General features: G+C 72.4%; 55 protein-coding genes (1 of these 55 running past the window's edge). 30 read left to right on the forward strand and 25 right to left on the reverse strand.

Features of this window, described 5'->3' with window-relative positions; translation table 11 throughout:
- Nucleotides 1–101: 101 nt before the first annotated feature.
- On the reverse strand, nt 102–461 hold the full coding sequence (locus AB0M83_RS23035) for a nuclear transport factor 2 family protein (RefSeq protein ID WP_364520150.1): 360 nt from the start codon (nt 459–461) through the stop codon (nt 102–104).
- Nucleotides 462–654: 193 nt separating this feature from the next.
- On the opposite strand from AB0M83_RS23035, the gene AB0M83_RS23040 reads away from it, so the two are divergent.
- Nucleotides 655–1,449, forward strand: a complete 795-nt coding sequence (locus AB0M83_RS23040) for a helix-turn-helix transcriptional regulator (RefSeq protein ID WP_364520301.1) — start codon at nt 655–657, stop codon at nt 1,447–1,449.
- A 43-nt stretch (nt 1,450–1,492) separates the two neighbouring features.
- A complete protein-coding gene (locus AB0M83_RS23045) occupies nt 1,493–2,266 on the forward strand; it encodes an aldo/keto reductase (protein WP_364520152.1) in 774 nt (257 codons plus the stop codon).
- On the opposite strand, the gene AB0M83_RS23050 is transcribed toward AB0M83_RS23045, so the two are convergent.
- From AB0M83_RS23050 to AB0M83_RS23075, 6 genes are all read right to left on the reverse strand, one after another.
- On the reverse strand, nt 2,263–3,423 hold the full coding sequence (locus AB0M83_RS23050) for a hypothetical protein (RefSeq protein WP_364520154.1): 1,161 nt from the start codon (nt 3,421–3,423) through the stop codon (nt 2,263–2,265). The genes AB0M83_RS23045 and AB0M83_RS23050 overlap by 4 nt on opposite strands.
- 767 nt (nt 3,424–4,190) lie before the next feature.
- A complete protein-coding gene (locus AB0M83_RS23055) occupies nt 4,191–5,072 on the reverse strand; it encodes a 3-methyladenine DNA glycosylase (RefSeq protein WP_364520156.1) in 882 nt (293 codons plus the stop codon).
- Nucleotides 5,069–6,112 (reverse strand): hemolysin family protein, encoded by a 1,044-nt coding sequence (locus AB0M83_RS23060; protein ID WP_364520158.1) that lies wholly within the window; start codon nt 6,110–6,112, stop codon nt 5,069–5,071. The genes AB0M83_RS23055 and AB0M83_RS23060 overlap by 4 nt, the downstream gene beginning before the upstream one ends.
- On the reverse strand, nt 6,109–7,464 hold the full coding sequence (locus AB0M83_RS23065) for a hemolysin family protein (RefSeq protein WP_364520160.1): 1,356 nt from the start codon (nt 7,462–7,464) through the stop codon (nt 6,109–6,111). The genes AB0M83_RS23060 and AB0M83_RS23065 overlap by 4 nt, the downstream gene beginning before the upstream one ends.
- Before the next feature lie 215 nt (nt 7,465–7,679).
- Nucleotides 7,680–8,246, reverse strand: a complete 567-nt coding sequence (locus tag AB0M83_RS23070) for a TIGR03086 family metal-binding protein (RefSeq protein WP_364520162.1) — start codon at nt 8,244–8,246, stop codon at nt 7,680–7,682.
- Between the two features lie 23 nt (nt 8,247–8,269).
- Complete coding sequence (locus AB0M83_RS23075) at nt 8,270–8,851, reverse strand: helix-turn-helix domain-containing protein (RefSeq protein WP_364520164.1); 582 nt, start codon at nt 8,849–8,851, stop codon at nt 8,270–8,272.
- Nucleotides 8,852–9,037: 186 nt separating this feature from the next.
- Between AB0M83_RS23075 and AB0M83_RS23080 the strand changes: the two genes are divergently transcribed.
- From AB0M83_RS23080 to pip, 5 genes are all read left to right on the forward strand, one after another.
- Nucleotides 9,038–9,439 carry a hypothetical protein gene (locus tag AB0M83_RS23080; RefSeq protein WP_364520166.1) on the forward strand — a complete coding sequence of 134 codons (402 nt, stop codon included), beginning with the start codon at nt 9,038–9,040 and terminating at the stop codon, nt 9,437–9,439.
- A 2-nt stretch (nt 9,440–9,441) separates the two neighbouring features.
- Nucleotides 9,442–10,065, forward strand: coding sequence for a DUF3558 domain-containing protein (locus tag AB0M83_RS23085; protein WP_364520169.1), 624 nt, complete (start codon nt 9,442–9,444; stop codon nt 10,063–10,065).
- Nucleotides 10,066–10,068: 3 nt separating this feature from the next.
- Nucleotides 10,069–11,436 (forward strand): WXG100 family type VII secretion target, encoded by a 1,368-nt coding sequence (locus AB0M83_RS23090; protein ID WP_364520171.1) that lies wholly within the window; start codon nt 10,069–10,071, stop codon nt 11,434–11,436.
- Between the two features lie 38 nt (nt 11,437–11,474).
- On the forward strand, nt 11,475–12,203 hold the full coding sequence (locus AB0M83_RS23095; protein WP_364520303.1) for an ESX secretion-associated protein EspG: 729 nt from the start codon (nt 11,475–11,477) through the stop codon (nt 12,201–12,203).
- Nucleotides 12,204–12,291: 88 nt separating this feature from the next.
- Nucleotides 12,292–13,239: a prolyl aminopeptidase gene (pip, locus tag AB0M83_RS23100; protein WP_364520173.1), complete on the forward strand. Its 948-nt coding sequence runs from the start codon at nt 12,292–12,294 to the stop codon at nt 13,237–13,239.
- 76 nt (nt 13,240–13,315) lie between these two features.
- Here pip and AB0M83_RS23105 read toward each other — a convergent pair whose 3' ends face one another.
- Nucleotides 13,316–14,515, reverse strand: a complete 1,200-nt coding sequence (locus tag AB0M83_RS23105) for a Glu/Leu/Phe/Val dehydrogenase dimerization domain-containing protein (protein ID WP_364520175.1) — start codon at nt 14,513–14,515, stop codon at nt 13,316–13,318.
- Between the two features lie 121 nt (nt 14,516–14,636).
- On the opposite strand from AB0M83_RS23105, the gene AB0M83_RS23110 reads away from it, so the two are divergent.
- The 8 genes from AB0M83_RS23110 (at nt 14,637) to AB0M83_RS23145 (ending at nt 23,469) form a co-directional block, all read left to right on the forward strand.
- Nucleotides 14,637–15,563: a LysR substrate-binding domain-containing protein gene (locus tag AB0M83_RS23110; RefSeq protein WP_364520177.1), complete on the forward strand. Its 927-nt coding sequence runs from the start codon at nt 14,637–14,639 to the stop codon at nt 15,561–15,563.
- A 120-nt stretch (nt 15,564–15,683) separates the two neighbouring features.
- Nucleotides 15,684–16,952 carry a glutamate-cysteine ligase family protein gene (locus tag AB0M83_RS23115; RefSeq protein WP_364520179.1) on the forward strand — a complete coding sequence of 423 codons (1,269 nt, stop codon included), beginning with the start codon at nt 15,684–15,686 and terminating at the stop codon, nt 16,950–16,952.
- The gene (egtB, locus tag AB0M83_RS23120) at nt 16,949–18,286 is read left to right on the forward strand and encodes an ergothioneine biosynthesis protein EgtB (RefSeq protein ID WP_364520181.1); all 1,338 of its coding nucleotides are present in this window, start codon (nt 16,949–16,951) and stop codon (nt 18,284–18,286) included. Before AB0M83_RS23115 ends, egtB begins: the two co-directional genes overlap by 4 nt.
- Nucleotides 18,287–18,290: 4 nt before the next feature.
- On the forward strand, nt 18,291–19,052 hold the full coding sequence (gene egtC, locus AB0M83_RS23125; protein ID WP_364520183.1) for an ergothioneine biosynthesis protein EgtC: 762 nt from the start codon (nt 18,291–18,293) through the stop codon (nt 19,050–19,052).
- Entirely contained in the window at nt 19,049–20,026 is a 978-nt protein-coding gene (egtD, locus tag AB0M83_RS23130) for an L-histidine N(alpha)-methyltransferase (protein WP_364520185.1), read from the forward strand. Before egtC ends, egtD begins: the two co-directional genes overlap by 4 nt.
- A gap of 46 nt (nt 20,027–20,072) precedes the next feature.
- A complete protein-coding gene (locus AB0M83_RS23135; protein WP_364520305.1) occupies nt 20,073–20,495 on the forward strand; it encodes a nitroreductase family deazaflavin-dependent oxidoreductase in 423 nt (140 codons plus the stop codon).
- Between the two features lie 138 nt (nt 20,496–20,633).
- Nucleotides 20,634–22,238 (forward strand): alpha/beta hydrolase, encoded by a 1,605-nt coding sequence (locus AB0M83_RS23140; protein ID WP_364520307.1) that lies wholly within the window; start codon nt 20,634–20,636, stop codon nt 22,236–22,238.
- Nucleotides 22,239–22,761: 523 nt separating this feature from the next.
- Nucleotides 22,762–23,469, forward strand: a complete 708-nt coding sequence (locus AB0M83_RS23145; protein WP_364520187.1) for an MgtC/SapB family protein — start codon at nt 22,762–22,764, stop codon at nt 23,467–23,469.
- Here AB0M83_RS23145 and AB0M83_RS23150 read toward each other — a convergent pair.
- Nucleotides 23,466–24,284, reverse strand: coding sequence for an alpha/beta fold hydrolase (locus AB0M83_RS23150; RefSeq protein ID WP_364520189.1), 819 nt, complete (start codon nt 24,282–24,284; stop codon nt 23,466–23,468). The two genes, AB0M83_RS23145 and AB0M83_RS23150, sit on opposite strands and share 4 nt — an antisense overlap.
- A gap of 71 nt (nt 24,285–24,355) precedes the next feature.
- Entirely contained in the window at nt 24,356–27,169 is a 2,814-nt protein-coding gene (locus AB0M83_RS23155) for an aconitate hydratase (protein ID WP_364520191.1), read from the reverse strand.
- A gap of 368 nt (nt 27,170–27,537) precedes the next feature.
- Between AB0M83_RS23155 and AB0M83_RS23160 the strand changes: the two genes are divergently transcribed.
- Nucleotides 27,538–28,848 (forward strand): NlpC/P60 family protein, encoded by a 1,311-nt coding sequence (locus AB0M83_RS23160; protein ID WP_364520309.1) that lies wholly within the window; start codon nt 27,538–27,540, stop codon nt 28,846–28,848.
- Here AB0M83_RS23160 and AB0M83_RS23165 read toward each other — a convergent pair.
- Entirely contained in the window at nt 28,845–29,243 is a 399-nt protein-coding gene (locus tag AB0M83_RS23165; RefSeq protein ID WP_364520193.1) for a DUF1801 domain-containing protein, read from the reverse strand. The two genes, AB0M83_RS23160 and AB0M83_RS23165, sit on opposite strands and share 4 nt — an antisense overlap.
- A gap of 61 nt (nt 29,244–29,304) precedes the next feature.
- Between AB0M83_RS23165 and AB0M83_RS23170 the strand changes: the two genes are divergently transcribed.
- From AB0M83_RS23170 to AB0M83_RS23190, 5 genes are all read left to right on the forward strand, one after another.
- A complete protein-coding gene (locus AB0M83_RS23170) occupies nt 29,305–30,012 on the forward strand; it encodes a class I SAM-dependent methyltransferase (protein WP_364520195.1) in 708 nt (235 codons plus the stop codon).
- Between the two features lie 9 nt (nt 30,013–30,021).
- Complete coding sequence (locus tag AB0M83_RS23175; protein ID WP_364520197.1) at nt 30,022–30,567, forward strand: NTP transferase domain-containing protein; 546 nt, start codon at nt 30,022–30,024, stop codon at nt 30,565–30,567.
- 159 nt (nt 30,568–30,726) lie between these two features.
- The gene (locus AB0M83_RS23180) at nt 30,727–31,800 is read left to right on the forward strand and encodes an AAA family ATPase (protein WP_284749328.1); all 1,074 of its coding nucleotides are present in this window, start codon (nt 30,727–30,729) and stop codon (nt 31,798–31,800) included.
- 6 nt (nt 31,801–31,806) lie between these two features.
- Nucleotides 31,807–32,751, forward strand: coding sequence for a DUF58 domain-containing protein (locus tag AB0M83_RS23185; protein WP_364520199.1), 945 nt, complete (start codon nt 31,807–31,809; stop codon nt 32,749–32,751).
- Nucleotides 32,748–33,728: a VWA domain-containing protein gene (locus AB0M83_RS23190; RefSeq protein WP_364520201.1), complete on the forward strand. Its 981-nt coding sequence runs from the start codon at nt 32,748–32,750 to the stop codon at nt 33,726–33,728. Before AB0M83_RS23185 ends, AB0M83_RS23190 begins: the two co-directional genes overlap by 4 nt.
- 1 nt (nt 33,729) lies before the next feature.
- On the opposite strand, the gene AB0M83_RS23195 is transcribed toward AB0M83_RS23190, so the two are convergent.
- The 8 genes from AB0M83_RS23195 to AB0M83_RS23230 form a co-directional block, all read right to left on the reverse strand.
- The gene (locus AB0M83_RS23195) at nt 33,730–33,864 is read right to left on the reverse strand and encodes a hypothetical protein (protein ID WP_364520203.1); all 135 of its coding nucleotides are present in this window, start codon (nt 33,862–33,864) and stop codon (nt 33,730–33,732) included.
- 158 nt (nt 33,865–34,022) lie between these two features.
- Nucleotides 34,023–34,532 (reverse strand): hypothetical protein, encoded by a 510-nt coding sequence (locus tag AB0M83_RS23200; protein WP_364520205.1) that lies wholly within the window; start codon nt 34,530–34,532, stop codon nt 34,023–34,025.
- A gap of 85 nt (nt 34,533–34,617) precedes the next feature.
- On the reverse strand, nt 34,618–35,088 hold the full coding sequence (locus tag AB0M83_RS23205) for a tRNA (cytidine(34)-2'-O)-methyltransferase (protein WP_364520207.1): 471 nt from the start codon (nt 35,086–35,088) through the stop codon (nt 34,618–34,620).
- A 3-nt stretch (nt 35,089–35,091) separates the two neighbouring features.
- Nucleotides 35,092–35,514, reverse strand: coding sequence for a thioesterase family protein (locus tag AB0M83_RS23210; protein WP_364520209.1), 423 nt, complete (start codon nt 35,512–35,514; stop codon nt 35,092–35,094).
- 16 nt (nt 35,515–35,530) lie between these two features.
- A complete protein-coding gene (locus AB0M83_RS23215; protein ID WP_364520211.1) occupies nt 35,531–36,475 on the reverse strand; it encodes a TAXI family TRAP transporter solute-binding subunit in 945 nt (314 codons plus the stop codon).
- The gene (locus AB0M83_RS23220; RefSeq protein WP_364520213.1) at nt 36,472–37,866 is read right to left on the reverse strand and encodes a HAMP domain-containing sensor histidine kinase; all 1,395 of its coding nucleotides are present in this window, start codon (nt 37,864–37,866) and stop codon (nt 36,472–36,474) included. The genes AB0M83_RS23215 and AB0M83_RS23220 overlap by 4 nt, the downstream gene beginning before the upstream one ends.
- Before the next feature lie 4 nt (nt 37,867–37,870).
- Nucleotides 37,871–38,539, reverse strand: a complete 669-nt coding sequence (locus tag AB0M83_RS23225) for a response regulator transcription factor (RefSeq protein WP_285478479.1) — start codon at nt 38,537–38,539, stop codon at nt 37,871–37,873.
- Nucleotides 38,540–38,546: 7 nt separating this feature from the next.
- The gene (locus AB0M83_RS23230; RefSeq protein ID WP_364520215.1) at nt 38,547–39,878 is read right to left on the reverse strand and encodes an MFS transporter; all 1,332 of its coding nucleotides are present in this window, start codon (nt 39,876–39,878) and stop codon (nt 38,547–38,549) included.
- 184 nt (nt 39,879–40,062) lie between these two features.
- On the opposite strand from AB0M83_RS23230, the gene AB0M83_RS23235 reads away from it, so the two are divergent.
- Both AB0M83_RS23235 and fabI read left to right on the forward strand, forming a co-directional pair.
- Nucleotides 40,063–40,767, forward strand: coding sequence for a beta-ketoacyl-ACP reductase (locus AB0M83_RS23235; protein ID WP_364520217.1), 705 nt, complete (start codon nt 40,063–40,065; stop codon nt 40,765–40,767).
- A 52-nt stretch (nt 40,768–40,819) separates the two neighbouring features.
- A complete protein-coding gene (fabI, locus tag AB0M83_RS23240) occupies nt 40,820–41,587 on the forward strand; it encodes an enoyl-ACP reductase FabI (RefSeq protein WP_364520219.1) in 768 nt (255 codons plus the stop codon).
- A 3-nt stretch (nt 41,588–41,590) separates the two neighbouring features.
- Here the strand turns inward: fabI and AB0M83_RS23245 are convergent, their stop codons facing one another.
- Nucleotides 41,591–42,757, reverse strand: coding sequence for a Cmx/CmrA family chloramphenicol efflux MFS transporter (locus AB0M83_RS23245; RefSeq protein WP_364520221.1), 1,167 nt, complete (start codon nt 42,755–42,757; stop codon nt 41,591–41,593).
- A gap of 68 nt (nt 42,758–42,825) precedes the next feature.
- Nucleotides 42,826–43,407: a TetR/AcrR family transcriptional regulator gene (locus tag AB0M83_RS23250; RefSeq protein ID WP_364520223.1), complete on the reverse strand. Its 582-nt coding sequence runs from the start codon at nt 43,405–43,407 to the stop codon at nt 42,826–42,828.
- Nucleotides 43,408–43,495: 88 nt separating this feature from the next.
- On the opposite strand from AB0M83_RS23250, the gene AB0M83_RS23255 reads away from it, so the two are divergent.
- Entirely contained in the window at nt 43,496–44,539 is a 1,044-nt protein-coding gene (locus AB0M83_RS23255; RefSeq protein WP_364520311.1) for a ferrochelatase, read from the forward strand.
- 96 nt (nt 44,540–44,635) lie between these two features.
- On the opposite strand, the gene AB0M83_RS23260 is transcribed toward AB0M83_RS23255, so the two are convergent.
- The gene (locus AB0M83_RS23260; RefSeq protein ID WP_364520225.1) at nt 44,636–45,433 is read right to left on the reverse strand and encodes a hypothetical protein; all 798 of its coding nucleotides are present in this window, start codon (nt 45,431–45,433) and stop codon (nt 44,636–44,638) included.
- 100 nt (nt 45,434–45,533) lie between these two features.
- Between AB0M83_RS23260 and AB0M83_RS23265 the strand changes: the two genes are divergently transcribed.
- Together AB0M83_RS23265 and AB0M83_RS23270 are read left to right on the forward strand one after the other, a co-directional pair.
- Nucleotides 45,534–46,931: an ATP-binding protein gene (locus tag AB0M83_RS23265; RefSeq protein ID WP_364520227.1), complete on the forward strand. Its 1,398-nt coding sequence runs from the start codon at nt 45,534–45,536 to the stop codon at nt 46,929–46,931.
- Nucleotides 46,928–48,892, forward strand: a complete 1,965-nt coding sequence (locus tag AB0M83_RS23270; protein WP_364520229.1) for a VWA domain-containing protein — start codon at nt 46,928–46,930, stop codon at nt 48,890–48,892. The genes AB0M83_RS23265 and AB0M83_RS23270 overlap by 4 nt, the downstream gene beginning before the upstream one ends.
- Before the next feature lie 7 nt (nt 48,893–48,899).
- On the opposite strand, the gene AB0M83_RS23275 is transcribed toward AB0M83_RS23270, so the two are convergent.
- Complete coding sequence (locus tag AB0M83_RS23275) at nt 48,900–50,207, reverse strand: hypothetical protein (protein WP_364520231.1); 1,308 nt, start codon at nt 50,205–50,207, stop codon at nt 48,900–48,902.
- Nucleotides 50,208–50,335: 128 nt separating this feature from the next.
- Here AB0M83_RS23275 and AB0M83_RS23280 point away from each other — a divergent pair, with 128 nt between their 5' ends.
- Nucleotides 50,336–51,094: a MerR family transcriptional regulator gene (locus tag AB0M83_RS23280; RefSeq protein ID WP_364520233.1), complete on the forward strand. Its 759-nt coding sequence runs from the start codon at nt 50,336–50,338 to the stop codon at nt 51,092–51,094.
- 71 nt (nt 51,095–51,165) lie between these two features.
- Entirely contained in the window at nt 51,166–52,404 is a 1,239-nt protein-coding gene (gene mshC / locus AB0M83_RS23285; protein WP_364520235.1) for a cysteine--1-D-myo-inosityl 2-amino-2-deoxy-alpha-D-glucopyranoside ligase, read from the forward strand.
- A 56-nt stretch (nt 52,405–52,460) separates the two neighbouring features.
- Here mshC and AB0M83_RS23290 read toward each other — a convergent pair whose 3' ends face one another.
- Both AB0M83_RS23290 and AB0M83_RS23295 read right to left on the reverse strand, forming a co-directional pair.
- On the reverse strand, nt 52,461–54,092 hold the full coding sequence (locus AB0M83_RS23290; protein WP_364520237.1) for an ABC-F family ATP-binding cassette domain-containing protein: 1,632 nt from the start codon (nt 54,090–54,092) through the stop codon (nt 52,461–52,463).
- A gap of 158 nt (nt 54,093–54,250) precedes the next feature.
- Nucleotides 54,251–54,727, reverse strand: coding sequence for a MarR family transcriptional regulator (locus AB0M83_RS23295; protein ID WP_364520239.1), 477 nt, complete (start codon nt 54,725–54,727; stop codon nt 54,251–54,253).
- A 145-nt stretch (nt 54,728–54,872) separates the two neighbouring features.
- Here AB0M83_RS23295 and AB0M83_RS23300 point away from each other — a divergent pair, with 145 nt between their 5' ends.
- Together AB0M83_RS23300 and AB0M83_RS23305 are read left to right on the forward strand one after the other, a co-directional pair.
- Nucleotides 54,873–55,460, forward strand: coding sequence for a helix-turn-helix domain-containing protein (locus AB0M83_RS23300; protein WP_364520241.1), 588 nt, complete (start codon nt 54,873–54,875; stop codon nt 55,458–55,460).
- A protein-coding gene (locus AB0M83_RS23305; RefSeq protein WP_364520243.1) for an MFS transporter crosses the window boundary here: on the forward strand, nt 55,457–56,423 show its 5' portion. It continues 263 nt past the right edge of the window; the window shows 967 of its 1,230 coding nt (coding positions 1–967); it begins with the start codon at nt 55,457–55,459; its stop codon lies beyond the right edge, outside the window. The genes AB0M83_RS23300 and AB0M83_RS23305 overlap by 4 nt, the downstream gene beginning before the upstream one ends.

Here is a 56,423-nt window from a genome sequence, read left to right on the forward strand (position 1 = left end):
GGACCCCCCCCCCCCCGCGGGGGGGGGGGGGGGGGGGGTTGGGGGGGGGGGGGGGGGGGGGGGGGGGGCCCCCCCGGCCCCGCCCCCCCGCACGCCGGTTCTCAGCCGGGGATCTTGTCCAGGAAGCCGTGGACGTGGGCGATCTTCCCGTCTTCGAGCTCGACGACGTCGAACCCGATGGCGACGGGCTCGGCACCGGGCGTGCCGAGGTACCACTGGAACCGCGCGAGGTCGTGGTGCGCGTCGGGCTCGGCGGGCAGGCTGAAGGTCAGCCCGGCGAACTGCTGCTGCGCCCCGCCGACGAACTGGTCGATCCCGTCGTGCCCGGCGACGGCCCCGAGCGGGTCGGTGTAGCGGGCGCCGTCGGTGAAGAGCTCGGCGATCAGGGCGCGGCGCTTGTCGCCGTCGGTCTCGTTCCAGACGGCGATGTACTGCTCGACGATGCCGCGGACGTCGGTCATGGCGGTTCCTTTCGTTGGGGGACAACGGGTTTTCGTCGTCCGGTGCTGGGAACGACTTTGGCGGACGGCCGGCGGCCCGTCGATTACGCGAGAGGTAATGCCGCGGCGGCGCTCGAGCCGGGCGTCGCCATTACCCCCGAAGTAATGGCAGCGACCTGGTGATCGCCGTAGCGTCGCTCGCGTGACGACTACGGTGCAGGCCGCGCGGCAGCGGCCCGTCGGGGAGCTGCTGCGGGAATGGCGCGACCGGCGGCGGATCAGCCAGCTGGACCTCGCGATCTCGGCGGACATCTCCACCCGCCACCTCAGCTTCGTGGAGACCGGGCGTTCCCGGCCGAGCCGGGACATGGTGCTGCGCCTCGGCGAGCACCTCGACGTGCCGCTGCGCGAACGCAACCGGCTGCTGCTCGCCGCCGGGTTCGCGCCCGCCTACACCGAGAACGCGCTGGGGGACCCCGAGATGTCCGCCGTCCGCCAGGCCGTGCGGCAGCTGCTCGCGAGCCACGAGCCCTACCCGGCCGCCGTCGTCGACCGGGGCTGGAACCTCGTCGACGCCAACGCCGCCACCGGTCTGTTCGTCGCCGGGATCCCGCCGGAGCTGACCACCAACGTCCTGCGCGCGACCCTGCACCCCGACGGCATGGCCCCGCACGTGCTCAACCTGGGGGAGTGGCGCGCCCACCTGCTCGGCCGGCTCCGGCGCCAGGTGGGCCAGACCGCGGACCCCGCGCTGACCGACCTCCTGGACGAGCTGCGCGGCTACCCCTGCGACCAGCCGGTGCCCGAGGTGGAGGTCCCCGGACCGGGTGACATCTTCGTGCCGCTGAAGTTCCGCCACGAGGGCACCGACCTGACGTTCTTCAGCACGGTCGCCACGTTCGGCACGCCGCTGGACGTCACGGTCGCGGAACTGGTGATCGAGTCGTTCTTCCCGGCCGACCCGGCGACGGCCGCACACCTGCGCGAGCGGGCCGCGTCGGTGGAATGATGGGGGACACCCGCGCAGCATCCGACGTGAGGATCACCGGTAGATGGCCGTCCCGCCTTCGCTCGCCCTGTCCGACGGAGTCCGCATCCCCCAGCTGCTGTTCGGTGTCGCGGGACTGACCGCGGCCGAAACCGGCCGTGCCGTCCGCATCGCCCTCGACACCGGCTACCGGGGCTTCGACACCGCGCCGGGGACCGAGGCGGCGGTGGGCGACGCGCTCGCCGGAGTCCCCCGCGAAGAGCTGTTCGTCAGCGTCAAGGTGCCCGCGCAGGGCTACGACGCCGCCCGCCGCGCCGCCGACCAGGCACTGGCCGCGCTCCGGCTCGAGCACGCCGACCTGTGCCTCCTGGACGGGACGAAAGGCGCGTTCACCGACACCTGGCGCGCCCTGAGCCGCCTCCGGGCCGACGGCCGCGTCCGCGCGGTCGGCGTCGCCGGGTTCGGCATCGCGGAACTGCGCCGGCTCATCGACGCCACCGGCGCGGTCCCGGTGCTGAACCAGATCGAGCTGCACCCGTGGCTGCAGCAGCTCCCGCTGCGCGAATTCCACACCGAGCGCGGCATCGTGACCGCCGCGTCGAGCCCGGCCGCCAACGCCGGCCTGCTGGCCGACGAGACGGTCACCGCCCTCGCGGCCAAGTACGGCAAGACGCCGGCCCAGATCGTGCTGCGCTGGCACCTGCAGGCCGGCACGGTCGCCGTGGCGGCCTCGGCCACGACGACCCGCACCCGGGAGAACTTCGGGATCTTCGACTTCGAGCTGGCCGACGACGACCTCGCCGTGCTGGCCGAGCTCGACAACGGGACGCGCGTCTAGGTCGACTTGATCCCGGCGGCGGCGAAGTCGGCCTGCTGGGCCGGCTGTTCCAGGTACTCGCGGAACGTCTGGGCGGCGCGGAGCACGGTGTCGTCGATGCCCTGCCCGGTGAGCCCGATGAACGGGTAGTCGGCCGACCGCGCGCTCGCCACGGACTGCGCGGGCGAGCCGATCAGCTCGGGCTTCTTGGTGGTGAGCTCGCTGACCCAGTACGACGATTCCGGCAGCCAGGCGGCGGGGAGCCCGCCGATCGCGTCGAGGTTGGTCCGGCCCACCAGCGCGTCGAGCACCTGCGCGGAGGGCTTGGCCTCGATCATCACGTGCACGCACTGGCCGTGGACGACGGTCGCGGCCTGGTTCCAGCGGTCGGCCGCGGCGGTCAGGGGTTTCTGCGCGCTCGGCGTGACGAGGATCCGCATGTGGGAGGTGCCGCCGGAGCAGCTGGCGGCCTGCGCCTCGGCGCGGCTGTTGAGCTCGCTGTCGGCCCAGTTCCAGCCGATCACGCCGAGCCCGATCAGGGCGGCGAGCACGGCGCAGGCGATCGGCCAGGTGGCGATCCGGCGCCGCGGCGCCTTCTTGCCGACGATCCGGTGCGACCCGGTCGCCTCGCCCTTGCCGAGGGTCCGGTGCGAGCCGGTGGCCTCACTCTTTCCGGTGATCTCATCCTTGGCGGACGGCCCGGTGGTGTCGGTGCGGCCGGGGACGCGACGGCGGCCGGAGGTCTCGCTTTCGCCGGCTTCCCTGCGACGGCGGCCGCGGCGCGGGTTGCTCTCGCTGTCGCCGTCGCGGTCGAGGGTGCGGTGCGAGCCGGTGTTTTCGGTCCGGGCGGCGATCGGGTAGTCGCCGGAGGTCTCGTCGTGCCGGGTGATGATCTCGGTCCGCTCGGCGGCCGACTCCGCCGGCCGGGCGGGGGCCTTACCGCGACGGCGCCCGCCCCCGGCTTCACCGCGGCGGGCATCGCCACGGCGACCAGCGGGAGCTTCGCCGCGCCCGGCCGCCGGGTAGGACCCGGAAGCTTCACCGCGGCGGGTGGCGCGAGACGATTCGCCGCGATCGGCGACGGGGTGGGAGCCGGAACCCTCACCGCGGCCGGCAACCGGGTAGGCGCCGGGGGCCTCATCGCGGCGGCTGACGGGAGCTTCACCGCGGCCGGCCACGGGGTACGCGCCGGAAGTCTCATCGCGGCGGCCGGCGGGAGTCTCACCGCGACCGACGACGGGGTACGCGCCGGGGGCCTCATCGCGGCGGCTGACGGCAGCCTCACCGCGGCCGGCCACGGGGTACGCGCCGGAAGTTTCATCGCGGCGGCCGCCGGGAGTCTCACCGCGGCCGACGACGGGGTACGCGCCTGAGGCCTCACCACGGCGGCCGGCGGGAGCTTCACCGCGGCCGGCGACAGGGTAAGAGCCGGAAGTTTCGCCGCGACGGGCGGCGGGCGACGATTCACCGCGCCCGGCGACGGGATAAGAGCCGGAAGCCTCACCGCGCCCGGCCACCGGGTACGAGCCGGAAGCCTCACCGCGGCGGGGGGCCGGGTGCGAGCCGGTCGGCTCGCCGCCCCCGGAGACGAAGTAGCCCGACTTTTCGCCGCGAGCGGCGCCGCGGCCGGCGATCCCGAAGGCGTCCGAGATGGAGCTGCGCTTCGGGGTGCCCTTGCCCGCGACCGGGTACGCGCCGGAGGCCTCACCTCGACCCGCGGCGCGGGGAGATCCCGCGGCCTCGTCGGGGTGCGGGCGGCGGCCCCCCGGCGCCCCGGCACGGTCCTGAGGGTGCGGCACGGGCTCGTCGTCCCGGGCGTGTCGCCCCATGGTCGTCCTTTCGGCGTCCTGCGCATGTCAAGTACGCGCTGCGATGCAATGAAACCGTTATCACCCTAACAGGTGAGTATCAGTGAGAGAATAATCTGACTCACAGTGGCGCGTACTCAGGGTGCTGCGCTGACCAGGCGATGGCAGTGCGCTATCAGGCGGGCACGCACCGGCGCCGCCCGCCGGGCGAAATCACCCTGGGCCCGGGCGTATTCGGCGCGTCCCTCGGCCGTCTCGATCCGCACCGGCGGATAGCCGAGCGCGGCCAGGTCGTACGGGCTCGCCCGCATGTCCAGCGTCCGGATCTCGACGGCCAGCTCGAACCCGTCCGCGACCAGCTCCGCCGGCACGAACGGATCGAGCTTGTACGCCCATTTGAACAGGTCCATGTTCGCGTGCAGGCACCCCGGCTGCTCGAATGCGACCTGCGTCTCCCGGGACGGCGTCAGCTCGTTGCGCGGCCGGGCGTCGGTGGTGAAGAACCGGAACGCGTCGAAGTGCCCGCACCGGATGTCCAGGGACTCGACGACCTCGTCCGTGCCCGCCGAGCCCAGCCGGAGCGGGACCTGGTTGTGCCGCACCGAGTCCGCCGGCTCGCGGTAGACCATCGCCCACTCGTGCAGTCCGAAGCAGCTCAGCCGCGGCGCGCGGGACGCCGTCGCGGTCAGCAGGCCGAGGACGAACTCGGCCGTCCGCTTCTTACCCTCGGTGAAGCCCGCCGGGTCGAGGACGACGCCGTCGGCGGTCTCGACGTAGCCCTTGCGGTCCAGGAAGCGCCGCGCGGCGGGCCCGGCGAGCGCGACGCCGGGCCCGGGCTGCCACCGCTGCAGGTGCGACGGCCGGTACGAGTAGTAGGTGAACAGGAAGTCGAGCACGGGGTGCTTCTCGCCCCGTGACCGTCGCTCCTGGTGCGGGACCGTCCACCGCCGCATCCGCTCGACGTGCGCCGCCTCCCGGGCCAGCCAGTCCGGTTCGGCGAGCACGTCGACGGCGGTCACGCGCCCACGTGGGTGCCGTCGCGCACGGTGCCCACGTACTCCTCGACGAGGTCCTCCAGGGCGACGACGCCGACGGCCTTCCCGTCGACGTCGAGCGCCCGCGCCAGGTGGCTGCCTTCCTTGCGCATGGCCGACAGCGCGCTGTCGAGCCGGGCGTCGGCCCGCAGCTCGGTGAGCGCGCGCGTCTTGGCCGTCGGCACGATCGTCGCCGGGTCGTGGCCGGCCAGGTCGAGGACGTCCTTCACGTGGATGTAGCCGGTCAGCCGGCCGTCGTCGGTGCACACCGGGAACCGCGAGAAGCCGGTCGAGGACACCGCCCGCTCGACGTCGCCGACCGTCGGCCCGCAGGGCAGGGTCGTCAGCTCGGCCGTCGGCACCAGCACGTCGGCCACCGTCTTCTGCACCGACGACAGCGTCTGGGTGAGCCGCCGGTGCTCGGACTGGTCGATCAGGCCTTCGCGCCGCGACTCGCTGAGCAGCTCGGCCAGCTCGTCGGACGTGTAAGCCGTCTCGAGCTCGTCCTTCGGCTCGACGTTCACCGCGCGCAGCAGCGAGTTGGCGACGAAGTTGAGCAGCCAGATGAACGGGTTGGCGAGCTTGACCCACCCGACGTGCACCGGCACCAGCCACAGCGCGAGCCGCTCGGGCTCGGCGATCGCGAGGTTCTTCGGCACCATCTCGCCGATCAGGACGTGCAGCACGGTGATGAACGCCAGCGCGATGGCGAACGAAACCGCGTGCAGCAGCGTCTCGGGCAGGCCCAGCAGGTCGAAGAACGCCGACAGCCGGTGCGCGATCGCGGGCTCGCCGAGGCGGCCGAGCAGCAGCGAGCAGATGGTGATGCCCAGCTGCGCGCCGGCGAGCATCAGCGACACGTGCTTGCTCGCGTTGATCACGATCTTCGCGCGCGTCTTGCCCTGCTCCAGCAGCGCTTCGAGCCTGTCACGCCGCGAGGAGATCAGCGTGAACTCCGCGCCGACGAAGAAGGCGTTGAGCAGCAGCAGGACCACGACGAGGGCGATGTTCAGCCAGTCGCTCACGAGACCACCTCGGCTACGGCGGGTGCCGGGGATTCTTCGGACGCCCGGACCGGGGCCACTTCGACCTCGGCGATCCGGCGCTTGTCCATCGTGGTGACGGTGAGCAGCCAGCCGTCGACCTCCGCGGCGTCACCCTCGGCGGGGATCTTGCCCAGCCGCTCGAGGATCAGCCCGGCGATGGTCTCGTAGTCGCCGTCCGGCATCCGGAAGCCGGTGACGTCGGTGATCTCGTCGGCGCGCAGCTGCCCGGACACCAGCCAGCTGTCGGTGCCGACCTGCTGCGACGCCGGGCCCTCGTGGTCGTCGTGCTCGTCGCGGACGTCACCGATGATCTCCTCGACGACGTCCTCCAGGGTCACCAGCCCGGCCGTGCCGCCGTACTCGTCGACGACGATCGCCAGCTGGAAGCGGGAGTCGCGCAGCCGGTTGAGCAGGTCGTCGCCGGGCAGGGACTCGGGCACGGTCGGCACCGGCCGCATGACCGAGCCGATCGGCACGGCGGCGCGGTCGGCGGCGGGCACCGCGAAGGCCTGCTTGACGTGCACGGCGCCGCGGACGTCGTCCAGGTCCTCGGCGTGCACCGGGAACCGCGAGAAGCCGGTGCGGCGCGAGAGGTCGATGAGGTCCTCGATGGTGTCGTCGACGGCGAGCGATTCGAGCTGCACGCGCGGGGTCATCAGCTCCTCCGCGGTGCGCTCGCCGAACCGCAGCGAGCGGTCCAGCAGCTCGGCGGTCGACGTGTCGAGCGTGCCGCTTTCGGCGCTGGAGCGCACGATCGAGCCCAGCTCCTGCGGCGAGCGGGCCGACCGCAGTTCCTCCTGCGGTTCGACGCCGAACTTGCGCACGAGGAAGTTCGCGCTGTTGTTCATCAGCGTGATGAGCCAGCGGAAGAGCGCGGAGAACCGCGAGTGGTAGCCGGCGACGGCGCGGGCGGTCGGCAGCGGCCGGGCGATGGCGAGGTTCTTCGGCACCATTTCGCCGAGGATCATCGACAGCGACGTGGCGATGATCAGGGCGAGCACGATCGACGCGCCAGCAGCGAAGTCCTCCGGCAGCCCGATGCCGGTGAGCAGCGGCCGGACGAGCTCGCCGATGAGCGGCTCGGCCAGGTAGCCGGTGATCAGCGTGGTGAGCGTGATGGCGACCTGAGCGCCGGAGAGCTGGAAGGACAGCGTCCGGTGGGCCTTCTGGACGGTCAGGGCGCGGCGGTCGCCGACCTGGCGGACGTTGGCCTCGACGGTGCTGCGCTCGAGCGCGGTCAGCGAGAACTCCGCGGCGACGGCGAGGCCGGTGCCGACGGTCAGCAGCACGAAGAGGAGGACGCCCAGGACGGCGAAGAGGATTTGGATCATGCCGCGGCCGCCCGGTCGGCGGGGGATGAACCTATCGGACAGCCGGGTCGGTCACCCGGCTCGGTACTGTCACCAGGTGACTGCGCTGCGCGCACGAAACGGTCACTCCTAGCAGTGAATCGGCGTGTACTGCGAATATGCGGATGAGTTTAACGTGTCCCCGCCCGCCCTCGCGGAGATATCGGTGTGTCGGCGCGCTCACCTCGGCGGGTGGTTCACCGCGGTGCGCGCCCGAGCAGGCCCACGAGCCGGGCGGCGGGACCCGCGCCGCGGGGGACCGGGACCGGCGGGTCGAAGATGCCGAGCCCCTGCCACTCGTCCACCCAAGGTCGGACGACGTCGAGGAGGCGCTCGGCGAGTTCCTCGGTCACCGGGCAAGGCAGATCCAGCGCCGTCGCGAGGTCCCAGGCGTGCACGGCGGCGTCGATCGTCATCTGCCAGCCGTACTCACGAGCCGGGAGCAGCCCGGTCGAGACGTGCACGGCGCGTTCCAGCACGCCGTCGTCGAGGAAGGCTTCGCGGGCGGCTTCGGCGGCCGAGTCCCAGGCGGAAACCGGGTCGTCGCCGAGGACGTCGCCGTCAAAGCGGTCGCCCACGTCGTCCAAAGTGGCGCCGGCCAGCAGGGAAGGTGCCCAGAGCTGCTCGGCGACGAGGTGGTTCACGAGGTCGCGGACCGTCCACTCGGTACACGGCGTGCGGTGGCCCCAATCGGTGTCCCCGGCCGCGTGCACCGCGTCGCCGAAGGCCCGCAACGCGTGGCCGTGTGCCTCGAGAAGATCCACGCGGGCCATTTGACCACGGCGGATCAGCTGGTGCCCGGCCGGTGCCGCCGCACGGTCTCCTCGACGAGGTCGAGCACCGGCCCGAGGCCGGCGGCCGGCAGGCCCATGGCCAGGTGCGAGACGAGGCCTTCGAGGACGAGCTCGAGGAACGCGGTGAGGACGTCGACGTCGACGTCGTCGCGCAGGATGCCGGCCTCTCGCTGGCGCAGCAGGCGCAGGCGGGTGGCGGTGGTCAGCTGCTCGGACCGTTCGGCCCAGCGGGCGCGGAACTCCGGATCGGTGCGCAGCCGCCGCGAGACCTCGAGGCGGGTGCCGAGCCAGTCGGCGGGGTGGTCACCGCCGGCGAGGAGGTCCCGCATGACCTGGACCAGGCCCTGTTCGGCCACGACGTCGGCCATCCGGATGGCGTCGTCCTCGGCGAGGGCGAGGAAGAGCGACTCCTTGTCGCGGAAGTGGTGGAAGATGGCCCCGCGCGACAGCCCGGTGGCTTCCTCCAGGCGCCGGACTGTGGCACCTTCGTAGCCGTAGCGTGCGAAGCAGACACGCGAGCCGTCGAGGATCTGGCGCCGGCGTGCGTCGAGGTGATCCTGGCTTACGCGTGGCATCCTGAAATCCTGGCATCGCGGACCGGGATCTCGCAATCCGTACGTACGTACTGTGACCCGGAGTGCCCGGGAACCGAACCGGAACCCCCATCGTCGGAACGTTGCGGCGATTCGCTGACACGGCGTGAGACAGTTGGCTAATCTTTGCACCATCACGGTGGGTGAACTGAGGGGAAGGTGCGGGTCGTGATCATCGGCGAAGCCGGGCAGGCGGTCCAGGCGGTCTGGGGTGGCGACATCCTCGGCGAGGGCGGCCGCGTCTACGGCGGCGGTGGCGGCGGGGGCGGCCAGTTCAAGATGGACCCCGAGGAACTCGCCTCGGTGATCGGTCTCTGGGAAGACGAGCTGGACAAGATCGTCGACGACGGAAAGCGGATCGACGCCATCATCTCGTCCATCGAGGCTCCGGGACAGGATGCCGTCAGCAATGGCTATGTCTCCACGAGTATGGATTCGCTCTTCGCGCTGCAGACCCAGAACGACTCGATGCGCAAGTACGTGCAGGAGTACATCAAGAAGCTGAAGGAAGCGCAGACGAAGACGGTGGCGACCGACCAGGGGATGGCCGACCCGTTCCGGACGGTGTGACCGTGCGCCTGCTCGCTCCTGCAGTGGCCGGTGGCGTGGTCGCCGTCCTGCTTCTCGCCGGTTGCTCGCCCGAGACGACCGGCACCGCCTCGCCGGCACCGACCTCGCCGGTCTCCTCGGGTGCCTCGTCCGATCCGGATGTGCCCAAGGTGTCGGCTCCTCTCGATGTCTCGAAATACGTCACGAAGCCCTGCGACATCGTTCCGGCCGCGGCCTTGACGCCGTTGCGGTTCACTGATCCCGGAGAACCCCAGATGCAGGATGACGGGCTCGGCGCCGCCGGGCCGAACTGCGGCTGGAAGATCTCCGGCGAAGGCGTGAGCATGCTCGTCATCATCGGCACGGGAAACCGTGACCGGGGTGCCGGCGGCCTGGCCGGGCTGTACACGGCACACGAAACCGGTCAGTTCCCCTTCCTCGAGCCCGCTCCCGAGGTGGAGGGCTACCCGGCGGTCTACGTCGACAAGCGCGACCGGCGGCCGATCGGCAACTGCAGTCTCGACGTCGGAGTCGCCGATGACCTGGTCATCGCCGTGCACTCCGGCGGCTACGAAGGCGCTGACGATTCCTGTGCCGCGGCGAGCCAGGTGGCAGCCGCCATCATCACCACACTCAAGGGGGCCTGACGAGTGGACGGCAAGCAGATCTACGACAACTTCAGACAGGGCAACACGGACGGCCTGCGCACCGCCGCCGATGAGGTCGCGAACCTCTCGAATGCCTACCTGGACCGTGCTCAGGGCATCAAGTCCTTGCAGGACCGGATGAAGCAGGCTTGGACCGGAAGCGCGGCCGACGCCGCGAACGCCGGGGCCGGCCCGCTCGAGCAGGCCTTCGCCGAAACAGCCGAGCCGCTGGACGTGACCAAGGCGTCGGTCGACTCGCAGGCCACCGCCTTCGACCACTCGAGCAGCTCCGTCGTGGAGATTCCGCCGAAGCCCGAAAAGCCCAACCCGTGGACGACGGGGCTCAAGGCCGCCATCCCCATCGCCGGGCCCTTCATGGCCAAGGACGACATCGACGACTACCAAGCGGGCATCGCGAAGTACAACGCGGCGAACGAGACGAACGTCCGTGTCATGGACCAGTACAGCAGTGTCACCGACAGCACGAGGTCGGCGCTCCCCACCGACTACGGCGTGCTGGAGTCCGACGGCGCCGCCATTTCGGTGAACAAGCCCGACGGCCCCGGGCGGATCGATCACGTCATCAGGTTGCACGAGGGGTGGGTGGACCCGCCGCCGCCGGGTCCGGACGACCACACCTCGACCACCAGCGTCGACCCCACGCACACCGGGGGCCCCGACCAGCCCGGCGGCACCGACCGCCCCGGTGGCACGGATCGCCCCGGTGGCACCGATCGCCCGGGCGGCACGGATCGGCCCGGCGGCACCGACCGTCCCGGTGGGACCGACCGACCCGGCGACGACACCCACACCACCGGTACCGGCCGCCCGACCACGACGACGACCCGCCCCGGGCAGACGGGCACGGACCGCCCCGGCCGGACGCCGGTCGGCACCGACGGCATCGAGTTCTACCCGACCGGCACCGGCGGTGGCGGCGGCCAGAACTACTCCAACACCTTCGGCAACGACCCCAACTCGAGCACCGGCGGACGCGGGCCGACCAGCGGCAACGCCGGCAGCCGGCTGCTGGATTCCAACGGCCGCCCGATCAGCGGAACCGGAAGCGGCAGCGAATCCGGAAGCGGCTCCGGCCGTGGCGGCGGAAGCGGCGCCGCGGGGGAGCGGGGCCTTGGCAGCGGCCGGGGTTCCGGCATGGGCAGCCTCGGCAACGCCGCCGCCGCGGAGGCCGCCGCCGCGCGGTCGGCGGCCGGCCGGTCCGGGCAGATGGGACCGATGGGGGCCGGGGGCCGCCGGGGCGAGGGTGAGGAAGATGATGAGCACCAGCGGCCGGACTTCCTGATCGAGGCGGACCCGGACGCCATCTTCGGTACCGACCAGCGGACCAGTCCGCCGGTCATCGGCGAGTAGAGCGAGCGAGTAGGCGGGTGGACGTGGCAACAGGCCGGGTGGACGTTCCGGTCGAGGCACTGGCCGCACTGGCCGAGCGCGAGCAGGTCGGTCAGCTGCACATCACCCTGCGCCCGGAGCCGCTGTGGCTCTCGGACGAGGAGCGCGACGAGGCCGGCAAGCGGGTCGACGCGGCGCTGGCCGAAGCCGGGCTGATCGACGCGCGCGGCCGGGCCACCGTCGACTTCCTCGACTGGCTCCCGCTGCTGGTGAACCCGGCGCGGGAGTGCTACGGCTGGGTCGGTGTCGAGGGCCGGACCTACGGTGTGCTCGCCGCCGCCAAGGGCCTGCAGGCGATCCTGGCGGTCTCCGACGGGACGCAGGTCGGCGTCCAGGAGATCGACCGGAACCGGCTCGCCGAGTCGCTCGTCGAGCAGCTGCCGCCGATGGGGGCGGGCGGCGGGCACCCGCGCACCGTCCGGGTGGCCGACCTGACCGAGGCGGCGCGCCGCGGTCAGGACGCCTACCCGCTCGCCCCGGCGATCGCCGACGTCATCAGCCTCGTGCAGCGCCCGGTCTCGGGCAGCGGCGAGCTCTACGTCGGCCGCCGGGACGAGGTCGGGCGCCACACCTGCCTGCGGCAGCCGCTGCACTACGCCGATACGGACTGGGGCCGCTACCTCAGCTACACCTCCGGCACGGGCGACGACGCCGTCATCCACATCGGCCCGGCGGGCCCGCGCGACCTGGCCGACACGCTCATGGAACTGGCCGTCGACCTCGTCTGAGCGGCGCCCCGGTGAAAAATCAGCCGCACCGGATGTCCTCCGGCGGTAACGTGACAGCGCTGTTGTATTCCGGTGGAAGGACGCGCTGATGGCTGGGCTGTACCCCGAGATCGAACCGTACGAACACGGCTTGCTCGACGTCGGCGACGGGCACGAGGTCTACTGGGAGACCTGCGGGAACCCGGACGGCAAGCCGGCGCTCGTCGTGCACGGCGGGCCCGGGACCGGGTGCTCGGTGAACCTCCGGCGGTACTTCGACCCGGCGAAGTACCGGGTCGTGCTCGTCGACCAGCGCGGCTGCGGCCGCAGCACCCCGCACGCCGGTGCCCCGGTCGCCGACCTCTCCGCCAACACCACCGATCACCTGGTCGCCGACTTCGAGCTGCTCCGCACCCGGCTCGGCATCGAGAAGTGGTTGCTGTTCGGCGGTTCCTGGGGCTGCGTGCTCAGCCTGACCTACGCGCTGCGCCACCCCGATCGCGTCAGCGAACTCGTCCTGATGGGCCTCGCGACTGACCGGTTCATCGAGATCGAGATGCTCATCCGCGGGCTCGGGGCGTACTTCCCGGAGGCCTTCGAGAAGTTCCGGCAGGGCGTGCCGGAGAGCGAGCGGGACGGCGACCTGTCCGCCGCCTACCACCGGCTGCTGATGGATCCCGATCCGGCGGTCCACCGCAAGGCGGCCGACGACTGGTGCGCCTGGGAGGACGCGATGCTCCCGGGCGTGCCCCCGCACAAGAGCTTCGAGGACCCGGCGTACCGGCTTTGCTTCGCGCGGCTCGTGACGCACTACTTCAGTAACCGGGCGTTCCTGCCCGACGGCGAAATCCTGCGTGACCTGGGCAAGCTCGCGGGCGTCCCGGCCGTGCTCGCCCAGGGCGTGCTCGACACGAGCAACATCGTCGGCACGCCGTGGCTGCTGCACCACGGCTGGCCGGGCAGCGAGCTGGTGATGCTGGACGACATCGGGCACTCCACGCAGGACGCCCCGATGCAGGACGTGCTCGTCGGCGCGACCGACCGCTTCGCCCGCTGACCGCACCCCGGACGCCTCTGAAGGCCACCATCAGAGCACTGGATGCCCTGGTGGTGGCCTTCAGAGGCTTGACCGCTCAGGGGATGAGCAGCGCCGGCTCACCTTCCGGCGCGAGCGCCGCCTCGGCGCGCCGGGCCCGGGTGGTCTCGGCGAGCCGCAGCCCGGTGACGCGCAGCGGCAGCCGGTCCATGTTCCACTCGGTCAGCAGCAGCGCGACCTTGGCCTGCATCTCGGTGCGCAGCCGCAGGAACGAGTCGGCCGGGTCCGCGCCGACCTCGCCCAGCAGCAGCCACCACGCCCACGCCGCCGCACCCGCGTTGGCGACGAAGTCCGGCACCACCGCGACCCCGCGGGCGGAGAGCGCGGCCTCCGCTTCGGGCGTCGTCGCGGCGTTGGCGGCCTCGACGACCACCGCGGCCTTGACCAGGTTCTCGTTGTCCGGCCGCAGCGCGTAGGAGATGGCGGCCGGCACGAAGATGTCGGCGTCGATCCCGACGACCGTCTCGCGCGGCAGCGAGCGGACCCCGGCGGGCAGCCGCGACCGGTCCACCTCGCCGAAGCGGTCACGCAGTTCCAGCAGCGCCGGGACGTCGAGGCCGACGGGGTCGTACAGCGTGCCCGCGGCGTCGGCGACGGCGACCACCTTCATCCCCGCCTCGTGCAGGTACCAGGCCGCGCCGCCGCCCATGGTGCCGATGCCCTGGATCGCCACGGTCGTCTCGCGCACGTCCCAGTCCCACGCCGCCGCGACCCCGAGGCATGCCTGCGCCACGCCGTAGCCGCCGACGACGTCGCCGAGCAGCAGCCCGCCCGGCACCGGTGCGTTGAGGCCCGCCTGCACCCGGCGCAGGGTGCGCGCCGGATCGGCCGAACGGGCGATCGCCGCGTGGTACGACTGCTCGAGCCCGAGCTCCGCGAACACCTCGTCGATCAGGTGCTGCGGCACGCCGAGGTCTTCGGCGGTCACCCAGTGCGCGTCGAGCCACGGCCGCAGGAACGCGCAGAACCGCTTCAGCACGCCGAACGCCCGCGGGTCCTTCGGGTCGAAGTCGATGCCGCCCTTCGCCCCGCCGACCGGCAGGTTGAAGGTCGCGGTCTTGTTGGCCATGCCCCGGGCGAGGTCCTCGACCTCGCTCATCGTGCAGCCCGCCCGCATCCGGGTGCCGCCGGTGGCGACGCCGGAGACCAGGCTGTGCACGACCAGGTAGCCGTTCGCGCCGGTGATGGGATCGGTCCACGTCAGTCGCATCAGCGGCTCGGCGTTGCGCGGGGTCATCAGGGCCACTCACCTCCAGGGAAGTCCGGGGCGGTCCGGCGACCGCCTCGACCGAGCGTGCGCCCCGGGTGGCCCTCGCGTCCATTTACCGCTGCTGCACGATCTCGTTTAGGTTTGCTGCATGGAGCTTTCGTTGCATCGGTTGAGGATGCTCCGCGAGCTGCACCGCCGAGGCACCGTCACCGCGGCCGCGGCGGCCCTGCACTACACCGCTTCGGCGGTGTCGCAGCAGCTCGCGCAGCTGGAGCGGGACGTGGGCGCCAAGCTGTTCGAACGGCTCGGGCGGCGCGTCCAGCTGACCGAGCTGGGCAAGCTGCTGACCGAGCACGCGGAGGAGATCCTCGGCTCGGTGGAACGCGCGACGCTCGCCCTGGAAGAGGCCCAGGAGGCCCGCACGGTCCGGCTGGTCGCCGGCGTGTGGGCGTCGGTGGCCTCCGGGTTGCTCCCGACCGCGCTGACCGCCCTCGCCGGTGAGCACCCCGGCATCGAGGTGCGCACCCGCGAGCTGGCGCCGGAGGACACCGCCGAGGCCGTCCGCGACGGCACGCTCGACCTGTCGTTCGTCATCGACTACTCCGACGCGCCGACGGCGTGGGACGCGGGGCTGGAACGCGCGGTCGTCGCCGTCGAGCGGCTGCACGCCGCCGTGCCGCGGGGCGCGGTCCCGACGGGGTCGGCCTCCCTGGACGACCTCGCCGAGCACCCGTGGATCCTGGCCAGCCCGAAGTCGCACTTCGGCCGGGCGATGCGCACGGCGTGCCGGCGGCACGGCTTCTCCCCGAAGATCAACCACGAGGTCGAAGAGCAGTCCACGGCGATGGCGATGGTGGGGGCGGGGCTCGGCGTCACCCTGGTTTCGGACCTGGGCCTGCGGCTGCTGCGGCCGCCCGGGATCGACGTCGTCGCGCTCACCACCCCGCTGCTGCGGACCGTGTCGATCGCCTACCGGCGCACCGCGTTCCGGCGGCCGGCGTTGCACCTGGTGATCGAGGCCGTCCGGGCCTCGGCGGCCGAGCTGGGCCTGGGCACCGAGGCCGCTTTGCCCTGATCCGGGACTTCTTACGGAGTGGTGAACCCGTCCTGCTCCGCAAGATGCGCCCTGAATTTGTCGTACCCCGCGTGTAGCGTCCGAAGTCAAGAAGTTCCACCACCCGGAACAAGGACGGACATGACAGAAGCGTCTACGGTGCACCACTTTCCCGAGAAGTCGGGTAGTGCGTCCAACCGCACCGCGAGGGTCCTGGCGGACCGCGCGGCCGGGGAAGCGTACGTGGCATCGGTGTGCTTCAAGCACGGGCCACCGCGCCTGATCGGCGTGGAGCTGGAGTTCACCGTGCACCACGCCGACGACCCGGCCAGATCCCTCGATCCCGACCTCCTCGCCACGGCGCTGGGCCCGCACACCCCGCGGACCCTCCGCCCCGACAGTCCCGCTTCGCCGCTCCCGGCAGGCTCGCCAGTGAGCCTCGAGCCCGGGTGCCAGGTCGAAATCTCCGCTCTTCCCCAGGCCTCCCTGCGCGACCTCGACGCAGTGGTCACGGCCGACCTCCACCACCTGCGTGACCGCCTCGCCCGGCACGGCCTCGTGCTGGGCGAAACGGGTATCGACGCCCACCGGCCGCCCCGCCGCCTCCTCCGCACGCCGCGCTACGCGGCGATGGAGAGCCGGTTCGCGCCGATCGGGCCCGGTGGCATCACCATGATGTGCAGCACCGCGGGCCTGCAGGTGTGCCTCGACGCCGGGGAGGCCGAGCACCACGCCGCCCGGTGGTCGGCCGCGCACGCCATGGGCCCGCCGCTGCTCGCCCTCTTCGCCAACTCCCGCGTCCACGCCGGGCGCGACACGGGCCTGGCGTCCGCCCGCTGGCTCGCGGTGCACGACACGGAGCCGGTGCGCACGCGCACGGCGGCCGTGGCGGCCGATCCGGCGGCGGAGTGGGCCAAGCGGATGATGGACACCCCGCTGATGGTCCTGCCCCGAGCGGACCGGCCGTGGGACGCGCCGGAGGGGCTGACGTTCGCCGACTGGATCGAGGGCCGGGGCGCGGCGTCCCTGCTGCCGAAACCGACGGTGGCCGACCTCGACTACCACCTCACCACGATGTTCACCCCGGTCCGCCCGCAGGGGTACCTGGAGATCCGGTACCTGGACGCGCAGCCGCCCGGCGAGTGGCTGGCGCCGGTGGCGCTGGTCGCGGCGCTGCTCGCCCGGCCGTCCACCGTGGAGCAGGTGCGTGACCTCTGCGCACCGGTCGCCGGCCGCTGGACCACGGCGGCGCGGCGCGGCCTGGCGGACCCGGAGCTGGCGGCGGCCGCGGCGGCACTGGCCGACCTCGGCTGCGCCGAGCTGGCCGCGACCGGGCTGGCGGAGGAGTCGATCACCGAGATCAGCAAGAGCGTGCAGGGGCGCGCGTACCGATCGAGGAGCGAAGCATGAGCACGGAAGCACTGGGTGACCTGAGCGCGCAGGACCTGCGTGCCCGGGCCGCCGAAGCACTGACCAGGGCGCGGGCGCGCAGCGTGGCGCTGACCGACGCCGTGGACGACGAAGACCTGGTCCGCCAGCACTCGAAGCTGATGTCGCCGCTCGTCTGGGACTTGGCGCACATCGGCGTCCAGGAGGAGCTGTGGCTGGTCCGCGACGTCGGCGGCCGGGAGCCGCTGCGGCCGGACATCGACGACATCTACGACGCCTTCCAGCACGCCCGCGCCGACCGGCCGGAGCTGCCGCTGCTGGGCCCGGCCGAGGCGCGCGCCTACGTCAAGCAGGTCCGCGAAAAGGCGTTCGACGTGCTGGAGCGCGTCCCGCTCCAGGGCAGCAGGCTGACCGAGCAGGCGTTCGCGTTCGGCATGATCACCCAGCACGAGCAGCAGCACGACGAGACCATGCTGGCCACCCACCAGCTGCGCAAGGGCGACCCGGTGCTGCACGCGCCGGAGCCGCCGCCCGCCCGAGCGGGCGCCCTCCCGGCGGAGGTCCTCGTGCCGGGCGGCGCGTTCACGATGGGCACCTCGGCCGAGCCGTGGGCGCTGGACAACGAGCGCCCGGCGCACGAGCTCGCGGTCGAGGCGTTCTGGCTGGACACGACCCCGGTGACGTGCGGGGCCTACGCCGAGTTCCTCGACGCCGGCGGATACGCCGACGAGCGGTGGTGGAGCCCGGCGGGCTGGGCCTACCGCACCGAAAGCGGCATCACCGCGCCGCGCTTCTGGAAGCGGGAGCAGGACGGCTGGTGGCGGACCCGGTTCGGGGTCTACGAGCGCATCACGGCCGGCGAGCCGGTCGTGCACGTCTCCTACTACGAAGCCGAGGCGTACGCGGCCTGGGCCGGACGGCGGCTGCCGACCGAGACCGAGTGGGAGAAGGCCGCCCGCTTCGACCCGGCGACCGGCCGCTCGCGGCGGTTCCCGTGGGGCGACGAGGAACCGTCCGCCGAGCACGCCAACCTCGGCCAGCGGCACCTGCGCCCGGCTCCTGCGGGGGCGTACCCCGCCGGCGCGTCGCCGACCGGCGTGCACCAGCTGATCGGCGACGTGTGGGAGTGGACGAGCACGGACTTCCACGGCTACCCGGGCTTCGCGCCGTTCCCGTACCGGGAGTACTCGGAGGTCTTCTTCGGCCCGGAGTACAAGGTGCTGCGCGGCGGCTCCTTCGGCACCGACTCGGCGGCCATCCGGGGCACGTTCCGCAACTGGGACTACCCGATCCGGCGGCAGATCTTCGCCGGCTTCCGCACCGCCCGCGACGCGGCACCCGGCGAGGTGGGCTAGGCGCATGTGCCGCCACATCGGATACCTCGGCGAGCCGGTTTCGCCCGCCGAGGCGGTTTTCCGCGCGCCGCACGCGCTGCTGGTGCAGTCCTACGCACCGGCGGACATGCGCGGCGGCGGCTCGGTCAACGCCGACGGGTTCGGGCTGGGCTGGTACCCCGGCCCGGGCTCCGGGCCGCTCAGGCACCGGCGGTCCACTCCACTGTGGACGGACGAGACGCTGCCGCCGCTGGCCGCGTCGGTGACCTCGGGAGCGTTCGTCGCCGCGGTCCGCAACGGCACCACCGGCATGCCGGTGACCGAAGCGGCCGCGGCGCCGTTCACCGCGGGGCGCTGGCTGTTCAGCCACAACGGCGTCGTCCGCGGCTGGCCCGATTCGCTGGCCGAACCGGCCAAGACCCTGCCCGTCACCGCACTGCTGACCCTGGAGGCACCGACGGACTCGGCGGTGCTCTGGGCTCTGCTGCGGGCCCGGCTGGCGGCCGGCGAGGACCCGTTGACGGCGGTGGCGGGGCTGACGGCCGCCGTCGAAGCGGCCGCGCCCGGCTCCCGGCTCAACTTCCTGCTCACCGACGGCGCAACGCTGATCGGCACCGCCTGGACGCACGCGCTGTCCCTGCTGGAGACCCCGGCGGGCGTGCTGCTGGCGTCGGAACCCCTCGACGGCGACCCGCGCTGGCGGCCCGTCCCCGACCACCACGCCGTGCGCGCCACCGCGGCCGGCGTCGACGTGCTTCCCCTGACCCTGGAAGGCATCCGCTCATGACCGAAGTCGATCTCGACCACCACCGCTCCGGCGACGCCGTCACCGCGGAACTGCGCGCGGACGTCGTCGCCGGGCTCACCGCGGAGCGGAAGTGGCTGCCGCCCAAGTGGTTCTACGACGCCGAGGGCAGTGAGCTCTTCGAAAAGATCACCCAGCTGCCGGAGTACTACCCGACCCGCAGCGAGCGCGAGGTGCTGGCCGCGCACGCCGGCGACGTCGCGGAGCTGACCGGCGCGCACACGCTCGTCGAGCTCGGGTCCGGGTCGAGCGAGAAGACCCGGCTGCTGCTCGACGCGCTCACCGGGCACGGGACGCTGGAGGCGTTCGTGCCGCTGGACGTGTCCGAGTCCGCGCTCGCCGAGGCCGCCGAGGCGATCTCGAAGGACTACCCGGGACTCACCGTGCGCGGGGTCGTCGGCGACTTCACCCAGCACCTCGACCTGCTGCCCGGCGGCCGGCCCCGGGTGGTGGCCTTCCTCGGCGGCACGATCGGCAACTTCCTGCCCGCCGAGCGCGCGGCCTTCCTGCGTTCCGTGCGGGAAGTGCTCGGCGAGGGGGAGTGGCTGCTGCTCGGCACCGACCTGGTGAAGGACCCCCGCATCCTCGAACGCGCCTACGACGACGCCGCCGGAGTCACGGGCGAGTTCGACAAGAACGTGCTGCGGGTGATCAACACCCGGCTCGGCGCGGACTTCGACGTCGACGAGTTCGAGCACGTCTCGCACTGGGACGCGGAGAACGAGTGGATCGAGATGCGCCTGCGGGCCCGCCGGGCGCTGACCGTCGAGATCCCGGGAGCGGACCTCACGGTGGCGTTCGCCGAAGGTGAGCACATCCGCACGGAGATTTCGGCGAAGTTCCGCCCGGGCGGCGTCGAAGCGGAGCTGGCCGCGGCCGGGTTCGCGCTCGAGCGCTGGTGGACCGACTCCCAGCAGCGGTTCGGGGTGAGCCTGGCAAGATCTGTGCGTGGCTAATCCTCTCCGGGCGCTCGCCCGGGCCGTCGGCACCAAGCCGTGGCTGATGCGCACGGCCGGGTTCGTCGTGTGGGCGGACAAGAAACTGCACCGCGCGTTCGGCGGCCGGGTGAGCCTCGTGGCGCTCGCCGGGCTGCCGTCGCTCCGCCTCACGACGACCGGCCGCAAGAGCGGGCTGCCGCGGAGCACGAACCTGCTCTACTTCCCGCACGGCGACGACCTGGTGCTGACAGCGTCCAACTGGGGGCGCCCGAACGACCCGGCGTGGGCGTTGAACCTCCGCGCGAACCCGAAGGCGGAGGTCGCGCTCAAGGGGCGGCCGGCCGAGGTGGTGGCGCGCGAGCTGCACGGCGAGGAGTACGACGCCATGTGGCAGGAGCTGCTCCGGTTCTGGCCGGGGTATCGGATGGAGCAGCGCGAGGCGGGCCGGCGGTTACCGGTTTTCGTACTCAAACCGTTTGCCCGATAGGTTCCCACCATCCTTTTGGCCGGTGCCGGGATTCACCGGTTTGTGCCAGTGTCTCCCGGGTAACGCGCCGTGACGTCTCGACCGCGCGGCGAAGTGACCCAGGGAGGAGACGTCTTGCCGAGATCCACACAGGGCCGGGTGCGGTCGTTCGCACTGGTCGGGGCACTCGTGGCCGGCTTGGGACTGGCCGGGACGGCCGGAACCGCCGCGGCGGCCGAAGACGCGGTGGCCAAGCCGGCTGTCGTGGGCGCGACCGCCGCCGTCAACTGGGGCACCTGCTCGAGCGACACTCTCGCCGGCGTGCCCGCGGACCAGGTCAAGTTCTACAGCTGCGCCCGCTACCGGGTGCCGATCGACCACGACAACGCGTCGCTGGGCACCATCGACATCGCCCTGCTCAAGCGCGCCGCCCGCACGCCGGGCACGCGCGTCGGCTCGCTGTTCCTCAACCCCGGCGGTCCCGGCGGCTCGGGCCTGCGGATGCCGATCAGCGGCCAGTACTACTTCCAGCCGCAGGTGCTCGACCGGTTCGACCTCGTCGGGTTCGACCCGCGCGGCGTCGGCCAGAGCAACCCGCTGCGCTGCTTCACCACCCAGGAGGACGCCGACGAGGTCTTCGGCGCCCAGATCCCGGTGCCGCTGAGCCGCGCCGAGATCTCCGGCACTCTCGCCAGCTACCGCGACTACGGCAAGTTCTGCAAGAACAACGCGGGTTCGCTGCTGAACCACATGTCCACCAAGGACGTCGTGCGTGACCTCGACACGCTGCGCGCGGCGGTCGGGGATCAGAAGCTCACCTTCGTCGGCTTCTCGTACGGGACGCTCATCGGCTCGACCTACGCGTCGATGTTCCCGAAGCAGTCCCGCGCGATCGTGATCGACGGCAACGTCGACCCGGCGCTGCGCACCAGTGACGGCGTGCAGTACGACCGGGAACGCGCGCAGGGCTTCGAGATCGCGCTCGACGGGTTCCTGAAGCGCTGCGACCAGGCCGCCGCCAAGTGCGCGTTCAGCGACGGCACCCCGCGGGCGAAGTTCGACGAACTGCGCGAGTACCTCCGCAAGCAGCCGATCACCATCCCCGGCGGCGGCTCCGTGGACATCAACTCGTTCACCGGCGGGGTCTCGAGCGTCCTGTATTCGCCGTCGGCGTTCCCCGGCCTGGCCGAGGACCTGCAGGCGCTCTACAACGCCATCCACCCGGCGGGCGCGCAGGCACAGGCGCTGCAGGCCAAGCCGCTGAAGGCGCTCCTCCCGGGCAAGCAGGGCCTGGCCGACCAGAACCCGGACAGCCCCTACACCAGTGACGACTCGTACTTCGCCGTCAACTGCTCCGACAAGCCGTTCAAGATCAAGCAGGAGCAGGTGCCGGACATCGCCGCGAAGTGGGAGCGCGAGTCGCGGACCTTCGGCCGCTACCAGGCGTTCGCCGACACGGCGGGCTGCCCGGTGTGGCCGGCGAAGAAGCCGGACGTCTACCGCGGTCCGTGGCGCGCCAAGACCGACGTCCCGGTGGTCGTGGTCGGCAACTACTACGACCCGGCGACGCAGTACAAGTTCGCCCAGCGGATGGCGGCCGAGCTGGGCAACGCCCGGCTGCTGTCGGTCGACGCGTTCGGCCACTGCATCCTCGGCGACGCCCTGGGCGTCGACAAGGCCGTGGCGGACTACCTGACCGATCTCAAGGTGCCGGCGAACGGGCAGGTGTTCCAGCCGAACGTCCAGCCGTTCGAAACCGCTTAGTAGCAAGGAAAACGGGCCGGGGTGACGCTGTCGCCCCGGCCCGTTCCCGTGCCCGGAGGAACCGGCCGAGCGGCGGCGGCTGATTCGCCCGCGGCAGCGGGGCGCCAGCCTGGTCGTCGGCGTGGGCGATCAGGATCGCCATCTCGTTCAGTCCCGCCGGGAGCACGTGCGCGAAGAAGCCGACGCGATACGGCTCTTGGCGGCCGCGAACCGCAGCGCGGTCCTCAGTCAGCCGAGCGGTGGATGTCGGCGGTGATCGTGGTGACCTGCTCGAGCGTCCCGAAAGCCTCGTCCCGCACCTGCGCCGGCACTGGGCGTAGTGATCATCACAGCCCGGGCCGCGCGGCGGGCGCTACAGTGGTGCGGTTGATCAACCACGAGCAACGGAAGCGAGGTGAGCGGCACATGCCAGCGGACAGTCGTCGGACGATCGGGCGTGCGCTCACCGGAGGCTTCCGGCTGGGCTGACTCGTCCGGTCTCCTCCTGTCCGGCAGTGCGCGCACGCCGGAAAAGAGCCGGATCATGACCCTCTTCGAAATGCTGCTGCGCGTCGGCGCCGGGGTCGGCCTGGGTGCCGTCATCGGGTTCGAGCGCCAGTTCCGCGCCCGGATGGCCGGGCTGCGCACCAACGCCCTCGTCGCGGTCGGCGCGACGCTGTTCGTGCTTCTGTCCGCCCACGGGTTCGGCGGGCTGAGCACGAGCGCCGACGCCGACCCGACGCGGGTGGCCGCCCAGATCGTTTCGGGCATCGGGTTCCTCGGGGCCGGTGTCATCCTGCGCGACGGCCTCAACGTCCGCGGCCTCAACACGGCGGCGACGCTCTGGTGCTCCGCGGCCGTGGGATCCCTTGCGGGGGCCGGGTTGTACGTCGTCGCGGCGGCCGGGACCGCCGTCGTGGTCGGGGTGAACGTGGTGCTGCGGCCACTCGGCCGCGTGGTCGACCGCCGGCCGGACTCGGGCGGCGAAACCCCGGCCCGCTACGAGTTCCAGGCGGTGACCCGCGACGACTCCGAGGCACACGTGCGGGCCCTGCTCGTGCAGGCGCTGGCCCGCACGGACTTCCGGCTGCTCTCGGTGCTGAGCACCGACCGGCCCGAGGACCGCACGGTCGAGGTCCGCGCCGAGCTGGCCGCCGACCAGCGCGACGACGCCCAGATGGAGTCGGCGGTGTCCCGGCTGTCGCTGGAGCCCGCGGTGTCCAGCGTCCGCTGGGAAGCCGTGCCGGGTTAGCAGGTGTGGAGGAATTCCCGGAGCAGCCGGTCGAACCGGGCGGGCTGCTCGAGGCTCACCATGTGCGCGGCGCCGGGCATCCGGGCCCGGCGCACGTGCGGCGCCTTGTGGTCGACCAGGTCGGCGACCGCGAAGATGTCCGTCGAGTCGAGGTCGCCGGTCACCACCAGCGCCCGGTCGCGGATCTCCGTGACCCGGCGGATCGCGCCCAGCTCGACCCCGAGGTCCGGTGCCCCGTGGCCCTTCACGTAGTTCTCGACGACCATGTCCCGGCAGAACTTCCGGACCGCGGGGTCGACGTCGGCCGGCTGCCGGTGCGGGCCGTCGACCCACATCCGCAGCAGGCACTCCAGCACCCGCGCGCCGTCGCCGGCGTGGGCCGCCGCGTCCATTTCCGCCTGCAGCGCCACGATGTACGGGTCGCGGAACTCCATCCCGCTGATCCCCGCCGAGCTGAGGAACAGCCCGGCGGCGCGGCCGGGGTGGGCGATCGCGAAGTCCAGGAACACGCGGCTGCCGAACGAGCAGCCGACCAGCACCGGGTGTTCGAGCCCCAGCGCGTCGAGCAGCTTCTTCAGGTCCTCGTGGTGGGAGTACCGGCCCGGCTGCGTCGGCGGGTTCGAGGAGTCGCCGCTGCCGCGCGCGTCGTAGCGGACCACGCGGTGGTCGCGCGCGAAGCGGGTGAACTGCTCGTTCCACATCGCGCGGTTCATGCCGCCCGCGTGCAGGAACACGAGGGGCCGGCCGCGGCCGCGTTCTTCGTAGGCCAGAAAGCCTTCGTCGCCGAGGTCGACCCGGCCGATGTGATCCCCCATGGCTTTCACGGTAGCGAAAAGGAGGGCCTCCCCGCCGGTACGACGGGGAGGCCCTCCGAAAGCAGTAACCCTTACGCCTGCGTCATCTTCCGCAGCACGTACTGCAGGATGCCGCCGTTGCGGTAGTAGTCCGCCTCACCCGGGGTGTCGATGCGGACGTCCGCCTCGAACTCCACCTTGGTGCCGTCCGCCTTGGTCGCGGTGACGTGCACCGTGCGCGGGGTCTCGCCGTCGTTCAGCTTCGTGATGCCCGAGATGTCGAACGTTTCGGTGCCGTCGAGGCCGAGCGACGAGGCCGACTCGCCCGCCGGGAACTGCAGCGGGATGACGCCCATGCCGATCAGGTTGGACCGGTGGATGCGCTCGAACGACTCGGTGATCACCGCGCGCACGCCCAGCAGCGAGGTGCCCTTGGCCGCCCAGTCGCGCGACGAACCCGAGCCGTACTCCTTGCCGCCCAGCACGACCAGCGGGGTGCCCTGGGCCGCGTAGTTCTGCGCCGCGTCGTAGATGAACGCCTGCGGCGCGCCCTCCTGCGTGAAGTCGCGCGTGTAACCGCCCTGCACGTCGTCCAGGAGCTGGTTGCGCAGCCGGATGTTCGCGAACGTGCCGCGGATCATCACCTCGTGGTTGCCGCGCCGCGAGCCGTAGGAGTTGAAGTCCTTCTTCTCCACGCCGTGCTCGGTGAGGTACTGCGCGGCCGGGGTGCCCGGCTTGATCGCGCCGGCGGGGGAGATGTGGTCGGTGGTGACCGAGTCGCCCAGCTTCGCCAGCACCCGCGCGCCGGTGATGTCGGTGACCGCAGCCGGCTCCGGGGTCATGCCCTCGAAGTACGGGGGCTTCCGGACGTAGGTGGACTCGGCGTCCCACTCGAAGGTCTTGCCCTCCGGGGTGGGCAGCGCCTTCCAGCGCTCGCCGCCGTCGAAGACGTCCGCGTAGTCCTTGGTGAACATCTCCTGCGTGATCGCGTAGTCGATGGTCTCCTGGATCTCCTGCGCGGTCGGCCAGATGTCCTTCAGGAAGACGTCGTTGCCGTCACCGTCCTGGCCCAGCGGCTGGTTCGCGAAGTCGAAGTCCATCGTGCCGGCCAGCGCGTAGGCGATGACCAGCGGCGGCGACGCGAGGTAGTTCATCTTCACGTCGGGGTTGATCCGGCCTTCGAAGTTCCGGTTGCCCGAAAGCACCGAGACCGCGGTGAGGTCGTTCTCCTGGATCGCCGCGGAGATCTCGTCGGAGAGCGGGCCCGAGTTGCCGATGCAGGTGGTGCAGCCGTAGCCGACCAGGTGGTAGCCCAGCTTCTCCAGGTACGGCCACAGGTTGGCCTTGGTGTAGTAGTCGGTGACGACCTGCGAGCCCGGCGCCATCGACGTCTTCACCCACGGCTTGACCGCGAGGCCCTTGTCCACGGCGTTGCGCGCGAGCAGCGCGGCGCCGAGCATGACCGACGGGTTCGAGGTGTTCGTGCACGAGGTGATCGAGGCGATCACCACGGCGCCGTGGTCCAGCACGAACTCGCCGCGGTCGGACGTGCTGACCTTGACCGGCTTGCTCGGCCGGCCCGACGCGCCGTTCGCGGCGGAGCTGGTGACCGGCGGGGCGTCGTCCTCGGCGAACGACAGCGACGGGGCGTCACTGGCCGGGAACGACTCCTCCGAAGCCTCGTCCATCTTGGTGTGCGGCGTGGTGTCCTCGCCGTCCACGTAGTCGTGGATCGACTTGCGGAACGCCGACTTCGCGTCCGAGAGCTCGATGCGGTCCTGCGGGCGCTTCGGGCCGGCGATCGACGGGACGACCGTCGAGAGGTCCAGCTCGAGGTACTCGGAGTAGGCGGCCTCGCGCGACGGGTCGTGCCAGAGGCCCTGCTCCTTGGCGTAGGACTCGACCAGCGCGACCTGCTCGGCCGAGCGGCCGGTCAGCTTCAGGTAGCGGACGGTCTCCTCGTCGATCGGGAAGATCGCCGCGGTGGAGCCGAACTCCGGGCTCATGTTGCCGATGGTGGCGCGGTTGGCCAGCGGCACCGCGCCGACGCTCTCGCCGTAGAACTCGACGAACTTGCCGACCACGCCGTGCTGGCGCAGCATCTGGGTGATCGTGAGGACGACGTCGGTGGCGGTGACGCCGGCCGGGATCTCGCCGGTCAGCTTGAAGCCGACGACGCGCGGGATGAGCATGGAGACCGGCTGGCCCAGCATGGCGGCCTCGGCCTCGATGCCGCCGACGCCCCAGCCCAGCACGCCCAGGCCGTTGACCATGGTGGTGTGCGAGTCGGTGCCGACGCAGGAGTCGGGGTAGGCCTGCCCGTTGCGGGACATGACCGTGCGGGCGAGGTGCTCGATGTTGACCTGGTGCACGATGCCGGTGCCCGGCGGGACGACCTTGAACTCGTCGAAGGCGCCCTGGCCCCAGCGCAGGAACTGGTAGCGCTCGCGGTTGCGCTCGTACTCGATCTCGACGTTGCGCTCGAAGGCGTCGGCGCGGCCGAAGACGTCGATGATCACCGAGTGGTCGATGACCAGCTCGGCCGGGGCGAGCGGGTTGACCTTGTCCGGGTCGCCGCCGAGGTCGGTGACCGCCTCGCGCATGGTGGCGAGGTCGACGACGCAGGGCACGCCGGTGAAGTCCTGCATGATCACGCGGGCGGGCGTGAACTGGATTTCGATCGACGGGTCGGCCTTCGGGTCCCACGAGCTCAGCGCGCGGATGTGGTCGGCGGTGATGTTCGCGCCGTCCTCGGTGCGCAGCAGGTTCTCGAGCAGGATCTTGAGGCTGTACGGCAGGCGCTCGGCGCCCTCGACCTTGTTCAGGCGGAAGACCTCGTACGAGGCGTCTCCGACCTTCAGCGTGTCTTTGGCGCCGAAGCTGTCCTTGCTGGCAGGTGCGGTCACGTCTAACTCCAGTGGCATGGACTTCCGCGCCGGTGCGGCGGTCGAGTCCCGGGTCAGTTCGGTCAGTTCGGTGTCGTGCGGTCCGCACGAGGCGGACGCGAGTCTTGCGCACCCCCACCGTAGGACCGGAATGGGGATGGCACACCTCGCGGTGGCTCAAACAGTACGCGCGTCCTGTTTGGGGTTCAAGGCGACACGCGGTGTGGGCTGCGCCATCCGCGACCAGGGTCCCTCAATAAGGGGAATTGGTGCCTACGGTGTGTAAGTTTCCGGTGATGCTTGTGATAGTGGTGTGACTGCAGTGACGCGCGGTGTGCGCAGGTGAGCGGAGGTGGGCGGTCGTGGCGGGACGGCACGAGGGACGCAAGGTGCCGGGAGCTCGCCGTGGACTCACCGTGAGCACCCTGGTGCTGGTGATCTTGTTCGGCGCGGGCGGTACGGGCCTCGCCGCGCCCCCGCCGCCGCCCAACCCGAGCGACTCGGAGCTGAACAGCAGCAAGGCCCAGGCCAACGCGAAGGCCGGTGAGGTCGGCCGGCTGACCAACCAGCTGGCCCAGGCCGAGCAGAAGCTGTCCCAGCTGCAGGACGACGTCGAGCTCAAGCAGGAAGAGGCCAACAAGGCCCTGGTCGACCTGCAGTCCGCGCAGGACGCCGCCGCCCAGGCGGAGAACGACGCGAAGGCCGCCCGCACCGAAGCCGACGCCGCGGCCGCCGCCATCGAGAAGGCCCGCAACGACCTGAAGACCTTCGCCGCCGCGAGCTTCCAGCAGGGCAGCACGGTCGGCTCGCTCTCGGCGTACCTCAGCGCCGACAGCCCCAAGGACATGCTGGCCCGCGCGCAGCTGCTCGACGCGGTCGGCGGCGACCGGCTCAACGCCCTCGACCGGCTCCAGCAGGCGCAGACCGAGAAGGCGAACAAGGACTCCGCGGCCCGCAAGGCCGCCGAGATCGCCCAGCAGAAGCAGGACGCCGCCCGTCAGGCGAAGACCAGCGCGGACTCCGCGCAGTCCGCCGCGATCCGGGCCCAGGACAGCCAGGCAGCGCAGAACACCCAGCTCGAGAAGAACAAGTCCGACGTCGAGCAGCAGCTCTACGCCGCCCAGTCGAAGGTCAGCGGTCTGCAGGGGCAGCGGCAGCGCTACCAGGACTGGCTCGCCCAGAAGCAGCGCGAGGACGACGAACGCGCCCGCCAGGCCGCGCTCGGCTCCTCCGGCGGGGGTGGCCGCCCGGCGAGCAGGCCTCCGGCGGGCCCGGCCGGCTCGTCGATCGAGGCGGTCATCGCCCGGGCGCTGTCGAAGATCGGCCTGCCCTACGCCTGGGGCGGCGGCAACGCGAGCGGCCCGACCCGCGGCATCCGCGACGGCGGGGTCGCCGACCGCTACGGCGACTACAACAAGATCGGCTTCGACTGCTCCGGCCTGATGATCTACGCGTTCGCCGGGGTCAGGGGCCTGCCGCACTACAGCGGCTACCAGTACACGGCGGGGCGCCGGGTCCCGCTGTCGCAGATGCGCCGCGGCGACATGCTGTTCTGGGGCGGCGCCGGCGGTATCCACCACGTCGCGCTGTACCTCGGCGGCGGGCAGATGGTCGAAGCGCCGCAGTCCGGCCTGCGGGTCCGGGTCGCGCCGGTGCGCTACGGCGGGATCATGCCGTACGCGACGCGCCTCATCGGCTAGCCGCGCTCGGCCTTGAGCTTCCGCCAGCCGCCCGCACGATTGTTCGCGATGATCTGCCGGAACATCGCGAGGAGCGCGGGCCGGTTGATCGGCTCGCCCCGGCGGAAGGCGACGGTGCGCGCGGTCTTGTTGCCGTGGCCGGCGGTGATGATCCCCTCGGGGTCCGGGACGATGCCGCCGTCGTAGACGAAGACGTTGACGTGGTCCTTCGCCGCGAGCAGGGCGCAGACGTTGCCGTCCAGGACGAAGTACGGCTGACGGGTGCGCTTGATCGTCTCGGCCACCTCGGGATCCGCCGCGTGGACCAGCTCGCGGACCTCCCGGCAGATCGCCTGCTGCCACTCGGGCAGAGCGTCGATGTAGGCGTCGACACGTGGCTCTACGGTGTAGGTCACCCGGGGAGTATGCCCGAAATCCGCTCGACGCCGTCCCCGCGCGGCCACCAGGATCGGCCCGGTGGACGACGAACTGAACGCGCTTCGGCGCAGCCGGATGCGCTGGAACACGCCCCTGTCCGAGCCCCACGCGGAGCTGCTGCTCGACCGGATGGCCCTCGACGAGGGGCACCACCTCGTCGACCTCGGCTGCGGCTGGGGTGAGCTGCTGCTGCGGGCCGCCGCCCGGACGCCGGGCCTGCGCGCGACCGGCGTCGACACCGACGTGACCGGCCTCGAGCGCGGCCGGGCGAGGGCCGGGGACCGCGCCGTCGAGTTCGTCGAAGCCGACGCCGCCACCTGGGAAGGACGCGCCGACCGGGCCTTCTGCATCGGCGCCGCGCACATCTTCGGGTCGACCAAGGCCGCGCTCGAAGGACTCGCGCGGAAGGTGCCGTCGGGCCGGCTGCTCTACGGCGACGGCTTCTGGGCGGATTCGCCGAACCCCACGGCGCAGGAGATCTTCGGCCCGGACCTGCTGACCCTGCCGGACCTGCTCGACGCGGCCGGCGGCGCCGGCTGGCGGGTGCTCCACTTCAGCACCGCCGACCAGCTCGAATGGGACGACTTCGAGTCCACCTCGCGCGCCGGCTGGGCGGAGTGGCTGTCCGCGCACCCGGACGACCCGCGCGCCGGCGAGGTCCGGGACTGGCTCGACCGGCGGCTGCGCGAATACGTCCGCGACTACCGGGGCGTGCTGGGCTTCACCTACGTCGTGCTGGGCCGCTAGATTCCCCGGATGCGCTACGCGGGGATCGTGGTGGCCGGCGGGTCGGCCCGCAGACTGTCCGGCGTGGACAAGCCGGCCCTGTCGGTGGGCGGGAAACCGTTGCTCGCCCGGGCGATCCACGCCCTCGGCGGCGCCGAACGGGTGATCGTCGTCGGCCCGCGGCGGCCCGGGTTCGACGTCGTGTGGACCCGGGAACCGGTGCCCGGCACCGGGCCGGTGGCGGCGCTGGCCGCGGGGCTCGCGGTGGTCCCGGACGACGTCGAGGCCGTGGCGGTGCTGGCGGCCGACCTCCCGGGCGTCCGCCGGTCCACAGTGGACCGCCTGGTCGCCGCGATCGGCGACGGCGACGGCGCGGTGCTCGTCGACGCCGGCGGGGCCCGGCAGTGGCTGCTGGGCGCGTGGCGGGTCGCCGCGCTGTCGGCCGCGCTGCCGCGGCAGCCGGAAAACGCGGCGCTGCGGCGCACCCTGGCCGGCCTGCGCATCACCGACGTGCCGGCCGAACGGGGCGAAGCGGACGACATCGACACGCCCGAGGACCTCGAGCGCCACCGCTGAGGACCTGCTTCACAGATGTCACACCGGGGAAGGTGTTGGCTACTGACGGGGCAACGCGTGCGTCCGCGTGCCGGACGGACGAACGCCCGGGGGACGCAGTACGGTCGCACCGCGTGATCACCGTCGCGGGGGCGGCGCACGAACTTTCGAGGAGGCAGAGTGACCGAGCCCGGCTACGCCGAGGGCGGGAACGGGCAGCAGCCCGGGACGCCGGCCCGGGACGCCCAGTTGCTGGAGCGGACCGTGTTCGAGGTCAAGCGGATCATCGTCGGCCAGGACCGCCTGGTCGAGCGGATGCTGGTCGGCCTGCTGGCCAAGGGCCACCTGCTGCTCGAAGGCGTGCCCGGCGTGGCGAAGACCCTCGCGGTGGAGACCTTCGCCCGGGTGGTCGGCGGCTCGTTCTCCCGCGTCCAGTTCACCCCCGACCTGGTGCCCGCGGACATCCTCGGCACCCGGATCTACCGCCAGGGCGCCGAGCGCTTCGACGTCGAGCTCGGCCCGGTCGTGGCGAACTTCGTCCTCGCCGACGAGATCAACCGCGCCCCGGCGAAGGTGCAGTCGGCGATGCTCGAGGTGATGGCCGAGCGGCACGTGTCGATCGGCGGGCAGACGTTCCCGATGCCCGACCCGTTCCTCGTCCTGGCCACCCAGAACCCGATCGAGAACGAGGGCGTGTACCCGCTCCCCGAGGCGCAGCGCGACCGGTTCCTGTTCAAGATCCTCGTCGAGTACCCCTCCGCCGAGGAGGAGCGCGAGATCATCTACCGGATGGGTGTCACGCCGCCGACCCCGCACGAGGTGCTCAGCCCGGGCGAGCTGGTCCGGCTGCAGGGCGTCGCGGCGCAGGTGTTCGTGCACCACGCCCTCGTCGACTACGTGGTGCGGCTCGTGCTGACCACCCGGACGCCGAACGAGCACGGTCTCGCCGACGTCGCCGGCTGGGTGTCCTACGGTGCTTCGCCGCGCGCGAGCCTCGGCATCATCGCCGCCGCCCGGGCGCTGGCCCTGGTCCGCGGCCGTGACTACGTGCTGCCGCAGGACGTCGTCGACGTCGTGCCGGACGTGCTGCGCCACCGGCTCGTGCTGTCCTACGACGCCCTCGCCGACGGCGTGCCGATCGACCACATCATCACGCGCGTGCTGCAGACCGTGCCGTTGCCGCAGGTCTCGGCCCGGCCGCAGGGCGGGGCCGGCCAGGGCGGCCCGGTCCCGGCGGGCGCGCCGGTCAGGTAACCGGTGATGGCGAAGAACGAGAAGGGCGCCCGCCCTTCGTGGGCGCCGCCGGTGCTGCGCGGCGAACGGCTGGAGGCCGGGCTCCGGACCCTGGAGCTCGACGTCCGCCGCCGGCTGGACGGGCTGCTGCAGGGCAACCACCTCGGCCTGGTGCCGGGGCCGGGGTCCGAGCCCGGCGAGGCCCGCCCGTACCAGCCCGGTGACGACGTCCGCCGGATGGACTGGGCGGTCACCGCCCGCACCACGACCCCGCACATCCGCGAGACCGTGGCCGACCGCGAGCTGGAGACGTGGATCGTCGCCGACCTCTCGGCGAGCCTCGACTTCGGGACGGCGCTGTGCGAGAAGCGCGACCTGGTGGTCTGCGCGGTCGCGGCGGTCGCGCACCTGACCGGGGGCGGCGGCAACCGGATCGGCGGCTTGATCTCCACCGGCGCCGAGACGACCCGCATCCCGGCGCGCGGCGGCCTGGCGCACGCCCGCGGGCTGGTGCGGAGACTGGCCGAGACCCCCCGGGCGGCCGAGGGCACGCGCGGGGACTTCGCCCAGGCGCTGGAGGCGCTGCGCCGGCCGCCGCGCCGCCGCGGCCTGGCCGTGGTGATCTCCGACTTCCTGGGCGACACGACCTGGGAGCGGCCGCTGCGGGCGCTGGGCGGCCGCCACGAACTGATCGCGATCGAAATCCTCGACCCGCGCGACGTCGACCTGCCCGACGTGGGCACCGTCGTGCTGGCCGACCCGGAGACAGGGAAACAGCGCGAAGTGCATGCGTCGGCCTTGCTGCGCAAGGAGTTCGGGGCCGCGGCCCACGCCCACCGGCAGACGGTGGCGGCCGGCCTGCGGCGCGCGGGTGCGGCGCACCTGACGCTGCGGACCGACGCCGACTGGATCGCCGACATGGTGCGGTTCGTCGTGGCCCGCAAGCGCCGCTGGTCCGGCGGTGTGGCGTGAGTCTGACGGGGTTCTCCGCGCCGTGGTGGTTCCTGCTGCTGATCGCGGTCGCCGCCGTCGCCGTCGGGTATGTGCTCGCCCAGCGTGCGCGGCGGAAGCGGACCATGCGGTTCGCGAACCTGGCGCTGCTGGACAAGGTCGCGCCGAAGAGCCAGGGCCGGGTGCGGCACCTGCCGGCGGTGCTGATCGTGCTGTCGCTGCTGCTGCTCACCGTGGGGCTGGCCGGGCCGACCGCCGAGCAGAAGGTGCCGCGCAACCGGGCGACCGTGATGCTGGTGATCGACGTGTCGCTGTCGATGGAGGCCACCGACGTCCTGCCGACGCGGCTGAAGGCGGCGCAGGACGCGGCGACGCAGTTCGCCCAGAACATGACCCCGGGGATCAACCTCGGCCTGATCTCGTTCGCGGGCACGGCGACCGTCCTGGTCAACCCGACGACCGACCGCAACGGCGTGATCAAGGCGATCGAGAACCTCAAGCTGGCCCAGTCGACGGCGACCGGTGAGGGCATCTTCGCGGCCCTGCAGTCGGTGGAGAGCTTTTCGAGTGTGGTGGGCGGAGCCGACGGGCCACCGCCGGCGCGGATAGTGCTGATGTCCGACGGCAAGCAGACGGTGCCCGAGGATCTGTACGCGGCCCGCGGCGGCTACACGGCGGCCCAGGCGGCGAAGCAGGCCGGCGTGCCGATCTCGTCGATCTCGTTCGGCACGACGCACGGCTCGGTCGACATCGACGGCAAGGCCCAGCCGGTCAGCGTGGACGACGAGTCCCTGCGCGAGATCGCCCGCCTGTCCGGCGGCGACTTCTACAAGGCGGCCAGCGCCGAAGAGCTGAAGAAGGTGTACGGAGACCTCGGCGAGCAGATCGGCTACGAGCTGAAGGACGCCGACGCGAGCAAGCCGTGGGTGGTGGTGGGGACACTGGTCCTCATGCTGGGCGCGGCGGCGAGTTTGTTCTTCGGGCAGCGGCTTCCGTGACTCAGGCTCGGCGGACGCCGTACAGGCTTCCGCCGAGCAGGGTCACGCCGGAAAGCACGCCGCTCACGAACGGGACCCACTGCGCTGCGCTCCCGAGCAGAGCCAGGCCGACGACGCCGAGCACGGTCAGGACCACCCCGAGGGCTTCCGCTTCGTGAAAGACTGGGCGGGCGTGGTCGTCGGGGACCCGACTTGGCCGCCGCGGCTGTCCCATTCCTGCGTGCTCGGAACGGTTGCCCAACTCGCTGGTCTTGATTCTGCCGCTGATGTGGCGCGGAGACGGCAGCACCCGATTCAGTTGCGGCGGACGCCGTACAGGCTTCCGCCGAGCAGCGCCACGCCGGAAAGCACGCCGCTCACGAACGGGACCCACTGCGCCGCGCTCCCGAGCAGGGCCAGGCCGACGACGCCGAGTACGGTCAGGACCACCCCGACCACCAGGATCGACTGCGTCTTCCACGCCGACGCCAGCGCTACGAAGTGAAGCCCGACGATGGTCGCGATCCACGCGACGTTCGCCTGCACCGGCGCGTCCAGCAGGGTCAGCACGAAGAACCCGGCGACGAGCAGCACCACTTCGCCGATGACGATCACGCGGTAGCTCGGCCCGAACATCGGCCGGCCTTCGAGCGTCGGGCGGCCGCCTGCCCGCACCCCGAGGACCACCACCGCCGCGAGGGCGGCCACGGCGAGGACGCGCAGCACCCAGGCGATCGCCGCGGGGAGCGGCGGCCCGGAGTTGACGAGGACGAACACGGTGCCGAACGCGGCGCCGATGAGCGCCCCCAGGAACTGCTGTCGCATGCGGCGAACCTACCGGACGGTGATCACCCGCCCGCCAAGCCTCTGAAGGCCACCATGAGGGCATCCAGTGCCCTCATGGTGGCCTTCAGAGACCTTCGGGGGTCGCGAAGCCGTTCTGCCGCCAGGCCTCGTAGACCGTGATCGCCGCGGTGTTGGCCAGGTTGAGCGACCGGCTGGTCGGCAGCATCGGCAGCCGCACGCGGTCGGTCACCTCCGGCGCCTCCTGCACCGAAGCGGGCAGGCCGGCGGACTCCGGCCCGAACAGCAGCACGTCTCCGGGCGCGTACGCGACGTCCGTGTACAGCCGGGTCGCCGACGCGCTGAACGCGTAGACCTTCGCCGGCAGCAACGCTTCCCAGGCTTCCGCCAGCGAAGCGTGCACCCGCACCCGCGCCAGGTCGTGGTAGTCGAGCCCGGCGCGGCGCAGCTGCTTGTCCTCCAGCGTGAACCCCAGCGGCTCGACCAGGTGCAGCTCGCACCCGGTGTTCGCCGCCAGCCGGATCGCGTTGCCCGTGTTCGGCGGGATTTCGGGCTGGTAGAAGAGAATGCGGAACACGGCTCAGTCCCCGAGCGCGGCCGCGTACACCTTGCGGACCGCCTCCGGCGGCGCCGCCGGTCGCACGGTGGCCGGGTCGACGAACACGTACCGGACGTTCGCCGCGAGCACCAGCGTCTCGGCGCGGTGGATTTCGAAGTCGAAGATCAGCGACGTCGTGCCGAGGTGGGTCAGGTACTGCGAGACGACCAGTTCCTCGTCGTACCGGGCCGGCGCGCGGAACTTCAGGTTCGCCTCCGCCACCACGACGTCCGTGCCGTGGGCCAGGAACTCGTCGTGGGAACCGAACAGCGCCTTCTCCGCCTCGAAGGCGCACATGTCCACATAGGCCAGGTAATGGGCGTTGAAGACGATGCCCTGGCCGTCGCATTCGTGGTAGCGGACGCGCAGCGGCAGCTCGGCGATCGGCCGGCGGGGTTCGGTCACCGGCCCAATCTAGCGCTCAGCCGTGCAGGGCCCGGTACGCGGCCGCCGCGCCCGGCTGCAGCGGCACCGGCTGCGTGCCGATCAGCGTCCGCACGTCGAGGAACTGCGTGCCGACCGCCTCGGCGGGCACGAGATCGGTCGCCCGCCCGACGAGCAGCCGCACGACCGCCGCGGCGACGTCGCCGGGCAGGGCGGGGGAGCAGACGAGCAGGTTCGCGACGCCGATGGTGCCCAGCGCGCTGACCCCGCGGTAGGCGCCGTCGGGCACCTGGACCTGGTCGTACACCGGGCCGTACGCGGCGCGCAGCGCGGGGACCACCGAATCCAAGGGCAGCAGCGCGATGGGTGTCGTGCGGGTGAGATCCGCGAGCTTCGGTGTCGGCACCCCGCCGGACCACAGCATCGCGTCGATCCGCCGGCCCGCCAGTGCCTGGACGGCGTCGTCGAACAGCAGGTGCCGGGCGTCGACCGCGACCCCGGCCTTGGCGAACAGCCGCTCGCCGAGCTGGGCCGCGCCGGATCCGCCCGCGCCCAGCGACACCGGGCGCCCCGCGAGATCGGCGAGGCGGCGCACCGGCCCGTCCGCCCGCACCACCAGCTGCAGGTAGTTCTCGTAGACGCGGCCGAGGGCGAGCAGCGGCACCTTCCCCGGGAACGGCGCGTTCCCGATGAGCGCCGTCTGGGCGACATCGGCGAGCACCAGCCCGAGGTCGGCCTGCCCGCGCCGCACCAGCTCGACGTTGGCGACGCTCGCCTCGGTCGGCACGGCGGTGGCGTGCAGCCGCGGCTCGGCGCGGTTCAGCTCGGCCGCCAGCAGCTCGGCGAAGGCCAGGTAGAAGCCGCCGCGCTCGCCGGCCGCGATGGTGACCGTCCGTTCGGGACCGTCGTAGCCGGACGTCGAGCAGCCGGCGAGGGCCAGTCCGAGGCCGCCGAGCAAGGCGGTGCGGCGGGTGAGCGTCATCGCGGCACCTCCCGCAGCGGCAGGGTCACGCGCACTTCGAGCCCGCGGGGGAGTGCTTGCCGCAGTTCCAGGACACCGCCACGGGTGCGCACCTGCTGCTGCGCGATGGCCAGCCCGAGCCCGGTCCCACGCGGGGCGCCTTCGCCGCCGGCGCGCCAGAACCGCTCGGTCGCCCGCGCGCGGTCCTCAGTGGACAGTCCGGGGCCGTCGTCGCGGACGACGAGGGTCGCCGTCGAGACGCCGCTTTCCCAGTCCGTCGTGATCTTCGCGCCGCGCCCGGCGTAGTGGACGGCGTTGTCCAGCAACACGTCGAGGATCTGCGCGAGCTCGCCTTCCGGGCAGCCGACGGTGACCGGCTCGTCGTGCCCGGGCGGCGGCACGAGGGTCGACCCGGCGTCTTCGGCCGCCGGGCGCCAGGCGTCGACGCGTTCGGCGAGCACCGAGGCGAGGTCGCACGACTCGTCCGCGCCCCCGGCCGCGACGCGCGTCGCGGTGCTCTCGGCCAGCGCGAGGGCCAGCAGCCCGTCGAGCAGCTTTTCGAGGCGTTCCACCTCGGCCACGGTCGCCCGGTACGTGGCCTCGTCGCCCTCGACCCGGCCGGCGAGCGAGTCGACGCGCAGCCGCAACGCCGCCATGGGGTTCCGCAGCTGGTGGGAGGCGTCGGCGACCAGCCGGTGCTGCTGGTCGGCCGCTTCGAGCACGGCTTCGGACATCCGGTTGACCTCGCCGGCCAGCACCCGCAGCTCGCGCGGCCCGGTGCGTTCGGGCACGTGCGCGCGGTGCCCGGCGGCGACGGCCAGGACCCCGGTCTCCAGCTCGTGCAGCGGCCGCACCATCCACCGGGCCAGCACCACGGCGAGCAGCACGAACACCACCGCGACCAGCAGCGCCCCGGCGCCGATGGTGCCCCAGCGGGTGGCGACGTCCGCGGCCGCCGCCGTCACCGACGCCCGCAGCACGACCACGCCGGACACCCGGGTGCCGGTGCCGACGGGCCGCGCGAAGTACGCCGGTCCGGCCGACCACGGGCCGAGCCGGCCGACCTGCGGCGCGGGCTCGTTGCGCATCGTGGCCTCGACCAGCGCGTGCACCGCCGGGTCGGCCGCGGTCAGGCCGCCGGCCTGCACCAGCGGCGAGCGCCGCTGGTCGACGATGACGACGCCTTCGCCGTACAGCTCGGCGTAGCGGGCCGCGTCGGCGGCGAGCGCGGCCGGGTCGCGCGTGTCGGCGGCCTGCTGGGCCAGCACGACGAACCGGTCGACGTCGGCGGTGCGGGAGATGACCAGCTGCTGGGTGCGCTGCTCGGCGGTGGACACGAGCAGCGGCACGGCGAACGCGGCGACCACCGCGAGCGCGAGGGCGACCAGGACCACCAGCAGCCGGGTGCGCACGGGGTCAGTCCCGGCCGAGCCGGTAGCCGAAGCCGCGGATGGTGGCGAGCAGGCCCGGCCGGTCCAGCTTGGCGCGCAGCCCGGTCAGGTGGACGTCGAGGGAGCGGGACACCGCGAGGTAGGCGTCGCCCCAGACCTCGTCCATCAGCTGCTGGCGGCTGACCGCGGTGCCCGGGCGCGCGGCGAGCACGGCCAGGATTTCGAACTCCTTGGTGGTGAGCCCGATGTCGTGCCCGGCGACGAGGACCCGGCGGGCGCCGAGGTCGATCTCGACGTCCTCGACGCGCACGACGTCACCGGCCGGTGCCTCGCGGGCGACCGCGCGCCGCACGACGGCGTCCATCCGGGCCAGCAGTTCGGCCAGCCGGACCGGTTTGGTCAGGTAGTCGTCGGCGCCGAGGCGCAGGCCGCGCACGATCGAGCGTTCGTCACCGCGGGCGGTCAGGACGATGACCGGCACCGGCGACACCGCGCGGATCTTCCGCAGCACGTCGAGCCCGTCGATGTCCGGCAGTCCCAGGTCCAGGAGGACCAGGTCGGCGTCGCGGTGGCGGTGCAGGGCGTCCGCCCCGCGGCCGACGCTGGTGACGGGATGACCGCGCGCGTGCAGCGACTCGGCGAGCGCGCCGGCGACACCCGCGTCGTCTTCGACGAGGAGCACGCGCACGGCCATCCCTTTCTCAGTGTTCTTCGTCCCGACGGCGTTCGAGCTCGGAGCTCTTCGAGGTTTCCCGCATTGTGCCGTAGACGATCAGGGAAACCAGGACGCAGCCCGCGACGTACCAGAAGAACACCGACTCGTGCCCGGCGCTCTTCAGCGCCTGCGCGATGAGTTCGGCGGTGCCGCCGAAGATCGCGACGGTGAGCGCGTAGGGCAGACCGACGCCGATGGCGCGGATCTTCGTCGGGAACAGCTCGGCCTTCACGATCGCGTTGATCGACGTGTAGCCCGCCACGACGACGAGCCCGGCCAGGACGAGGAAGAACGCGCCGACCGGGTTCCGGGTCGAGCCCATGACCGTCATGATCGGGACGGTGAGCAGGGTGCCCGCGATGCCGAAGAACAGCAGCAGCGGGCGGCGGCCGATCCGGTCGGACAGCTTGCCCGCCAGCGGCTGCAGGATCGCCGCGAGCAGGATCGCCGAGAACAGGATGATCGTGACCGTGCGCCGCGGGATGTGGGCGGTGTTCTCGAGGAACTTCTGGCTGTAGGTGGCGAAGGTGTAGAACGCCACCGTGCCGCCGAGGGTCAGGCCGACGACGAGCGCGATCTCCTTGGGGTACTTGGCCAGCGCGCGCAGCGTGCCGCGCTCGCCGGTCGTCCCGGCCTCGTCCGCCTCACGCGTGTAGCTCTCGGACTCGTCCATGCCGCGGCGCAGCCACATGACGCTGAGCGCGGCGACCGTGCCGACGCCGAACGCGATCCGCCAGCCCCACGACGTCAGCTGCTGCTCGGTGAGCAGGCCCTGCAGGATCAGCTGGAGCCCCAGCGCCAGCAGCTGGCCGCCGTAGAGCGTCACGTACTGGAAGCTCGAGTAGAAGCCGCGCTTGCCGGGAGTGGCCACTTCGGACAGGTACGTGGCCGACGTGGAGTACTCGCCGCCGACGGACAGGCCCTGGATCAACCGGGCCACCAGCAGCAGGATCGGTGCCGCGAGGCCGATCGTGCCGTAGCTCGGCGTGACGGCGATGAGCAGCGAGCCGCCCGCCATCAGCGTGACCGAAAGCACGAGCGCGCTGCGGCGGCCGAAGCGGTCGGCGAACCGGCCGAGCATCCAGCCGCCGAGCGGGCGCATGAGGAACCCGACGGCGAACACCGCGGCCGTGCCGAGGAAGGCGGCCGTCGTGTCGGTCGTCGGGAAGAAAGACTTGGCGAAGTACGTGGTGAACGCCGCGTAGGCGTACCAGTCGTACCACTCGACCAGATTGCCGATGGAGCCGCGCAGCACGTTGCCGATCACGCGTTTCTCGCTGACGGCCCCCGTGGTGGCGCCGCTGATCCGGGTTGTCATCGTCGACCTCCTGTGTTGCGACTCACGGTGACCAACCAGCGGGTAACCAGCAAGGTCGGAGGGCAGTTCCTAACACGCGCTTAGGACGGTCGCGGAGACTCCGGGCGCGGGTGCGCGACGGGTCGGCGCTGCCGATAGCCTCGTGCCCGACATCAGCGCACGGTCGACGAAGAGGGAGAACACTGTGGGACGGTCGGTTCTGGTCACCGGGGGCAACCGGGGCATCGGTCTGGCGATCGCCCGGGATCTCGCGGAGCAGGGACACCGGGTCGCCGTCACGCACCGTGGTTCGGGTGCGCCCGAGGGCCTCTTCGGGGTCCAGGCGGACGTCACCGACACCGACCAGGTCGACGCGGCGTTCAAGCTCGTCGAGGAGCACCAGGGTCCGGTCGAGGTGCTCGTGTCCAACGCCGGGCTGACCGACGACACGCTGCTGATGCGGATGAGCGACGAGCAGTTCGAGCGCGTCGTCGACGCGAACCTCACCGGCGCCTTCCGGGTGGCGAAGCGGGCTTCGCGCGGCATGCTGCGCGGCAAGTGGGGCCGGTTCGTCTTCATCTCCTCGGTGGTCGGGCTCTCCGGCTCGGCCGGCCAGGCGAACTACGCGGCGTCGAAGGCCGGTCTCGTCGGCTTCGCGCGTTCGCTGGCGCGCGAGCTCGGCTCCCGCAACATCACCTCGAACGTCATCGCGCCCGGGTTCGTGCGCACCGACATGACCGACGAGCTGCCCGAGGAACGCAAGAAGCAGATCCTCGACCAGGTGCCCTCCGGCCGGTACGCCGAGCCGTCGGAGATCGCCGCCGCGGTGCGCTACCTGGCCTCCGACGAAGCCGGCTACGTCAACGGCGCGGTGCTGCCGGTCGACGGCGGCCTCGGCCTCGGCCACTGACGCTTTCGAAGACACAGCTTCCCCGTTCACCGAACCAAGACCTGGAGGACCCGTGCCCGGACTGCTCGAAGGCAAGCGCCTGCTGATCACCGGCGTCATCACCGACGCCTCGCTCGCCTTCCACGCGGCCAAGATCGCGCAGCAGGAGGGCGCGAAGGTGGTGCTCACCGGCTTCGGCCGCATGTCGCTGGTCGAGCGCATCGCGAAGCGGCTGCCCGAAGCGGCGCCCGTGATCGAGCTGGACGTCACCAACCAGGAGCACCTCGACTCGCTCGCCGACCGCGTCCGCGAGCACGTCGACGGCCTCGACGGCGTGCTGCACTCGATCGGCTTCGCCCCGCAGACCTGCCTCGGCGCGCCGTTCCTCGACGCGCCGGCCGAGGACGTCAAGACCGCGATCGAGATCTCGACGTACTCGTACATGTCGCTGGCGAAGGCGTGCCTGCCGCTGCTCGGCCGGGGCGCTTCGTACGTCGGCATGGACTTCGACGCGCGCGTCGCGTGGCCGGTCTACAACTGGATGGGCGTCGCGAAGGCCGGGCTCGAGTCGGTCAACCGCTACCTGGCCAAGGAGCTGGGGCCGCAGGGCATCCGCGTCAACCTGGTCAGCGCGGGCCCGATGAAGACGATGGCGGCCAAGTCCATCCCGGGCTTCGCCGACCTGGAGGACGGCTGGGGCGAGCGCGCGCCGCTCGGCTGGGACAGCACGGACCCGGACCCGGTGGCGAAGAGCGTCTGCGCGGTGCTGTCGGACTGGCTCCCCGCCACGACCGGCTCGATGATCATGGTCGACGGCGGGGTCCACTTCCTCGGCGTCTGAGCTTCACACGGAGATCGGTTCCCGGTCGCGGTCGTCACTCCGCTGGACGACGACCGCGACCGTGAGCGCGGCCAGGGTCGCCGCGCCGAGCACGATGCCCGTCCACGCGACGCTCGGGAAGCCCAGGCCGGCGCCGATCGCGACGCCGCCGAGCCACGGGCCGATCGTGTTGCCGACGTTGAACGCCGCCGTGGTGCTGGCGCCGACGAGCGTGGGTGCGTTCCCGGCCACCGCGTACGTGCGGACGTTGAGGGCCGGGTTGGCGCCGAACCCGGCGGCGCCGAAGACGAGCACGGCCGCCACGGCGACGCCCGCGTCGGTCGTGAGGGCCAGGACGAGCAGCGACGCCAAGGCGAGCCCGACGCAGCCGTAGAGCGTGGCGAACGGGTGGCGGTCGGCGAGCCGCCCGCCGGCCGTGATGCCGATGAGCGCGCCGACGCCGAAGAGCGCGAGGACCCCCGGCACCCACGCCTCCGGGAGACCGTCCGTTTCGGTCAGCAGCGGCGCGAGGTAGCTGAACGCGGCGAAGATCATGGCTTGGCACAAGGCGATCACGCCGAGCGCGAGCCAGATCCGGCCGCGCCGGTACAGCCGCAGCTCGGTGCGGACGCTCATCCCGCCGCCGGTCGTCTCCGGCACCAGGGCGGCGACCCCGGCCGCCGCCAGGAGCGTCACCGCCGCGACCGCCCAGAACGCCGTCGGCCAGCCCGCGTGCTGGCCGATGAACGTCCCCGCCGGAACGCCGGCGATGTTGGCCACGGTCAGGCCGCCGACCAGCACCGCCATCGCGCGGCCGCGGCGCTCGACGGGCACCAGCGCGATCGTCGTCGCCACGGCGACGGCCCAGAAGCCCGCGCACGCGAGCGCGGCGATCACCCGGGTCGCGAACAGCAGCGCGTACCCGGTGGAGAGTGCGCCCACGACGTGCGCCCCGAAGAAGACCGCGAGCAGCGCGAGGAGCGTCCGGCGGCGGGGGAGCCGCAGGGTGCCGATCGCCAGCAGCGGCGCGCCCACGACCATGCCGATGGCGAACGCGGAGATCAGCAGGCCGGCGTCGGGGATGCTGACACCGAGGTCGGCGGCCATCCCGGGGAGCAGGCCGGTGATCATGAACTCGGACGTGCCCAGCGCGAACACGCTGAGCCCGAGGACGAAGACGGCCAGGGGCACGGGTCCTCCTTGGTTGTGGATTGATCAGTACAAAACTCGAGCAGGATTTGCGTATTCGGTGGTGCTCTCTATCGGGTGATCGCCGAAAGGGCGAGGTCCGCGACGGCGTGCATGGCTTCGGCGCTCGCGCCGCGGCGGGACATCACCCGGAGCCCGGAGATGGTGCTGAGCAGGAACTCGGCTACGTCGGCCGGGGTACGGCCGCCCCGGAGGCTGCCGTCGAGGACGCCCTCCCGGGCGCACGCGGTGAGCAGGACGAGCTGCTTCTCGGTGTCGTCGCGCAGGGCGGCGCCCACCTCGTCGTCAGGAGTGCCGAGCTCGGCGAGGGTGTTGACCACGAGGCAGCCGCGGCGGCCGTGCTCCAGCTCGTCGTCGATCAGGCCGTCGAACATGGCCGCGAGGCGCTCGGCCGCGGTGCCCGGCCCCTCGAGGACGGCCTTCCGGCCGGCGAGTCCCTGGGCGCTGTAGTGCGTCAAGGCTCGCTGGAACAGGGCTTTCTTGCTGGTGAAGGTGTTGTAGACGCTGCTTCGCCCGAGCCCGGTGGCCGCGCACAGGTCCTGCGTCGACGTCGCCTCGTAGCCGCGGGTCCAGAACGCGTGCATCGCGCTCTGGACGGCGGCGGTCTCGTCGAACTCCCGTGGCCTGGCCATGGGGGCCAGCGTACCAGGGTTTTGGACTGGTCGATTCATAACCGGCCCGCGTCAGCGTGCGGGCCGCCACATCGGCAAGATGGACGGGGTGGGATACGACGCGTTGCTGTGGCTTTCGTTCGGCGGCCCGGAAGGGCCCGACGACGTCATGCCGTTCCTCGAGAACGTCACCAGGGGCCGGGGCGTGCCGCGAGAGCGGCTGCTCGAGGTCGCCGAGCACTACCAGCACTTCGGGGGCGTCTCGCCGATCAACAAGCTGAACCGCGACGCGATGGCCGCGGTCGAGAAGCAGCTCGCGGCGGCCGGCATCGACCTGCCCGTGCACTTCGGCAACCGCAACTGGCACCCGATGGTCGAGGAGACGCTGGCCGAGCTGACCGCGTCCGGTGCCCGGCGGATCCTGGTGTTCCCGACCAGCGCGTACGGCGGCTACTCGGCGTGCCGCCAGTACGACGAGGACATCGAGCGCGCCCGCGCGGCGGTCGGTGAAGGCGCGCCCGAAATGGTGAAACTGCGCCAGTTCTTCGATCACCCGCTGTTCGTTTCGGCGGTGGCGGACGGCGTGCGCGCGGCGCACGCGTCGCTGGGGAACACGCCCGGCATCCGCACGGTGTTCACGGCGCACTCGGTCCCGTCGAGCGCGGACCAGGCTTCGGGCCCGCCGGCCGAGGGCGGCCGCCGGTACTCGCGCCAGATCGCGGAGGCGGCCCGCCTGGTGGCGGCCGAGGCGGGCATCGCGGAGTACGACGTCGTGTGGCAGTCGCGGTCCGGGCCGCCGCAGGTGCCGTGGCTGGAGCCCGACATCGTCGACCACATCGACGCACTGCACGAGTCGGGGGTCACCGGAGTCGTCGTCTCGCCGATCGGGTTCGTGTCGGATCACCTCGAGGTGATCTGGGACCTCGACAACGAGGCGGCGGAGCGAGCGGCGGAGCACGGAATGGCGTTCGCCCGCGCGGCGACGGCCGGTTCGGACCCGCGGTTCGCGGAGCTGGTGGTGGAGCTGGTCCGCGAGCACACGCACGGGGTGGAGCCGCGGAAGCTGTCCCCGTTCCCGACGGCGGGCTGCACGGTCAACGGCGCGCCCTGCGCGGTGGGCTGCTGCGAGCCGGCCAAGCGCCCGGCCCGGTAACCAGCGCCCCAATGTGGCCTTCGGTGCGTTCAACGCAACCAAGGGGCCCTTCGGTGCGTGTGACGCAACCAAGGCCGCCTTGGGGCGCTGGGAACCTCAGCCTTCGCGGGCCGTCTGCTCCGCGAACACCCGCACGGCCTCGTTGACCGACGCGCACTGCGCGGTCCGCACCGCGTCCGACAACGGCCGCAAAGCCTGAGCCCGCAACGACGAAGCCGAAGCCGACAGCGCCCCGCCCGGGTCGTCGGACGACGCGATCGCCAGGATGGCCGCGATCTCCTCCGCCCGCTGCAGCACCCGCAACGCCCGCGCCGGCGTGCCCGCGGGCCAGTCGACGTCCGGGCGGGACCGCAGGTGCGCCGACAGCTCCGCCCGCACCCCCGGCCGGTCCGAAGCCACGTCCAGCGCCTGGAGCGCCCCCGCGCTGTTGCGGATCGCGTCCGTCAGCCCGTGCTCGGCTTCACTCAGGCCGACGTACTCCGGCGCCGAGGGCGAAGAAAGCGAATACACCGTCCAGCGCACCAGGCCCTCGGCGATCGGCTGCGGCACCAGCCCGAAACCGAGCTCCGGCAGCACCACCGCGTCGCCCGCGCGCAGGGCCGCTTCCGTGAACGGACCGCCCCCGCCGAGGCCGCGGACGTCGCCCGGGACCGGGAGCACCAGGCGCATGCTTTTCGCTCCTTGCGAACGCAGCGCCATCAGCAGCTGGACCGGGGTGGCCGCCCGGTTGAACGCCAGCGGCAGCGTGAACGCCTCGGCCGCGGCGGCGTCGGCCGCCACGACGTCATGGGCTTCACCCCACGCGAGCAGGGCGTCGAGGACATCGTCGGACGCGGCGGCTCCGTTCAGCCACGCGGAGGTCCAGACGGCGAAGGTCGCACTGGGACGGCACACGACGCCCTATTTTACCGGCCCGCCCCGAACTCCGGCAGCGCGCCCACGCTGGAGTCGCTCCACATCGACGGACCGCCGATCGCGCAGTAGCGTCGAACAGGTGAACGCAGTTCCAGACGCTCTTCCCCGCACCGCCGGGGCCCTGCGCGCGGCCGGGTACGAGCCGCGGCCCATCGCGCAAGAGATCCACGACAACCTGCTGACCGCCCTCAAAACCGGCGAAGACGCCTGGCCCGGCATCGTCGGGTTCTCCCGCACCGTGCTGCCACAGCTCGAACGCGCGCTGCTGGCCGGGCACGACGTCGTCCTGCTCGGCGAACGCGGCCAGGGCAAGACCCGCCTGCTCCGCACCCTCGCCGGCCTCCTCGACGAGTGGACACCCGTCATCGAGGGCTCCGAGCTGGGCGAACACCCGCTCCAGCCGATCACGCCCGCGTCGATCCGGCGGGCCGCCGAGCTCGGCGACGAGCTGCCGGTCGCCTGGCGGCACCGCTCCGAGCGCTACACCGAGAAGCTGGCCACGCCGGACACCTCCGTCGGCGACCTGATCGGCGACGTCGACCCGGTGAAGGTCGCCGAAGGCCGCAGCCTGGGCGACCCCGAGACCATCCACTTCGGCCTGGTCCCGCGCGCCCACCGCGGCATCGTCGCCATCAACGAGCTGCCCGACCTCGCCGAGCGCATCCAGGTCGCCCTCCTCAACGTGATGGAGGAGCGCGACATCCAGGTCCGCGGCTACACGCTGCGGCTGCCCCTGGACGTCCTGCTCGTCGCCACCGCGAACCCCGAGGACTACACCAACCGCGGCCGGATCATCACCCCGCTGAAGGACCGCTTCGGCGCCGAGATCCGCACGCACTACCCCTTGGACGTCGAGTCGGAGGTGGCCGTCGTCCGGCAGGAAGCGAACCTCGTCGCCGAAGTCGGCGAGCCGCTGCTGGAGGTCATCGCCCGGTTCGTCCGGAACCTCCGCGAATCGCCGGTCATCGACCAGCGCTCCGGCGTGTCGGCGCGGTTCGCCGTCGCCGCGGCGGAAACCGTCGCGGCCGCGGCCCTGCGGCGTTCGGCGCTGACCGGGGAAGAGCCCGCGGTGGCCCGCCCGGTCGACCTCGACGCCGTCCCGTCGGTGCTGCGCGGCAAGATCGAGTTCGAGCCCGGCGAAGAGGGCCGCGAGATCGAGCACCTCGTGCACCTGCTGCGCCGCGCGGTCGCCGAGACCGCCCGCGAACGGTTCGCCGGCCTCGACCTGCGGCCGCTCGCCGACGCCGTCGCCGAGGGACACCTCGTCGCCACCGGCGAGCGCGTGCCGGGCAAGGACGTCCTCGAAGCCCTGCCGGAACTCCCGGTGCTGCACGAGGTCGCCCGGCGCGCCGGCGTCGAAGCCGACGAACCCGCCGGCCGGATCGCGGCCGCCGTCGAACTCGCCCTCGAATCGCTGTTCCTGGCCCGGCGACTGGCCAAGGACTCCGACGACGCGACGACCGTCTACGGCCGATGACCGCGGTCCCGCTTCCCGACGGCTACTCCTACGGCCCGTGGCACGACGGGCCGGACCCGCTCGCGCCCCCGGCCGACCTGCGGGACGCGCTCGACGAGATCGGCCGCGAAGTCATGGCCGGGTCGTCGCCGCGGTCCGCGCTGGAGGAACTGCTCCGGCGCGGTACCGAGCGCACGTCGGGCCTGGACGAGCTGACCCGGCGCCTGTGGCAGCGCCGATCGCAGATCCAGCGCCGCAACAACCTCGACGGCACCCTCCAGGAGGTCCAGCGCCTGCTGCAGGAGGCGCTGGAAGCCGAACGCCGGGAGCTGTTCCCGGACCCGGACGACGAAGCGCGTTTCCGCGAGGCACAGCTCGACGCGCTGCCGCCCGGCACGGCCGCGGCCGTCAACGAGCTTTCCGAGTACGACTGGCGCTCCGAGCAGGGCCGGGAGAACTACCAGCAGATCAGGGATCTCCTCGGCCAGGAGCTGATGGAGTCGCGCTTCCAGGGCATGAAGCAGGCGCTGCAGAACGCCGGGCCCGAGGACGTCGAGCGGATCAACGAGATGCTCTCCGACCTCAACGACCTCCTGGCCGCGCACGCCCAGGGCGCCGAGGACATCCAGGAGCGCTTCGAGGATTTCATGGGGAAGCACGGGGAGTTCTTCCCGGAGAACCCGCGCAACGTCGAAGAGCTCATCGACGCGCTCGCCGAGCGGTCGGCGGCCGCGCAGCGGATGCTCAACTCGATGTCGGCCGAGCAGCGGGCCGAGCTCGCGGAGCTGACCCAGCAGGCGTTCGGCGACCCGCGGCTGGCGCAGCAGCTGTCCCAGCTGGACAGTCAGCTGCGGGCCGCGCGCCCGGGTGAAGACTGGACGGGCTCGGAGCGCTTCCGCGGCAAGAACCCGCTCGGCATGGGCGAAGGCGCGCAGGCGATGGCGGACCTCGCCGAGCTGGACGCGCTGGCCGAGCAGCTCGGCCAGTCCTACCCCGGGGCACGCCTGGAGGACATCGACCTGGAGGCCCTCGAACGCCAGCTGGGCAAGGACGCCGGCGTCGACGCGCGGCGGCTGTCCGAACTGGAGCGTGAACTGCGCCGCCAGGGCCTGTTCGAACGCGCCGCCGACGGGACGCTCCGGTTGTCGCCCAAGGCGTTGCGGCGCCTGGGCGAGACGGCGCTGTCGGACATCGTGAACGCGCTGCGCGGCAAGACCGGCGACCGCGAGACCCAGTCGGCGGGCGCGGCCGGCGAGCCGACCGGCGCCTCGCGGCCGTGGCGGTTCGGGGACATGCAGCCCTGGGACGTGCCGCGGACGATCCGCAACGCCGTGCTGCGGTCGGTGTCGGTGGGCGAGAGCTCGGTCCGGCTGGACGTCGAGGACGTCGAAGTGGTCGAGACCGAGCACCGCTCGCGGGCGGCGGTGGCGCTGCTGGTCGACACGTCGTGGTCGATGGTGCAGGAAGGCCGCTGGCTGCCGATGAAGCGCACCGCGCTCGCGCTGCACCAGCTGATCAGCACGCGCTTCCGCAACGACGCGCTGCAGCTGATCACCTTCGGGCGCCACGCGATGTCCGTCGAGCTGCCGGAGCTGATCGGCCTGGAGGGCGCGTGGGAGCAGGGCACCAACGCCCACCACGCGCTGCTGCTGGCCGGGCAGCACCTGCGCCGCCACCCGGACGCCCAGCCGGTGGTCCTGATGGTCACCGACGGCGAGCCGACCGCCCACCTGGAACCGGACGGCGAAGCGGTCTTCGACTACCCGCCCCAGCCGCGGACCCTCCACAAGACACTGTCCGAAGTGGACAGGCTGGCGAAGCTGGGCGCGTCGGTGACGGTCTTCCGCCTCGGCGACGACCCGCGGCTGACGGCGTTCGTGGACGTCATCGCGCGCCGCTCGGGCGGCCGGGTGGTCGCCCCGGACCTCGACGGCCTGGGCGCCGCGGTGGTCGGCGACTACCTGCGCACCCGGCGGCGCTGAGCCCGGCTCAGGCCGCCCGGTCCAGCGACCGGGCGGCCCGGGCGGTGTCGGGGTGCCCGGCGGGCAGGTAGGCCTCGTGGTCGGCGAGCACTTCCAGGCCGAGGGTCTTCGCCTGCGTGAACGCCCCCGCGTCGGCGAGCAGTTCGACCGAGAGCCGCCGCAGCCGCAGGATCCCGCTCAGCCGCGGCTCGGCCTCGGCCGAGGGCAGGGCGCGGAAGTGCCGCCACAGCGCGGCCGCGTGGTCGGCGAGGTCCGCGGCCGGTGCCACGACGTCGAACGCCAGATCCAGCGCTTGAGCCAGCCGCTCCTCGGCGTGCAGCCGGCCCAGCACCGCGCGCTGCGTCAGCCGGTGCATCACGACGACCTCGCCGCTGAGGTCGGACTCCGCGAGGGCGGCATCCGTGAGACCGGCGAGAGCCGCGTCGACCGCGACCGGGTCCGGTCCCGCGCGGTGCAGGAGCGCGCGCCGCACGCCCCACGGCGCGAGCACGGCGAGCAGTTCGGCGAGCGCCAGTGCCCGGCTGTCGCGCGCCGCCACCGCGCGCAGGGCGGCGAGGGTGGTGTCTTCGACGCGGGGCGGGTGGTCCTCGCCCGGTTCCCGCTCCAACGGCGCGGCGTGCGGTAGCTCGTCGAGGTAGGTGGCGAACGGCTGCCGGCGGATCACCCCGCCGGCCTGGGCCAGCGCGAGGGGCAGGCAGCCCAGCTCCCGGGCGACGTCCGCCGCGGCGGGGCCGGGTTCCCGCCCGGAGCGCGCCTGGAGGAACCGGACGGCTTCGGCCTCGTCGAAGCCGCTCACCGGCAGGGTGCCGCCGAGGACCTCGAAGTCCGGCACGGTCGTCGTGACCAGCACCCGGGCGCGGGCGGGCAGCCACCGGTTGAGCGCGTCCGGGTCGGTCGCGCCGTCGAAGACGACGACGGCGTCGTCGAGGTCGTCGAGCCACGCCAGACCCGCGCGGGCGGCGGCTTCGGCGTCGGCCGGGGCGGGACGCCGGGCCAGCGCGGCGTAAGCCCGGGCGGTGTTCGACGGGTCCTGGGCCGCCACCCAGACGACGGGGCCGCGGCAGGCGCGGACGTAGGCCCCGGCGAGGTGGGTCTTGCCCACGCCGCCCCCGCCGAGCAGGACGCAGAACCGGCCCTCGCCGAACTTCTCCTCGATCCTGGCCAGGAGCGCGGGGCGGGACACGGCGGAAAGGGGCTCGCGGGGCACCGCACCCAGCACCAGCCGGGGCCGGGCACCGCGTCGCCGCCGGAGCGCGAACGCCATGACGAGCGCGATCAGCACGACCGCACCACCCACCACGACCTCGGCTTTCATCGAGCCAGGCTAACCGCGCTCGCCGCCGCGCGGCGGCTACGGAAGGGTGACGCTTGACCCTCACGCCGCGTGAGGCACCACCGTGATCACCGCAAGGGCCGCACGGCCGGAGAGGAGAAGGGGAACCGATGGGGCATCCCGTGGGCAAGGTCGCCGCGCTGGCCGGGGTTACCGTCCGGACGCTGCACCACTACGACGAGATCGGCCTGCTCAGCCCGAGCGGGCGGACGAGCTCGGGGTACCGCAGCTACGACGACGAGGATCTCGACCGGCTGCAGCGCATCCTGTTCTACCGGGAGCTCGGATTCCCCCTCGAGACGATCGCGACCCTCGTCGACGACCCGGGCACCGACGCCGGCGCGCACCTGAAGAGGCAGCGGGAGCTGCTGGTGGCGCGCATCGGCGAGCTCGGGCGGATGGTCGCGGCCGTCGATCGCGCGATGGAGGCGAGAGCCATGGGCAACGCACTGACGCCCGAGGAGAAGTTCGAAGTGTTCGGCGGGTTCCGGGAGCCGGACGGCTACGCGGAAGAGGCCGCGCGGCGCTGGGGCGGCACGCCCGAGTGGCAGGGCGCGGCGACACCGTCCAAGGAGGACCTGGCGGCCGGGGAAGCGGCCCGCCAGGACTGGGTGCGCCGGCTCACCGCACTGCGCGAAGCGGGCGGCGCGCCGGACGGCACCGAGGCGGCCGACCTCGCCGAGGAGCACCGGGCGATGCTCGCCCGCGTCATGGGGGAATGCTCCTACGAGACGCAGCGGCGCATCGGCGAGCTGTACGTCACCGAACCGGTGCAGCTCGGGTTCCTGGTCCGGGAGGAGGAGCAGCGGCCGGGTGTCGGCGAGTTCGTCCGCGACGCCATCGTGGCGAACATCGCACGCCGGCAGTAACCGCTGCTCCACGTGGGGGAGGAGTCCCACCGGGCGGGAGGGTGGCGGAGCGAACGCTTACAGTCGAGGGTATGCAGACTTGGTCATCGGTCGACGTGCCCCGCATCCCCGGCACCCCCCGCCCGCTGCGGCTCCACGACACGGCCACCGGGCAGATCCGCCCGACCGCCCCCGGCGCCACGGCCCGGATGTACGTCTGCGGCATCACGCCCTACGACGCGACGCATCTGGGGCACGCCGCGACGTACCTGGCCTTCGACCTGGTGAACCGCATCTGGCGGGACAACGGGCACGACGTCCACTACGTGCAGAACGTGACGGACATCGACGAGCCGCTGCTCGAGCGAGCCCAGCGCGACCAGGACGACTGGGTCGTGCTGGGCATGCGCGAGACGGCGCTGTTCCGCGAGGACATGGTGGCCCTGCGGGTACTGCCGCCGAAGCAATTCGTCGGTGCGGTGGAAAGCATCCCGGAGATCGTCGAGGTCATCGCGAAGCTGCTCGCCAACGGTGCCGCCTACCGCGCGGACGACCCCGAGTTCCCGGACGTCTACTTCGACCACACGGCGACCGGCAAGTTCGGCTACGAGTCGAACTACGACGAGCCGACCATGACGAAGTTCTTCGCCGAGCGCGGCGGTGACCCCGACCGCGCCGGCAAGCGCCACCCGCTGGACGCGCTGCTGTGGCGCGTGGCCCGCGAGGGCGAGCCGTCGTGGGAGTCGGAACTGGGCGCGGGCCGCCCGGGCTGGCACATCGAGTGCAGCGCGATCGCGGTCAACCGGCTGGGCCTCGGGTTCGACCTCCAGGGCGGCGGCTCGGACCTCATCTTCCCGCACCACGAGTACAGCGCGGCGCACGCCGAGGCCGTCGCCAAGGACGGCCAGTTCGCCCGCCACTACGTGCACGCCGGGATGATCGGCCTCGACGGCGAGAAGATGTCGAAGTCGCGCGGGAACCTGGTGTTCGTCTCCCGGCTGCGGGCCGACCAGGTCGACCCGGGCGCGATCCGGCTGGCCCTGTTCGCCGGCCACTACCGCGCCGACCGCGCCTGGACGGCCGGCCTGCTGACCGAGGCGGAGACCCGCCTGGCCCGCTGGCGCGAAGCCGTCTCGCTGCCCACCGGCCCGTCGGCCGAGGACACGATCTCCCGGCTGCGCGACCACCTCTCCGACGACCTCGACACACCGAAGGCCCTGGCGGCGATCGACGCGTGGGCGAGCGAAGCCCTGCGTCGCGACGGCACGGACCCGGCGGCCCCCGGCCTGATCCGCATCGCCGTCGACGCCCTCCTCGGCATCACCCTCTGACCACCAAGGGCCGCACTTTCACGTGAAAGTGCGGCCCTTGGTGAGTGTATAACGACCTATACCGCGGCGGGTTGTCCATCGGCCAGCCCGAGGTGGTCGCCTGCCCAGTCACGGCGCAGCCATCGGTCGTGGGAGGCGATGACGACCGCGCCCGGCGCCGTTTCGAGGGCCTGGAACAGTTCTTCCGCCAGGGTCAGCGAAATGTGGTTCGTCGGCTCGTCGAGCAGGAGCACGTCCGGCGGTTCGGCCAGCAGCACCGCCAGCGCCAGCCGGCGGCGCTGACCCACCGAAAGTGCGCCCACCGGCTGCCGCAGATCCCGCGACGCCAGCAGGCCGAGGTGGCTCAACGGCGGCGCGTCCTCGCCGAGCGCGTCCCGGTACACCCGGGCCGCGGTCCGGTCCGGGCCGGTGAACACGACGTCCTGCTCCAGCAGGCCGACGCGCACCCCGTGTCCGAAGTGGACGGCTCCGGCCGCCGGGGCGAGCCGCCCGGCCAGCACCGAAAGCAGCGTCGACTTCCCGGCCCCGTTCCCGCCGGTGACGAGCAACCGGGCCGAACCGTCGATGTCGAGCCGCGGCAACCGAAGGCGTCCCGGCACCTCCAGAGACCGCACCGAGATCGCCGGTCCGTCGCCGGTCGCGTGCCCGGTGAGCTCGGCCCGGAACCGCAGGGGCGCCGGGGGTTTGCGCACCTGGTCGCGTTCGAGGTGCTCGAGCCGCTGCTCGGCGTCGCGCACCCGGCGTGAGATCGTCTTCTGGACACGGGCGCCCTTGAAGTGGTGGATGAACTTGTCGTTGTCGCGCGGGCCGCGGCCGTAGGCGACGTTGCGCGCGGTGACCGCGACGGTCTCCCGCAGCTCCTTCAACTCCTCCTGTTCTTCGGCGAAGCGCTGTTCCCAGCGCGCTCGCTCGGCCTTCTTGTGCCCGAGGTAGTCCGAATAGCTGCCGCCGTACCGGACCGCCCCGCCGGCCTGGCGGTCGGCCGCGGCCGGGTCCAGGTCGACGATGTCGGTGCAGACGGCGTCGAGGAACACCCGGTCGTGTGACGACAGCACGACGATCCCGGTCAGCTCGGTGAGGTGGCGTTCCAGGAAGTCCATCGCGGCGTCGTCGAGGTGGTTGGTCGGCTCGTCCAGCAGCAGGGTTTCCGGCCGCCGGACCAGGAGCGCGGCCAGCCCCAGCCGGGATCGCTGACCACCCGAAAGCGTGCCGAGCGGCCGATCGGGCTCGACGCCGCCGACGCCGAGCCCGTCGCAGACGAGCTTCGCGCGGCGGTCGGCGTCCCAGAGGTCGTGGGCCTGGGCCCATTCCAGGACGCGGCCGTACTCGTCGAGGACGGCCGGATCGTCGGGCCGGTCGGTCATCGCCGCGGTCAGCTCGTCGAGCCGGGCGGCGGCCGCGCGGATCTCGGCGAGCGCGTCGTCCAGGACGTCGGCGAAGGTCGCCTCGAGCGAAAACGGCAGCTCCTGCAGCAGGAACCCGACGTCCGGGCCGCGGCGGACCTCGCCGGAGCGGGGTTCTTCGAGCCCGGCGAGCAGCCGCAACAGCGTGGACTTGCCGCTGCCGTTCTCGCCGACCAGGCCGAGCCGCTGCCCGGCCGACGCGGTCAGCGTGACGCCGTCGAGGACGACGCGGGTGCCGTAGCCGAAGACGACGTCCTTGGCCTGCAAGGGAAAGAGAGTGGACATGTGCGATCACCGAGCCCGGATGAGAAGAAGCGGAGATCCCGCCGGGCGTCGTGGCACGCGGGAGCGTCAGGCTCGACCGGGTGCCGCCTCGGAAGCGGGATGGGCGCGGTTCAGTTCCTCATAGTGGAACCAGGTTAACGCAACATCCGTAGAGTTAGTCAACTCGTTATGGCCTGGGTCACATCCGGCAAGTTGTGGGACGCCTCTTCCGCGGCGGCAGTGCCGTCGGTGAGGAAGCCGACGAGGGCGGTCAGTTGCCGGCGGTCCAGCCGTGCCAGCCGCTCGCCGACGAACCGGGCCATCGGCGCGTACAGCTCGGCGAGCTCGGCCATCCGGTCGGGCAGCGGCCGGACGACGAGCCGGCGCCGGTCCGCCGGATCCGGGGCGCGCTCGGCGAGCCGGTGTCGCTCCATCCGGTCGAGCAGCCGGGTGAAGGCCCCCGTCGAGATCCCCAGCAGCCGGGCGAGCTCGGACGGCGAGTCGCTGACCCCGCCGTGGAGCAGGTGCAGGCAGTGCAGCTCGGTGGGGGTGACGGCCATCCGCTCGGCGACCGCGGCGTGGAAGAGCGCGGTCGAACCCACGAAGCGGGGGAGGGCGAGGGCGGCGGCGGTGGCGAGTTCGCGCTGGTCGGGCAACGTCCATCCAAGTCGGGTGACAGTGCAGTCACTGCCCTGCGCAGTGACTGCCCCGCGAACGATAGCGGAGCCGCTTGACAAAGCCGCAGGCGGGACCAACTATGAAAGAGAACTTTCGAAATGACTCTTTCAGATAGGACGGCCGATGGCCGAGCTGCCGCCGCGCAAGCGGATCGAGGACGTCGAGCTGCTGCGCGCGCTGTCGCATCCGCTGCGTTCGGCGCTCCTGAACCACCTGACCGCCGTCGGCCCGCGCACCGCGAGCGAGTGCGCCGAGGCGGTCGGCTCGACCGCGTCGAACTGCAGCTGGCACCTGCGCCAGCTCGCGCAGTACGGCCTGGTCGAGCGGGCCGACGCCGAGGACGGCCGCGAGCGGCCGTGGCGGGCCCGCCAGGTCGGACTGGAGATGGGGGAGCTGGCCGACGACCCGGCGCACCGGGCGGCCCAGCTCGGCATGGTGGGCGCGACCCTGGGCCACGAGCAGGAGCTGACCCAGCGGTACCTCGACTCGCTCGACGGCCTCGACCCCGCCTGGCGCGCGGCGTCCGGGCTGATCACGTACGCACTGCGCGTCACGCCGGAGGAGCTGACCCGGCTGACCGACGCGATCGACGCCCTGGTCCGGCCCTACGTCGGGGCCATCCGGACCGACGCGCCGGCGGGTGCCCACCCGGTGCACGTGGGCCTGCGGGCGTTCCCGCGCATCGAGCACTCGGGAAAGGCGGAGGAATGAAGCAGCTGCTGGGGGTGCCGGCGTTCGCGCGGTTGTGGGTGGCCGCGTTCTTCGGCGAGACGGCCGAGTGGATGCTGCAGGTGGCGTTGCCGGTGTACGTCTTCCAGCGCACCGGCTCCGCCGCGACGACGGCGCTGAGCATCGTGCTCGGCCTCTTGCCCGCCGTGCTGCTGAGTCCGGTCGCCGGCGTGGTGGCCGACCGCTGGAACCGGCGGGCGGTGCTGTTCGGCGTCTGCTGCGGGCTGGCCGTCGTCGCGGTGCCGCTGCTCGCTTCGCCCGGGGTGACCGTCGTGTACGCCGTGCTGGCCGGGCAGGCGGCACTGGCGTCGGTGTTCGAACCGGCCCGCAACGCGCTGGTGCCCGAGCTCGTCGGCGTCGAGGAAGTGACCGGGGCGAACGGGCTGATGAGCGTGAACGGCAGCGTCGCCCGGCTGGCCGGTGGCTGGGCGGGCGGTGCGCTGCTCGGTCTCGGCGGGCTCGCGCCCGTCGTCACCGGTTACCTGGCGGTGCTGGCGGTGGCGGCGGTGCTGCTGGCCAAGCCGTTCCGCCGGGTGAGCGCACCCGCGCCGGCCGCCGCGCGCGAACCGGTGGTGCGGGCCTGGCTCGACGGTCTGCGCGAGCTCACGCACAACCGCCGCCTGTGGCGCACCGGGCTCGCGATCGCGTTCACCTCCCTGGCGCAGGGCATGTTCCTGATCCTGTTCGTGGTGTACGTCCTGGACGTGCTGGGTGGCAGCGAGGCCGACGTGGGCCTGCTGCGCGGGGTGCAGGCGATCGGCGGGCTGGCGGCCGGCTTCGCGCTGGCCACGGTGGCGCGGCGGGTGGCGCCGGCGGTGCTGCTCGGCTGGGGTTCGGTCGCGCTGGGCCTCGTGTCGGCGGTGATCTGGAACCTGTGGCTGGTGACGACGGCGCTCGGGCTGTACGTGGGGTTGTTCGTCCTGGTCGGCGCGCCGGGGGTGGCCG

This window comes from Amycolatopsis sp. NPDC051106, assembly GCF_040682775.1.
Classification (GTDB): Bacteria; Actinomycetota; Actinomycetes; order Mycobacteriales; family Pseudonocardiaceae; genus Amycolatopsis.

Bases quoted from the DNA above. Each gene is read 5' to 3' on its own strand.
- AB0M83_RS23110 (WP_364520177.1), top strand. From the start codon at position 14,637: ATGGAGCTTTCGTTGCATCGGTTGAGGATGCTCCGCGAGCTGCACCGC.
- AB0M83_RS23250 (WP_364520223.1), bottom strand. From the start codon at position 43,407: ATGGCCAGGCCACGGGAGTTCGACGAGACCGCCGCCGTCCAGAGCGCG.
- AB0M83_RS23215 (WP_364520211.1), bottom strand. From the start codon at position 36,475: ATGACGCTCACCCGCCGCACCGCCTTGCTCGGCGGCCTCGGACTGGCC.
- pip (WP_364520173.1), top strand. From the start codon at position 12,292: ATGGCTGGGCTGTACCCCGAGATCGAACCGTACGAACACGGCTTGCTC.
- mshC (WP_364520235.1), top strand. From the start codon at position 51,166: ATGCAGACTTGGTCATCGGTCGACGTGCCCCGCATCCCCGGCACCCCC.
- AB0M83_RS23200 (WP_364520205.1), bottom strand. From the start codon at position 34,532: ATGCGACAGCAGTTCCTGGGGGCGCTCATCGGCGCCGCGTTCGGCACC.
- AB0M83_RS23105 (WP_364520175.1), bottom strand. From the start codon at position 14,515: ATGACCCCGCGCAACGCCGAGCCGCTGATGCGACTGACGTGGACCGAT.
- AB0M83_RS23145 (WP_364520187.1), top strand. From the start codon at position 22,762: ATGACCCTCTTCGAAATGCTGCTGCGCGTCGGCGCCGGGGTCGGCCTG.
- AB0M83_RS23275 (WP_364520231.1), bottom strand. From the start codon at position 50,207: ATGAAAGCCGAGGTCGTGGTGGGTGGTGCGGTCGTGCTGATCGCGCTC.
- AB0M83_RS23230 (WP_364520215.1), bottom strand. From the start codon at position 39,878: ATGACAACCCGGATCAGCGGCGCCACCACGGGGGCCGTCAGCGAGAAA.
- AB0M83_RS23185 (WP_364520199.1), top strand. From the start codon at position 31,807: ATGGCGAAGAACGAGAAGGGCGCCCGCCCTTCGTGGGCGCCGCCGGTG.
- AB0M83_RS23075 (WP_364520164.1), bottom strand. From the start codon at position 8,851: ATGCCACGCGTAAGCCAGGATCACCTCGACGCACGCCGGCGCCAGATC.
- AB0M83_RS23065 (WP_364520160.1), bottom strand. From the start codon at position 7,464: ATGATCCAAATCCTCTTCGCCGTCCTGGGCGTCCTCCTCTTCGTGCTG.
- AB0M83_RS23150 (WP_364520189.1), bottom strand. From the start codon at position 24,284: ATGGGGGATCACATCGGCCGGGTCGACCTCGGCGACGAAGGCTTTCTG.
- AB0M83_RS23290 (WP_364520237.1), bottom strand. From the start codon at position 54,092: ATGTCCACTCTCTTTCCCTTGCAGGCCAAGGACGTCGTCTTCGGCTAC.
- AB0M83_RS23115 (WP_364520179.1), top strand. From the start codon at position 15,684: ATGACAGAAGCGTCTACGGTGCACCACTTTCCCGAGAAGTCGGGTAGT.
- AB0M83_RS23280 (WP_364520233.1), top strand. From the start codon at position 50,336: ATGGGGCATCCCGTGGGCAAGGTCGCCGCGCTGGCCGGGGTTACCGTC.
- egtC (WP_364520183.1), top strand. From the start codon at position 18,291: ATGTGCCGCCACATCGGATACCTCGGCGAGCCGGTTTCGCCCGCCGAG.
- AB0M83_RS23035 (WP_364520150.1), bottom strand. From the start codon at position 461: ATGACCGACGTCCGCGGCATCGTCGAGCAGTACATCGCCGTCTGGAAC.
- egtD (WP_364520185.1), top strand. From the start codon at position 19,049: ATGACCGAAGTCGATCTCGACCACCACCGCTCCGGCGACGCCGTCACC.
- AB0M83_RS23225 (WP_285478479.1), bottom strand. From the start codon at position 38,539: ATGGCCGTGCGCGTGCTCCTCGTCGAAGACGACGCGGGTGTCGCCGGC.
- AB0M83_RS23300 (WP_364520241.1), top strand. From the start codon at position 54,873: ATGGCCGAGCTGCCGCCGCGCAAGCGGATCGAGGACGTCGAGCTGCTG.
- AB0M83_RS23175 (WP_364520197.1), top strand. From the start codon at position 30,022: ATGCGCTACGCGGGGATCGTGGTGGCCGGCGGGTCGGCCCGCAGACTG.
- AB0M83_RS23270 (WP_364520229.1), top strand. From the start codon at position 46,928: ATGACCGCGGTCCCGCTTCCCGACGGCTACTCCTACGGCCCGTGGCAC.
- AB0M83_RS23045 (WP_364520152.1), top strand. From the start codon at position 1,493: ATGGCCGTCCCGCCTTCGCTCGCCCTGTCCGACGGAGTCCGCATCCCC.
- egtB (WP_364520181.1), top strand. From the start codon at position 16,949: ATGAGCACGGAAGCACTGGGTGACCTGAGCGCGCAGGACCTGCGTGCC.
- AB0M83_RS23135 (WP_364520305.1), top strand. From the start codon at position 20,073: ATGCGCACGGCCGGGTTCGTCGTGTGGGCGGACAAGAAACTGCACCGC.